This is a genomic window from Bradyrhizobium sp. HKCCYLRH2060, from assembly GCF_051168135.1.
GTDB lineage: Bacteria > Pseudomonadota > Alphaproteobacteria > Rhizobiales > Xanthobacteraceae > Bradyrhizobium.
Genome location: NZ_JBNPUK010000005.1, coordinates 226818 through 282851, shown reverse-complemented (window position 1 = coordinate 282851; position 56034 = coordinate 226818). Strand labels below are relative to the sequence as shown.

The window sequence follows — 56034 nt, the reverse complement described above, 5'->3', positions numbered from 1 at the left end:
GGGCTCGCGCTCATAGGCCTTGCGCGCGACATCGTAGTAGCTGTCGTTGATCACCGAGCGCGCCAGCCCCGGCACCGCATAGTAGTTCTCGAACGCGAACGCCGACAGGATGAACAGCGAATTGACCCAAGCGGCGTCGTTCTTGCGCGGGAAGCTGAGGAAGCCGTTGAGCGCCACGGACACGTCGACAGGAGCGCTCGCGGTCGCCGCCGCCGTCACCGGCACGCCGGCGCTTTCGAGCTTCTCGAGAAAGGCCATGGTCACGAAGCCGCCTTGCGACCAGCCGGCGATGTCGAGCCTGGCGCTCGTCAGCTTCATCTGTTCGAGCACGGCGCGGCTTGCCCGCAGCATGTCGTAAGTGGCCTGCTGATGGCTGGCCTTCACCATGTAGCCTTCTGGCTCGGTCGAGATGCCCATTCCGAAATAGTCGGCGCCGATCAGCAGATAGCCTTGTCCTGCGAACTGCGCGATCATCAGCTGGGTCTCGGGCGACTGCTCCGGAAACGACGGCACCTCCTGCTTCCCGTACACCGTGCCGTGCTGATAGGACACCATCGGCAGGCTGGTCTCGCCGGTCTCGGGCACCGCGAGCAGGCCGCTCGCCGTGATCGGCTTGTTGCCGCGCTCGGGGACGACAGACGCATAGGTGACGCGATAGAGCCTGACGGCGTTGCGGGCCGGGGTGTAGGTCACGGAAACGCCCGCGAATTTCGGCGTGTCGGCGGCGAGGATGGTGTTCAGCCGGCCGACGTCCCAGCGGGCCAGATATTCGTAGCTGACGTCGGAGGAGACGCGGACGGGAGCCTTGTCCTGGGCACGGCTTGCGGTCGGCCAGATGGCGCAGACGAGCACCGCGATGAGAGCGCGATAAACCAACATGGGATCTCCCCGGCCTGCCGCCGTCGGTTGCATTCGGACCCCTGCGATACAGATCGCGAGTAAACAATCGGTGCGGCGCCGGCAGCCGCGCTGCCGTCGTCCGCGCTTAAGCCTTCTTCAAGCGTCCCCGCCTATGTCTCGATGAGGAGCGCCCATGCAGGCGCGGGGGCGAGGTCCAGATGGCTGACAATCCTGATGCCGCCGCGATCCCATCGCAGCGTCGTGACGTTCCGCTTGGCCTGTTCGCAGTCTGCTTTGCGCTCGCCTGCATCAACGCCTCGTTCTTCCCGGCCGGACTGTGGTCCGGCACCTGGATCTGGGACCAGGCGGGTCTCGGCATTCCCACCGACTTCGTCAACGTGTGGGCGGCCGGCAAGCTCGCGCTGCAGGGACATCCGGCGCTGGCCTGGGACTGGAACGTGCAGCGCCAGGTCGAGCTCGATCTGCTCCGGCAGGATTTCCCGGGCTACTTTGCCTGGCACTATCCGCCGCCGTTCCTGTTCGTCGCGGCGTTCCTGGCGCAGTTTCCCTACACGCTCGCCTTCGTCGGCTGGGTCTATGCCAGCTTCGTTCCCTATGCGCTCGCGATGCGCGCGATCGTCGGCCGCGGCTTCGGCCTGCTGCTGGCAGCCGGCTTTCCGGCCCTGTTCTCCAACGCGCTGGTCGGGCAGAACGGATGCCTCACCGCCGCGCTGGTCGGCGGCACGCTCTATCTGCTGCCGGTGCGGCCGGTGCTGGCGGGGATCTGTCTCGGGCTGCTGACCTACAAGCCGCAATACGGTCTGCTCTTCCCGATCGTGCTGATCGCCACCCAGCGCTGGACCGCGTTCATGTCGGCGAGCGTCACCGCCGTCGTGCTGGCACTGCTGTCATGGCTCGCCTTCGGGCTGGAGAGCTGGCAGGCCTTCTTCCATTGGCTGCCGATGTTCTCGCAGGCGTTCCTGACCGAGGGCAAGGCGACCTGGTGGAAGCTGCAGAGCCTGTTTTCGCTGGTCCGCTATTTCGGCGGCTCGGAAGCGCTCGGCTGGACCTTCCAATGGGTCCTGACCGCAACCGTCGCAGTCGTGCTGGTGACGCTGTGGCGCAGCCCGGTACGTTACGCGCTGAAGGCGGCGGCGCTTGCCGTCGGGCTGCTGCTGACGACGCCGTATCTGTTCATGTACGACATGATGGTTCAGGCCGTCGCCGTGGCCTGGCTGGTGCGGATCGGCCTCGCCGAGGGCTTTCGCCGCTACGAGCTGCCCGCGCTCGGCGGCATCGCGGCGCTTCAGATCACGTTCATGCTGTCCGGGATTCCGCTCGGGCTCGCCGCCAACCTGATCATGGCCGGCCTGGTGCTGGCGCGCGCCGGCTCGTGGTGGCGTCGGCAGCCGGCGCCCGCCGACATGGCGCTCGCGAGCGCCTGACGCTCCGGGCGGGGTCGGGCAGGGTCATGATTTCCCTTGTCTTCCTTCGTGAACAAGTGTTCAGTTCTTCCCACCTTTTGTGAGATCGATCCTCCAAAAACACTGAACCAGCGTTCGCCGGGTGCCCTGGACGAGCGCGTCCGGGACGAGAAACGCCATGGTCTATCGGCGAACCCATCAGGTCGTGAAGCGGCTGGCGGCCCGCCGCAGCGCGATTTTGGCTGCCGCCCGTGAGACCGCCGCCGAAGGCGGCATGTCGGCCGTCCAGATCGCCCCGGTGGCGGTCCGGGCCAATGTCGCAGCCGGCACCGTCTATCGCTACTTTCCCTCGAAGGCCGATCTGATCTCGGAGCTGATCGCGGAAGTCTCGCGCGACGAGCTCGCCGCCGTCCGGCGCGCCGCCGATGCCGCGCCCGGTCCATCCTCGGCGCTGGCTGCCGCGGTATCCACGGTCGCAGTGCACGTCCTGTCGCAGCGCAAGCTCGCCTGGGGCATCCTGGCCGAGCCCGTCGACGTCGACGTGACGGCGTCACGGATCGCGAGCCGCCGCGAGATCGTCGGCGAGATCGCCTCGCGGATCGACGCGGCCGTCCGTGCCGGCCACCTTCCGGCGCAGGACACCCAGTTGGCCGCGACCGCGCTGCTCGGCGCGCTGCACGAGGCGCTGGTGGGGCCGCTGGCGACGGAGAATCCCGACGACCCTGCCAAACTCCGTGACACCGTTCAGGCGGTCACCCTGCTGGCGCTGCGCGCGGTCGGCGTCATGGACGCGCGTGCGCGCGGTCTCGTCGTGCAGGCCGTGCTGCCGGTCAGGAGCCTGGTCGGCGCGTAGTCCGCGCTTAAGCAAGGATTCACCCGGCGCGGCGATGGTGAGGCTGGCGTGCCGCGAGAGCACCGCCTTGCCCCACTCCAGGTGCCTCCTCGGACGATGTCGATTGCACGCAACCCTCTGGCGACGCGCCTCGTCATCGCGGGATCGGCCGCCGCCGGCGCCGTCTATGCGTATCTGGCCGGCGAGGACATCAACTGGGACTGGCAGAACTATCACGACTATGCCGGCTTCGCGCTGCTGCATGGCCGCTTCGATGTCGATGTGGCGCCCGGCGGCTTTCAGAGCTTCCTCAATCCGCTGATCTATGTGTTGCCCTATGCCGTCCGCCACGGGCTCGATGCGCCGTGGTGGGGCGTCGCGCTGGGCGCGCTGCACGGCCTCAATCTCGCGCTGGTCTACTGGGTCGCGCGCGTGCTGCTCGGGCGTACGGCGGACGCGTTCACGCTCAGCGCGGCGATCCTCATCGCGGCCCTCAGTCCGATGGCGCTGTCCGAGGTCGGTACCAGCTTCGCCGACATTCTGACGACCCTTCCGATCCTTGCCGGCATCGCGCTGATCTTCGGGGAGGACGATGAGCGTGGCCGCCGTTTCGTCGTTGCCGGCCTGCTGATCGGCGCGGCCACGGGATTGAAGCTCACAAATGCGACGTTTCTGGTCGGCGCCGGCGTGTCGCTGCTGCTGGTGGCGCGGCCGTGGCGTGCGATCGTTACGTTCGGCGCCGGCAGTGCGGCCGGCGTGATCGTGACTGCGGGGCCGTGGGCGCTGAAGATGACGCGCGACTACGGCAGCCCGCTGTTTCCGTTCTACAACACGATCTTCCGGTCGCCCGAAGCGCCGCTCGCCTCGATCGTCGATACGCGCTTCATGCCGCAGGGCCTGCTCGATGCGCTCGCCTATCCGTTCTACTGGGTGATCGGCAAGCATCCCTCGTCGGAATGGCCGTTTCGCGATCCGCGCTTCGCCGTCGTCATCGTGCTGCTCGTCGCGCTGATCGTCACCGGCCTGTGGCAGCGGCGCGAGGTGCTGCCGCTGCGCGAGCGGCGGCTCCTGATCTTCTTCTGGCTCAGCTACGTCCTGTGGATGCTGGCCTTCTCGATCCAGCGCTATCTGATGCCGCTCGAGCTGTTTTCGGCGCCGCTGATCGTCCTGCTGCTCATCCGCCTGATTGAGTCCTGGCAGGCGGGCTCTGGCTTGGACGTGTCACCGCCGCGGCGGATGACGCAGGCCGTCGCGGTGATGGCCGCGCTCGGCATCGCGCTGGCATCGCAGCCGACCGACTGGATGCGGCGGCCGTGGTCGGATCCCTACCGGCCGCAGCTCGCGGCCAGCCTGCAACGTCCGGCGACGTTCCTGCTGCTGCAGAAGCCGCTCGGCTACGTCACGTCGTTCCTGCCCCAGGGCTCGCGCGTCTATCAGTTGTCGGAGCTCGTCGTGCCGATCGTGCCCGGCGGCGTGCTCGATCGCCGCGTTCGCAACGGCCTGGCCGATCCGTTGCCGGGCGGCGTCTGGGCGCTGTATTTCTCCAACAGCCCGGAGGACAACCCGCCGCGGCTCGCGGCGCTCGCGGACTACAACCTTGAGATCGATTCATCGCGCGGCTGTGAGCGCATTCCCGGCGCCGCCGGCATTGCGATCGAGGCGTGTCCGGTGATTGCGCGGGTCAAGGCGCCGTCAACGGCCGGACTGGGATCGATCGAAACGACCCAATAGGCTCGTCTCAGATATGGGCGTCGCTCGACGGCCCGACATAGGCGATCCGCACCATGTTCGTGGTGCCGGGTGTGCCGAGCGGCACGCCGGCGACGATGATGACGCGCTGCCCGGCGCGGACGAAGCCGTCGCGGAAGGCGATCGAGCCGGCGCGCTCGACCATGTCGTCCTGGTCGCGCGCGTCCTCGGCCACCACGCAGTGCACGCCCCACACGACCGACAAGCGGCGCCCGGTCGCCAGGTTGGGCGTGATCGCGACCACCGGCGGCTTCGGCCGCTCGCGCGCGACGCGGATGGCGGTGGAGCCCGACGAGGTCCAGCAGATGATGGTGGGCAGATCGAGATTCTCCGCAATCTGCCGCGCGGCTTCGGCGATGGCGTCGCCCGCGGTCGATTCCGGCTCGGGCCGTTGCGCTGCGATCACGGAGCGGTAGACCACGTCGCGCTCGACCTCCTCGCCGATACGGTTCATGGTCGACACTGCCTCGACCGGATATTTGCCGGCGGCCGATTCGGCCGACAGCATGATGGCGTCGGCGCCTTCATAGACCGCGGTGGCGACATCGGAGACCTCGGCGCGGGTCGGCACCGGCGACTGGATCATCGATTCCAGCATCTGCGTCGCCACCACCACCGGCTTGCCGGCGCGGCGCGCCAGCCGCGTCATCTGCTTCTGCAGTCCGGGCACGCGCTCCAGCGGCAGCTCGACGCCGAGATCGCCGCGCGCCACCATCAGGGCATCGGAGACATCGACGATGTCGTTGAGCCGGTCGATCGCCTGCGGCTTCTCGATCTTGGACATCACCGCCGCGCGGCCGCGGATGATCTTCTTGGCTTCCAGCACGTCGTCGGCGCGCTGCACGAAGGACAGCGCGATCCAGTCGATGCCGATGTTCAAGGCGGCATCGAGGTCGGCGCGGTCCTTCGGCGTCATCGCCGAGACCGGCAGGTCGGTGTCCGGCAGGCTCACGCCCTTGCGGTCGGACATCCTTCCGCCGATCACGACCCGGGTGACGGCGCGGGTCGGCGAGGTCTCCTCGGCGATCAGCCGCACCTTGCCGTCATCCAGCAGCAGCGCATGTCCGGGCTGCAGGGCGGCCAGGATTTCCGGATGCGGCAGGTGGACCCGCGTCGCATCGCCCGGCGTCTTGTCGGAATCGAGCACGAAGCTCTGGCCATTGTTGAGCTGAACCGGGCCCTCGGCGAAGGTGCCGAGCCTGAGCTTCGGGCCCTGGAGATCGACCAGAATGCCGATCGGGCGGCCGTAGCTCGCCTCGACGCTGCGGATCGTGGCCACCAGCTCCCGCAACTTGTCGTGCGGGGTGTGGCTCATGTTGATCCGGAAAATGTCCGCCCCGGCCTCGAACAGCTTGCGAATCATCGCGCTGTCCGAGGAGGCGGGACCGAGCGTGGCGAGGATCTTGATGCGTCGCAGCCGCCTCATGGCTTGGGTGCTTGCCCTGGCGGCAGGGCCGGCGCGGCCGCCGGCGGCGTGCCCTGCGGCCCATTCGGCAGACCGGGGACGTTGCCTCCGGGTCCAAGCGTGCCGGGAATTCCAGGCACGCGCTGCTGCGCCGGCTGCTCGTTGGCCTCGGTGAGCTGTACCGTCCAGGCGCGCTGGTCGCCGGTGTCGACTTCGAAGAAGCCGGTGCGGTCGAAGCCGCGGGCCAGGCAATTGTCGGTGCCCTTGATCGTGAATTCCTTGTCACGCGAGCACATGAAGGCCTGTCCCGACCATTCACCGCCGCGGTCATAGTCCAGCGCATAGATGTAATAATAGCGTGCCACCAGCGTGCCCTTGAGCAGCGTCTCGCAGCTGCGTGACGACACGTTCCACCAGCCTTCGGTGGTCCAGCCTTCAGAGTCCTTGTAGCCGAGGGCGATCCCGACCCGGCTGGAGGTGTTGTTGCAGAGCCGAAAATCGGCGGCCGCAGGGGAGGACCACAGACAGAGCGCGGCCAGCCCAAGCAGCGAAAGCAGTCCGTAACCGGGGCGGAAGGGATTGCGATGCAGGAGAGAGGAGATTTTCGGGATCATTGCGCGACGCTATATCAACCGTTGAACGATGTCGCTGGGCTTGGCTGCGGCTGTCAACGCCATGACGATCTCGTGCGAAGCCGCTGCGATCGAGCGCCTCGCTCCTCCTGACGGTGCTGCGATATGGCCAAATCCGCGACGAAGCCTCATTATATAGCAGACATCCGTCACGGCGCGGAACAGGGAACAAAGAGATGACGATGGACAGCACCACCCGGACCGAGCTCGAAGCCGCCGCCTTTCGCCGGCTTGTCGAGCATCTGCGGACGAGAACCGACGTTCAGAACATCGATCTGATGAATCTGGCAGGCTTCTGCCGCAACTGTCTCTCCAACTGGCTGAAGGACGCCGCCGACGCCCAGGGAGCGCCAATGACCAGGGACGAGAGCCGCGAGGCGGTCTATGGCATGCCCTACGAGGAATGGAAGGCGAAACACCAGCGTGAGGCCAGCGCCGAGCAGCGCGAAGCCTTCAAGAAGTCGCATCCGGGCCACTGATCAGACGCGCAGGAGCCGCGCTGTCCGGCGCGGCAATGTGCGAATCGGGTGCTGCGCGGGATGGCGACGAAACACAAGTGGCGCGAGCTGCTTGCGCAGGCTTGACGCTGCGCAGGCCAACAAGGTGTGGGCGCTCTGTGGATGAGGTCGATGCCGCCTTGACGCAGGGCACGCCAGATTTGAGGGTCGCGGCGAACACGTAGCGCCCTTTGGCGCCTTCCTTGGACACAGAGTTCCACTCAGGAGTATCAGATGGCCACCTCCGCCGCCGCGAAGGACGACGACTCGCCCGCGACCCGCTTTGCCGTAGACCAGCTCAAGTCGATCATCGAGCGGATCGAGCGTCTCGAGGAGGAGAAGAAGGCGATCTCCGAAGACATCAAGGACGTCTACGCCGAGAGCAAGGGCAATGGCTTCGACGTCAAGGCGCTGCGCACGATCATCCGGCTGCGCAAGCAGGACCCGAACGAGCGCCAGGAAGAGGAAAGCATCCTCGAGACCTATATGCAGGCGCTCGGAATGATCTGAGCAGCAGGCCTCGCTCACCTGCAGGAGATCTCCGCTGCCCCTGACGGGGCATTCGCTTTCTCCCGATCCGGCTCGGCTTGCCGGCGGCATGCGCATGTTGCGGCGATCGACGCCGCACTCCAAACCCGTCGATGCTGAGGAGAACGACTAGCAGGCCGCCGCGGCGTCAGCGCAAGGCTGCCGCGCGCATGGCGAAGGATTTGGTTTCGAGCTTGATGATCGCCGGCCCCGTGAACTGGTCGTAGCTCAGTCCCGGCGTCGGCTCGGCGGCGAAGCTCATCGCCAGCGCGACCTGCGGCTTGACGAAATAGCTGCGCATCACGGTGAGGTCCACGTCGCCCATTTTCGTCACGGACATCGAGGATGAAGCGCTCGGCGTCAGCATGATGGCCCGCATCCAGGTCGAATCGGGACCCTTGGCCGCCGAGATCCGCGTCGCCATCGTGATGGCGCCGTCCTGACCTTGCCCATTCTTCGCGGCCTCCGGCACCGGCGCGACGCTGCGGGTCGCCGGGCGGGCATTTCGCACCGGGATGACGGTCGTGGAGGCGGCATTGGCGCGATCGAGCGGAGAGGAGGCCGGGGGCGCGAAGGCCATGGCCTGCATCAGGCTCGCGGTCTGCTGCTGATCGATCGACGACAGCGCACGGCGCGCCGTGATCGCGGCAACCTGCTCGGGGGTGGCCTGCTTCGGCGTGCCGGGATTGTCACCCCAGAAGCCGCGCGAATTGATGATGTCGGCGACGCTCTGCGGCGCGCCGTCCCTGGATCTGCTGCCGACGGCGCCCGTCGTTTCGGACTTCGTCTCCGGCTTGGTCGCCACGGACTGAGCTGCAGATTGCGCATCCGCGGAGGCCAACTGCAGGGCGTTGACGATCTTGCCACGCGCGGTGGCGGCTTTGCTGTCCACCGATCGCTCGGCGGTCCGGCTGTCCTTGTCGGAGTTCTTGTCAGCCGGCTTGGCGGCGAGTGCCGCGGTTTGAACCGGCTTGGCGTCGGCCTTGCTCTCGCTCTCGCCCGACTCCTCGTCATCCTCGCTCGGACGACCGCGGAACAGCCGTGCAAACAGGTTGGGGCTGGACGACGTGTCATCGCCATTGCCGCGCTTCTCGATCTCGGCCTTGGCCAGCTCATAGCCCTTGAGCGGAACGCCGTTGCTCGGCACGTGAACGGTCTTGCCGTCGGGGAACACGCGGGCGAGCTGCTCGGCGGTCATGCGCGGCCAGTGGCGGATGTTGCCGGTGTCGAGATGGACGAAGGGCGAGCCGGAGGTCGGGTAGAAGCCGACGCCGCCGCGCTGCAGGCGCAGGCCGGCAAAGCGGATCTGCTCCAGCGGCACGCCAGGGATGTAGAAGTCCATCGCATGGCCGAGCATGTGCTGGCTGTGGCGGGCCACCCCGGAATGCGCCGAGCGCCGGCGCAGCATCGAGTTGGTGGCGGGCGACCGGTACGACGAGATGATCTGGATCGGCTGCTTGGCGTCGACGTCGCGATAGACTTCCCAGAGGATGTCGAACAGGCGGCGGTCCATGACCGTCTCGTCCTGGGTACGCCAGTCGCGCAGGAAATGGTTGAGCTTCTTCAGCGCGTCTTCGTCGTAGCGGCCTTCGCGCTTGAAGGTGACCGTGAGATCTTCGCCGGAATGGGTATGGTGGAAGGAGAGAGTCTTGGTCTCGTTCAGTGCAGCGGCGTCATGCACCGAGCCGGCGCCCAGCACCAGGAGCAGTGCCGCCAGTCCGTATTGGCATCCAGCCTTCCAGCCCGCTCTCGTGAGCGAAACAGATTGGCGCGCGAAAACAGACAGCAAGATGCAGCCCACCCCGTCGACGAGCGTTTACTCGAATACCCTCTTGCGGCCCGTCCGGCGGAAGAGAGAGGAAACGCTTACCTAAGGCGGGATGGTTAAGGGATACTCACCGACCCGCCCCCCAATTACCCTTAACATATACTCTTGAGTGTGGCGAAAAAGAGCCATCGAATCTTGGTTGATCATTGTGGTTAACCTAAAGCAAAGGCCCCGCCGATCGGCGAGGCCTTTGATCTCAAAATGGAATTTGACCGTGATCGGCGGCCTGATCAGCGGGTGAAGACCCGCCGGGCAGGGCGGCCGACCGGCGCCGGCGGCGTCGGCGCGCCGCCGCCGCCAAACAGCCGCTCGAAGAAGTTCGGGCCGGAGGAGAAGCTGTTGTCGCTGAGGCTGACCGAGTTCGGCAGCGGCCCCTTCGGACGCGCGTAGCTCGGCTGGGCATGGGCGACGACGTTCTCGAGATCCTTGCCGCGGCTGTTCTTCAGGATCGCGATCATGGTGGCGTCGCGGCCATAGATGTCCTTGCGGAATTGCAGCTTGCCGGCATCGTCGACGAAGGCGGTCTGGTAGGTGATGTTGACCGGGATCGGCGTCGGGAATTTCAGGTCGATCTCGCTCCGGCCGTACATGCTGCGGATGCGCTCGGGCGTGTAGCGCTCGCCGGGCATGGTGATGTTGAGCAGGACCGACGCGTACTGATCCGGATACTGCACGCGCATGCAGCCATGGCTGAAGGCGCGCTCGTCACGGGCGAACAGGTTCTTGTCCGGCGTGTCGTGCTGATAGACCAGGAACTTGTTCGGGAAGTTGAAGCGGATGCGGCCGAGCGCGTTGGCCTCGCCCGGCGGCTGCGAGATGTGGATCGAGCCGTCGCGCGCGCGCTCCAGCCGGAGCCCCATGCGGTCGAGCACCGTCGGATCCTGCTGCAGGGCCGGCAGATACTCGTTGTAGATGATCGACGGCGGCACGTTCCAGGTCGGATTGACCGTGATGAACTTCATCGTCTCGCTGAGCAGCGGCGTCGCATGCTGCCCGGGCTTGCCGGTCACCACGCGGGTGCTCCACACCTGCGCGCCGTGCTGCATCACCTTCAGCGTGTAGTCGGGGATGTTGAGGATCACATAGGCGTCGCCGATGCCGGGGGCGCCGAGGTCGCGCGGCAGCCAGCGCCAGCGCTCCATGTTGACGAGGACCGTATCGATCTGCTTATCGCGCTTGGGCGTGTTCAGCGCCTTCACGGTGCGGTCGTCGAGCACCCCGGTCGGCTTGAGGTCGGCGCTCTCCTGGAACTTGCGGACGGCTGCGGCGACCTTGGCGTCGTAGCGGATGTCGTCGGCATTCTCGGTGAGACCGAGTTTGGCGCGCAGCTTGGGCACGCGCGGGTCGGACATCTGCGCCTCGGCCTCCGGCGCATTCTTGCCGCGGGCAGGCGTGTATTTCAGCGGCTGGCCTTCGTCGATGATCACAGGCGCGCCGTCGGTGACGCCGCGCAGCTCGGCGAGCTTGGCCTTCAAGAGCTTGTAGAGCTTGTGCGGCGGGTTGTAGCTCTCCAGCGCCGCCGAGGCGTCCTTGGCGCCGGTGACGTTGGCCAGCACCTCGTTGGGGTCGACCGGATGCTCGGGATACTGGATGTCCGCCGAGACCTGCGACCAGTGCATGCGGCCGCTCTGCGCCTGGCGCGCGTAGTCCATCATGCTCTCGGTGAGTCTGAGATCGGCCTCCGCCAGTGCGTCCGGTGCGGAGGCTGCGGCAGCGAAGTCCGGCACCGGATAGTCGCCGGGATTGAGGCCATCGGCTGCTGCATCCTTGAGACGGGCGATGACGCCCTTTGCCGAGGCGGTCAGGTTGCCGCCCTGGGTCCAGACGGGCGCATAGTCGCGGCCGGTGTAGAACTTCTCGACGGCGGCGCGCTCGGCCTTGCGGTCGAAATACTTCGTCGCCTTGGTCGCCATCAGGTCGCGCAGACGGTCGGCAACGGGCTGGTCGGCGGCGGGAACGGTGCTGGCGGCCTTGACCGGCTCCGGGGCTGTCGCGGTGGCAGGAGCCGCTGCGGGCGGCGTGGCGACGGTCTTGGTGGGATCGGCCGCAGGCGCCGCCGCAGAGTCGACCGGCTTGACCGTGGTCTCGGGCGCCTTGACCTGCTCGGGCGACACGGTTGCGGTGGTGTCGGATTTGGTTGTGTCGAGTTTGAAGTCACTGGCGGTCGGCGGCGGCACGTTGGCCGGCTCGGGGAACGGGATCGCCGCATCGATGGCCAGCTCGGCCGCGCTGTTGCGGGGCGGATCGCTCTGGGCGAAAGCAGAGGTCGAGGACACCGCGAGGAAGGTCGCCGCGACAGCCATGAGCACGCGGTCATATCCGCCACGGGTGGTCACACAATCTCGCATCGTCAATCCCTCGGATGATCTGTCCCGGCTGGAACAGGTGTAACAAGGTCGATCCGCCAGCTTCGGCGTAGGTACCGCCGGTGAGGATGGCTCACGTCTGCACGCAATGATTCACGCCCAAACGATACTCAAGCCCCACTTCTGCGGCCAGCGCCACACGGGACAACTCACGACAAACTGACTCTTGGGAAACCCCGGCCAAACCGATCGTGCGTTTGTGCCACGCGTTATTTCCTTTGTCTGTCACCGCAAGGCAACGGTTCAGATGTTCCATTGTTGCCAAGACTTGCGGCCTTTTTCGGACGACAGCCGAGCGCGACCATGGTGAGCATCCGCGCGGCTCAGCCGAGCGGCGGGCTTTCCGTTGCGGGCGTCTCGCCATTGGCTTCGTCGAGCTTGCGGTAGAGCGTCGAGCGTCCGATTTTGAGGCGGCGCGCCACCTCCGACATCTGGCCGCGGTAATGGGCGATGGCGAAGCGGATGATCTCATGCTCCATCTCCTCGAGCGGCCGCACCTCGCCGCTCGCGGTGAGCAGCGGCAGGAACCCATGCGAGGGCAGAGGGGCAATGGGTACTTCACTACCCGGCACCATCGCAGGCAGGGAAGGAACCGGCCGCTCAACGGTGAGGGCCGGCGCAGGCTCCACCGGCGGCGCGTGGGTGGGAATCAGCGGAAAATCGGCCACGCCGAGCTGGTCGCTCTCGCCCATGACGACGGCGCGGTAGACCGCGTTTTCCAACTGGCGGATGTTACCGGGCCAGTCGAGCTTGGTCAGATAGGCGACGGCCTCTCCGGTGATGCCCGAAATGGCGCGGTTCTCCTCGGCCGCAAACCGCGCGAGGAAATGCCGCAACAGATGCGGAATGTCCTCGCGGCGCGTGCGCAGCGGCGGAATGGTCAGCGGCAGCACATGCAGCCGGTAGAACAGATCCTCGCGGAAGTGGCCTTCCTTGACGCGGTCGAGCAGGCGGCGATTGGTCGCCGAGATGATGCGGACGTCGACCTTGACCGGCTTGCGGCCGCCGACGGCCTCCACGGCGCCCTCCTGCAGCGCGCGCAGCAGCTTGACCTGGGCGGTGAGCGGCAGCTCCGAGACCTCGTCGAGGAACAGCGTGCCGCCATGGGCTTCGACGAACTTGCCCATGTGACGCTCGGTCGCGCCGGTGAATGCGCCCTTCTCGTGACCGAACAGGATCGATTCCACCAGATTGTCCGGAATCGCGCCGCAATTGACGGCGACGAACGGCTTCGTCTTGCGCTCGCTGGTGCCGTGGATGGCGCGGGCGAACAGCTCCTTGCCGACGCCCGATTCGCCTTCGATCAGCACGGGAATCGACGAGGCCGCGGCCTTCTCCGCGATGCGCAGGATCGGCGCCATCGCCTCGGCGCGGGTGATGATGTCGGCGAAGGTCAGGCGGCCTTCGCGGCTGTGCCGGATGCGCTGCAATTCGCCCTTCAGGGCCGAGGTATTGAGCGCATTGCGCAAGGAGACCTGGAGCCGCTCGATGCCGACCGGCTTGACGACGAAATCCTGCGCGCCAGCGCGCATCGCGGAGACCACGTTGTCGATGCCGCCATGCGCGGTCTGCACGATGACAGGTATCGAAATCCCGATCTCGCGCATCTTCGAGAGCACGCCCATGCCGTCGAGGCCGGGCATCACGAGGTCGAGCACGATGGCGTCGATGGGGCCGGCGTCAGGATTGGTCAGCTTCTCGATGACGGCGTCGCCGGTCTCGACGACGACCGCCTCGTAGCCGCATTTCTGCACCATGTTCTCCACCAGCCGGCGCTGGACCGGATCATCATCGGCAATCAAAATGCTGGCAGCCATGGCTTTCCTTGCACGCTACGACTATCTGTCTCGAATCGGGGCACTCTCGCCGACGCCGATTAACGCAACCTTAAACCTCGCTGATCGGGATAAACGTTCGAACAACAGGTTACCCATCCGATGACCTCGCGCGCCTCTTCTGCCCTTCGCAAGCCGACCAAAGCTGCTCCTCCGCCCAAAGCCGCGTCAAAGACTGCCAAGGCCAAACCGGCCAAGACGTCCGTCGTCAAGACGCCGTCGAAGCCGGCGGCCGCCAAGGCCAAGCGTGGCGCGACGGCCAAATCATCTGCAAAGCCGGCGAAGAAGGTGGTCGCGGCCAAGACCGGAATCGGAACGCTGCCCGAATGGAATCTCGGCGATCTCTATATGGGCATCGACGCGCCTGAGATCGCTCACGATCTCGCGAAGATGGATGCCGAATGCGTCGCGTTTGAGACCGACTACAAGGGCAAGCTCGCCGAGCACGTGGCGCGCGAGGATGGCGGCGAATGGCTCGCAGAAGCCGTGCGGCGCTACGAGGCGATTGACGATCTTGCCGGACGGCTCGGCTCGTTCGCCGGTCTCGCGCATGCCGGCGACAGCGTCGATCCGGCGATCTCCAAATTCTACGGCGACATCTCGGAGCGGCTGACGGCCGCGTCGACGCATCTGCTGTTCTTTCCGCTCGAGCTCAACCGCATCGACGACGCCGTGATCTCGCGCGCGATGGAGACGCCCGCGCTCGGTCACTACCGGCCGTGGATCGAGGACCTGCGCAAGGACAAGCCGTATCAGCTCGAGGATCGCGTCGAGCAGCTATTCCACGAGAAGTCGCAGACCGGCTATTCGGCCTGGAACCGGCTGTTCGACCAGACCATCGCCGGTCTGCGGTTTCAGGTCGGGGCCAAGGAGCTCGCGATCGAGCCGACCTTGAACTTCCTGCAGGACCGTGACGGCGCCAAGCGCAAGGCCGCCGCCGAGGCGCTGGCCAAGACCTTCAAGGCCAATGAGCGAACCTTCGCGCTGATCACCAACACGCTCGCCAAGGACAAGGACATCTCCGACCGCTGGCGCGGTTTCCAGGATGTGGCGGATTCGCGCCATCTGAACAATCGCGTCGAGCGCGAGGTGGTCGATGCGCTCGTGGCCTCGGTGCGCGCGGCCTATCCAAAACTGTCGCATCGCTACTACCAGCTCAAGGCGCGCTGGTTCAAAAAGAAGAAGCTCGCGCATTGGGACCGCAACGCGCCGCTGCCGTTCGCCGCCAATGCCACCATCGCGTGGCCGGAGGCGAAGAGCATGGTGCTGACGGCCTATCGCGGCTTCTCGCCGGAGATGGCCGACATCGCCCAGCGCTTCTTCGATCACAGCTGGATCGATGCGCCGGTGCGCCCGGGCAAGGCGCCGGGCGCGTTCTCGCATCCGACCACGCCCTCGGCGCATCCCTATGTGCTGATGAACTACCAGGGCAAGCCGCGCGACGTGATGACGCTCGCGCATGAGCTCGGCCATGGCGTGCACCAGGTGCTGGCGGCCAAGAACGGCGCGCTGATGGCGCCGACGCCGCTGACGCTCGCCGAGACCGCGAGCGTGTTCGGCGAGATGCTGACCTTCAAGCGGCTATTGTCGGAGACCAAGGATGCCAAGCAGCGCCAGGCGCTGCTCGCCGGCAAGGTCGAGGATATGATCAACACGGTGGTGCGGCAGATCGCGTTCTATTCGTTCGAGCGCGCGGTTCATACCGAGCGCAAGAATGGCGAACTGACCGCGGAGCGGCTCGGCCAGATCTGGCTCTCGGTGCAGACCGAGAGCCTCGGCGAGGCGATCGAGATCAAGCCGGGCTACGAGAACTTCTGGATGTATATCCCGCACTTCATCCATTCGCCGTTCTACGTCTACGCCTATGCGTTCGGCGACTGCCTCGTGAACTCGCTCTATGCCGTCTATGAGCACGCCGCCGACGGCTTCGCCGAGCGCTATCTGGCGATGCTGTCCGCCGGCGGAACGAAGCACTATTCGGAGCTGCTCGCCCCATTCGGGCTGGACGCCAAGGACCCCAGGTTCTGGGACGGCGGCCTGTCGGTCATCGCCGGCATGATCGACGAGCTGGAGGCGATGGGGTAGGGCTGTTAAACATTTGTTGAACGGCAGAAAGGGGTGCGTTATACGTCTGTATAACACGCCCCTTTCTCGCTACCGGACCTCACCATGAAGATCGAGATCAAAAAGATCGGCAATTCCGATGGCCTGTTGCTGCCGCGCGAGTTGATGCAGCGGCTCGATCTCAAGCGCGGCCAGCAGTTGCATATCGTGGAACTGCCCGGGGGCGGATTCCAGGCGCTCCCCTACGATCCGGATTTCGAGCGGACGATGGAGATCGCCGACGACATTATGGATGAGTACCGCGACACCCTCGCCGCGCTCGCCAAATGAGCGACCAGCAAGAGCCGCTTTGGATCACCTACGAGCAGGCGATCGCGATTCACGCCCGTCAGTTGCGCCGCTTCGGCGGCGCGCCAGGACTGCGCGAAGAAGGAATGCTGCGGTCGGCGTTGGAGCGTCCAGTCAACAAATGGAGCTATGAGCAGGCGACGCTGCCGGAGCTTGCCGCGGCCTACGCATTCGGGCTCGCCAAGAACCACGCCTTCGTCGACGGCAACAAGCGCATCGCGTTCATGGCGATGATGACGTTTCTGCGCAGAAACGAAATCGCGTTCGCGCCCGACCCTGCGCAGGCAACTGCCATGATCCTCGCCCTCGCCGCCGGCGAGGTCAGCGAGGCCAGCCTGACGCGCTGGATCCGTGACAATTGGCCTGGCCAATAGCCCGATCGGAAAAGCCGATAAAATCGCCTTGCATGCCAGCCGTTGCCCTTGCATCGGCTTTGAGGTATGCGACCTTAACAAAGCAATTTTTCTCTGGGGGACCCCGATGGCAAACCATGGCGAGATCGCCTACTCGACGGCTGACGGCAACGACTACGTGGCACATGAGGCCACCTATGAGGGCTTCATCAAGCTGGTGAAGTACGGCACGATCAGCGTCGCTCTCATCGTCATCTTGATGGCTATTTTCCTCGCTTAATGTCGCTATGGGCCCGCCGGCATCTCCGCCGGCGGGCCTTCAGCTGACTGGCCGGGCCGATCCGCCGTCATGCTGAAGCCATGGACGTCCCGCCCTTTTAAGCTCGCGCGCGCATTCGCGCCGGAGGCCTCATGAAGATTGCCGTCGCCAAGGAAATCGACCCGTTGGAGCCGCGGGTCGCCGCCTCTCCCGACACGGTGAAGAAGTTCAAGGCGTTGGGTGCCGAGATCGCGGTCGAGCCCGGCGCCGGCATCAAGTCCGGCCTGCCGGATTCGGAATTCACGGCGGCAGGCGCAACCGTCAGCGCCGACGCGCTGAAGGACGCCGACATCATCATCAAGGTGAAGCGGCCGGAAGCCTCCGAACTCGCCAACTATCGGCGCGGCGCCTTGGTGTTCGCGATCATGGATCCCTACGGCAACGATGCCGCGCTCAAGGCGATGGCCGATGCCGGCATTGCCTCGTTCGCGATGGAACTGATGCCGCGCATCACCCGCGCCCAGGTGATGGACGTGCTGTCGAGCCAGGCGAACCTCGCCGGCTACCGCGCCGTGATCGAGGGCGCCGAGGCGTTCGGTCGCGCCTTCCCGATGATGATGACCGCGGCCGGCACCGTGCCGGCGACCAAGGTCTTCGTGATGGGCGTCGGCGTCGCCGGCCTGCAGGCCATCGCAACCGCGCGCCGGCTCGGCGCCATGGTCTCCGCCACCGACGTGCGCCCCGCCACCAAGGAGCAGGTGGAGAGCCTCGGCGCCAAATTCCTGGCGGTCGAGGACGAGGAGTTCAAGAACGCGCAGACGGCCGGTGGCTATGCCAAGGAGATGTCCAAGGAGTACCAGGCCAAGCAGGCGGCGCTGACGGCGGAACACATCAAGAAGCAGGACGTCATCATCACCACTGCGCTGATTCCCGGCCGTCCGGCGCCGCGCCTCGTCACCATGGAGATGGTGAAGTCGATGCGCCCTGGCTCGGTCCTGGTCGACCTTGCGGTCGAGCGTGGCGGCAATGTCGAGGGCGTCAAGCTCGGCGAGACCGTCGAGATCGACGGCGTCAAGATCATCGGCTACCCCAATCTCGCCGGCCGGGTCGCAGCGTCCGCCTCCGGCCTCTACGCCCGCAACCTGTTCTCCTTCATCGAGACGATGATCGACAAAAAGGAAAAGACACTGGCGGTGAACTGGGACGACGAGCTGGTCAAGGCCACGGCTTTGACAAAGGATGGCGCCATCGTCCACCCGAACTTCCAGCCGAAGGCCTAAGGAGCAGAGCCATGGAACATGTCGTCCAAGCCGTCGACCCCTTCGTCTTCCGGCTGTCGATCTTCGTGCTGGCGGTGTTCGTCGGCTACTTCGTGGTGTGGTCGGTGACGCCGGCCCTGCACACGCCGCTGATGTCGGTGACCAATGCGATCTCCTCGGTGATCGTTGTCGGCGCGCTGCTGGCGGTCGGCGTTCCCATGCTGTCGAGCGGCAGTGGTCTGGCGCGAGCGTTCGGCTTCATCGCGCTGATCTTCGCCTGCGTGAACATCTTCGGCGGCTTCCTCGTCACCCAGCGCATGCTGGCGATGTACAAGAAGAAGTCCAAGTAACAACGCCGCACGACGCGGGATGACAGGCACAACGGGGCATCTGCAATGAACGCCAATCTGTCGGCACTCCTTTATCTCGTGGCAGGTGTGCTGTTCATCCTGTCTCTTCGCGGGCTGTCGAGCCCGGCCTCCAGCCGGCAAGGCAACTTCTTCGGCATGGCCGGCATGGCGATTGCGGTCGCCACCACGCTGGCTGGGCATCCACCGGCGGATGCGATCGCCTGGATCCTCGTGATCCTCGGCGTTGCGATCGGCGGCGGCATCGGCGCAGTCATTGCGCGCCGGGTGCCGATGACGTCGATGCCCGAGCTCGTCGCCGCCTTCCATTCGCTGGTCGGCATGGCCGCGGTGCTGGTCGCCGCCGGCGCGTTCTTCGCGCCGGAAGCGTTCGACATCGGAACGCCCGGCAACATCCATCCGCAGAGCCTGGTCGAGATGTCGCTCGGCGTCGCCATCGGCGCGCTGACCTTCACCGGCTCGGTCATCGCCTTCCTCAAGCTGTCCGCGCGGATGAGCGGCGCGCCGATCATCCTGCCGGCGCGTCACATCATCAACATCGCGCTCGCCGTGGCGCTGGTCTTCTTCGTGGTCCGCCTGGTGATGACGGGCGGCGGCTTCGACTTCCTGATGGTGACGCTGCTGGCGCTGGCGCTCGGCGTGCTCATGATCATCCCGATCGGTGGCGCCGACATGCCGGTCGTGATCTCGATGCTGAACTCCTACTCCGGCTGGGCGGCCGCGGGCATCGGCTTCACGCTCGGTAATTCGGCGCTGATCATCACCGGCGCATTGGTCGGCTCGTCCGGTGCGATCCTGTCCTACATCATGTGCCATGCGATGAACCGGTCCTTCATCTCGGTCATCCTCGGCGGATTCGGCGGTGAGACCGCAGCGGCGGGCGGTGGCACCGGCGAGCAGAAGCCGGCCAAGCTCGGCTCGGCCGACGATGCCGCCTTCATCATGAAGAACGCCTCGAAGGTGATCATCGTGCCCGGCTACGGCATGGCGGTCGCCCAGGCGCAGCACGCGCTGCGCGAGATGGCCGACACGCTGAAGAAGGAAGGCGTCGAGGTGAAATACGCGATTCATCCGGTCGCTGGCCGCATGCCCGGCCACATGAACGTGCTGCTCGCCGAAGCCAACGTTCCCTATGACGAGGTGTTCGAGCTCGAGGACATCAACTCGGAATTCGCCCAGGCCGACGTCGCCTTCGTGATCGGCGCCAACGACGTCACCAATCCGGCAGCCGAGGAGGACAAGTCCTCGCCGATCTACGGCATGCCGGTGCTGCAGGTGTGGAAGGCCGGCACCGTGATGTTCATCAAGCGCTCGCTGGCGTCGGGCTATGCCGGCATCGACAATCCGCTGTTCTACCGCGACAACACGATGATGCTGCTCGGCGACGCCAAGAAGATGACCGAGAACATCGTCAAGGGCATGTAGCCGGCGGCATCGGGAGCCATGACGTTTCTGAAATGGCTCCTGATCGTCGTGGCGGCGGTCTACGGCATCGTGCTTGCGGCCCTATTCGTCCGCCAGCGTGCGGTGCTGTTCCCCATTCCGCCGGTGGGCCGCACGGCACCGGCTGCAGCCGGGTTTCCTCAGGCTGAGGAGCATGTGCTGACCTCGGTCGATGGCGAGCGGGTCATCGTCTGGCATGTGCCGGCGAAGCCTGGCCACAAGGTCGTTCTGTACTTCCCGGGCAATGGCGATTTTCTCGCGGGCGTGGTGTCGCGCTTCAAGGCGCTCACGGCCGACGGCACCGGTCTCGTTGCGCTGTCCTATCGCGGCTATGCGGGGTCCAGCGGCAGTCCCAGTGAGCACGGGCTGCTGCAAGATGCCGCAGTCGCCTATGCGTTCACGACACAGCGCTACGAGTCGGGACGGATCGTCGCCTGGGGCTTTTCCCTCGGCAGCGGCGTGGCCACCGCGATCGCCGCGGAGCATCCGGTCGCCAAGCTGATCCTCGAAGCGCCCTATACATCCACGGTCGATGTCGCGTCGGAGATGCTGAAGGTGGTTCCGGTCAGTCTGCTGATGCTCGACAGCTTCCATTCCGATCGGCGCATCGCCGATGTGCGTGTGCCGCTCCTGATCATGCATGGCGAAAGGGATCCGGCGATTTCGATCCGCTTCGGGGAACGATTGTTCGCACTTGCGCATGACCCCAAGCGCTTCGTACGGTTTCCCAACGGCGGACATAATGACCTGGATCTTTTCGGTGCGACTGAGACGGCCAAGAGCTTCATCGACGGCTTGTAACGTTCATCGATCGCGGTGGCCGGCTCTCCTCGGGATCGTCCTGCTCTTTGGGAGCCTGCCGGTGCAGGCGCATGCCGCCGGGCTGAACGGCGCGGCGATGACCTGGCCGTTCGCACTGCCATTCGCGGGACTGCTGTTGTCGATCGCGCTCGGGCCGTTGCTGTTTGCCAGGTTCTGGCATCATCACTACGGAAAGATCGCCGCGGCATGGGCCTTGGTGGCGTTGGCGGCGTTGACCTGGAATGCAGGGCTTGGCACGGCGCTCGCTGCCTTCGTCCACGCGCTGCTCGCCGAATATCTCAGCTTCATCGTGCTGCTGTTCGCCCTCTATACGGTCGCCGGCGGCATCCTGGTGACCGGCGACATCAAGGGCACGCCCGCGACCAACACCGCCATCCTGGCGCTCGGCACGATCATCGCGAGCGTCGTCGGCACGACGGGCGCCGCGATGATCCTGGTGCGTCCCCTGATCCGCGCCAATCTGAGCCGGCCGCATAATGTGCACGTGCTGATCTTCTTCATCATTCTGGCCGCCAATGTCGGTGGTGCACTGAGCCCGCTCGGCGATCCGCCACTGTTCGTCGGCTTTCTGCGTGGCGTCGACTTCTTCTGGACGACGCAACACCTCTGGCTGCAGACCGCGATCGTCGCCGGCCTGTTGCTCGTGATCTTTGCCGCGATCGACGCATGGCGCTTCCGTGCCGAGAAGCCTTCGAGCACGGATGGCACGAGCGAGCCGGTTCGTGTTCGCGGGCTCGTCAACGTCGTCCTGATCGCGGCCATCGTCGTCAACACGCTGGTATCGGCGACCTGGAAGCCGGGCATCTCCTTCGACGTCTTCGGCACGCATGTCGAGCTTCAGAATCTCGTGCGCGATGCCGTCCTCGTGGCGATCGCCGGCCTGTCGCTCTGGCTTACGCCGGACGAGCACCGCGAGGCGAACGGGTTCAACTGGGAGCCGATCCGAGAGGTCGCCAAGCTGTTCGCGGCGATCTTCACCGCGATCGTTCCGGTCATCGCCATGCTGAATGCGGGTCGCAGTGGCTCTTTCGGCTGGCTGTTGGATGCCGTGACGACACCCGCCGGCGCGCCGCGGGAGGTCGCCTATTTCTGGTCCACCGGGCTGATGTCGGCCTTCCTCGACAATGCCCCGACCTATCTCTTGTTCTTCGAATTGGCGGGCGGCGATCCCAAGGTGCTGATGGGCGAGCTCTCGGGAACGCTGGCGGCGATCTCGATGGGCGCAGTCTACATGGGCGCACTGACCTATATCGGAAATGCGCCGAACTTCATGGTCGCAGCGATCGCCAATGAGCGGGGCATCCAGATGCCGAGCTTCTTCGGCTACATGCTGCGGGCAGGTGCCGTCCTCATTCCGCTGTTCGTGCTGCTGACCGTGCTTCCGATTCATCCGCTGCTCAGTCCGCATTGACCTGATCGACGGCACCTTCAGAGACCGTCCTGGTTGAGACCCTGTCACGGCCGGACCGCGTGACGATCGCCTCGCTGTCGCGCATAGTCGGACAGAACGGATCGAAGGACGCGAATCATGAGCGTGAAGGGCGCAACGCCCGCATCATCGGTGATCTTTCCCGGCTTGGCGGTCGCGCTGGTCGCGATCGTCACGGCGACGCATTATGACTTCACGCCTTCGGCCGCTGGCGTGGTCTTCGCCGCGGTGCTGCTGGTGGTCCTGTTCGGCACGGTGTTCGCGGCCGTGCACCATGCCGAGGTGATCGCGCATGAGATCGGCGAGCCGTTCGGCACGCTGCTCCTGACCCTGGCGGTGACGGTGATCGAGGTGGCGCTGATCGCCACCATCATGCTCGGCGACAAGGCTGCGCCGGCGCTCGCCCGCGACACCGTGTTTGCGGTGGTCATGATCGTGTGCAACGGCCTGGCCGGCATCTGCATCTTCATCGGCGGCCTGCGCTATCGCGAGCAGGACGTGCTGGTCTCCGGTGCCAATCTGTATCTCAGCGTACTGTTCACGATGGCAACCATCACACTGGTGCTGCCGAATTATACCTTGACGTCGCCAGGTCCGGTGTATTCTGCCGTGCAGATCGCCTTCGTCAGCGTCGTGACGATCCTGCTCTACGCGGTGTTCCTGTATACGCAGACCACCCGCCATCGGGATTATTTCGTCGGCAACTCGGTGGGGTTCGCCGATGACGATGTCAGGCTGCCGCGCGCGAAGCTGTTGCTCAGTGTCGGGCTGCTGCTGGTCGCGCTGCTCGCTGTGGTCCTGCTTGCCAAGAAGTTCTCGCTGGTGGTCGACGCCGGCGTTGCCGCAACGGGTGCGCCGCAGGCGGTCGCAGGCGTGCTCGTGGCGCTGTTGATCCTGCTGCCGGAGAGTGTCGCCGCCCTCTCGGCCGCCCGCGCCAACGACCTGCAGAAGAGCATCAATCTCGCGCTTGGCTCCTCGCTCGCCACCATAGGGCTGACCATCCCGGCAGTGGCGGTCGCCGCCCATGTGCTCGACAAGCAGCTCGTCCTCGGGCTGGACCCGCAGGGAATAGTGCTGCTGGTCCTGACCTTCGTCCTGAGCATGCTGACCTTCGGCACCGGACGGACGAACATCCTGTTCGGGCTGGTGCACATGGTGGTGTTCGCGATATTCCTGTTTCTGCTCTTCGTCCCCTGATTCAAGAGATCCAGCATGCTCAGCGCCCAGTCCGACGTCCAGGTCGATACGCCCGAAGTCCGCGTCACGGAGTGGCGGCTATTGCCCGGCAGTGCCACGGGGCGCCATGTTCATGAGATGGATTACGTGATCGTGCCGGTCACCGCGGGCGAGATGACGATCGTGGCGCCGTCCGGCGAGCGCTCGAAGGCGCAGCTCGCGGTCGGCAAATCCTATTTCCGAAAGGCCGGGGTCGAACACGATGTGCTGAACGAGACCGGTTCCGAGATCGTTTTCCTCGAAGTTGAATTGAAGCCGTAACCAATTGTTTACCGGGATGCCGCTGATTGTGGTATCTTGAGCCGGCGATCCGGAAGCTGTGGCAACACCCTCGGATTGCTGCACGGCTCCGGTTCGAAGGGTTTCAGGAAACGACTTTTCGGCGGTCGCGGCTGCACGGAGTGCAGTCCGCGAGCTCCGGAAGGTGTGGGATGGTCCCTTAATTGTGCCTCAAAGTTCCCGCAAATACCGCGCGGGAGTGGTCAGCATGCTGAAATATCTCACAAAGTTCGCCATGGAGATCATCCCGTCGGTGGTTGCCACCATCATCGGGGCCTACATCGTCAATCACTACATCAACACCAAGCCCGACTCGCCGCCATCGACCATGGCGGCGGTGGCCTCGGCTGCTTATGCCAAGCTCACAGGCTCAAAGAGCGACGCTCCGAAATCCACGGGCAAGGGGACCGACCCTGCCAAGCTGGACGCGAAGGCCGATCCCAAGTCTGACGCCAAGCCGGCGGAAACGTCGAACGAGGTCTCCAGCATTCCCGCTCCCGGCATCAAGGCCAAGGGCGTGTCGGAGAAGTCGCTGGCCGACAAGGCCGCCGAGAAGGCCGTCGAAGTGAAGCCGACCGAAACGGCGAGCCTCCCGGCCGATCCGCAGGCCTCGCGCCATCCTGCATCGTCGAAGGAAAAGCTGATCGTGCGTGGCACTTCGGCCGAGGCCCCAGCGACCCAGCAGGAAGATCGCCGGGATGCTGCCGATCTTGCCCGCGCGGCGATCGAGCGGTTGCGCGCGAGCGAAGGTGCCGGCAAGGCGGCTGCCGAGAAGCCGTCGACCGATGCAGCCCGCGGGGCTGGCGAGGCGCCGCGCGTCGCAACCGCGTTACCTCAGGTGTCGCCGGTTCGTCCGCTGCCGCCTCCGGTGACGGTCTCCGCGCCTCCGGCCGAGCAGGGTTTCATCATGCCGTCGGCCTCGAGCCCGACCTACACGGGATCATTGCAGCCGGACGGGCGCCCGACGCCGCCCGCGGAGATCCCCGTCCAGCAGTTGCGTCCGCTCGACCTGCGTGCCGACAAGTCCGATCCTTCGATCAAGGACCAGATGTCCAACGTGGCGCAGGACATGATGTCGGCGGCGAAATCGGTGTTCCACTCGGTGCTGCCGAAATAATTGATCGGCATTGCTCTCGAACGAGATCGAGCGGCGGGCCTGCTGGTCCGCCGCTTTTTCTTTGGGGCGTGCCGTGCTCTGCATCGTAGCGACGGGCGGGCACACCGCGGCCGGCTCCGGACGCCGGATGGCAGGGAGGCGCGAAATCAAAATGAGGTGCCCAAAACAAAAACGCGAGCCAGAGGCCCGCGCTTCAGACGACGTCAGATCTAGCGGGCCAGATCAGCGCGGCGCGCCGGGACGGGCACCTGCGCCCGGACCACGACCAGCACCACGGTCACCGCCGGGGCCAGCGCCAAACACCGGCTTCGGCTTCATCGGCAGCAGGCCTTCACGCTGCAGCTTCTTGCGGGCCAGCTTGCGCGCACGGCGCACGGCTTCGGCCTTCTCGCGGGCTTTCTTCTCGGACGGCTTCTCGTAATGGCCGCGAAGCTTCATCTCGCGGAAAATGCCCTCACGCTGCATCTTCTTCTTGAGCGCCTTGAGGGCTTGATCGACATTGTTATCGCGAACGAGAACCTGCACGCGGCATCCTCTTTCTCAGTCTATCGGTTTGAAATCTGGTGAAGTCAGGGCTGGCAAATGGCCGCGCCCTTAACCTTGAGGGCGCCCGTGTATCAGAGGACACCGTCGCTGTCCACCCGCTGACGTGCTCTTGACCGCAAGTTTAACCCGCCCGAGCGGTTTATTTCAGCCCTGCCTCGGCGGCAGGGGCGAGACCTGGGTCACATGCCCCATCTTGCGACCCGGGCGGGCGGCGCCCTTGCCGTAAAGGTGCACGGTGGCGCCGGGAACCGTGAGCCACTGCTCGTAGGTGTCGATCTCGTCCCCGATCAGGTTCGTCATCGTGACGTGGCCGTGGCGCAGCGGCTTGCCGAGCGGCCAGCCTGCGATCGCGCGGATGTGCTGTTCGAACTGGGAAATCGAGGCACCGTCAAGGGTCCAGTGGCCGGAATTGTGCACCCGGGGGGCAATTTCATTGACCAGGACGCCGGGCGCAGGTCCATCGGATACCACGAACATCTCCACGGCGAGCACCCCGACGTAATCGAGGGCGGTGGCGATCCGGCTGGCAATGTCCCGGGCCTCGTCGGCGAGCGGATCGGGGATGCGGGCTGGCGCCCGCGACACCTTCAGGATGTGATCGCGATGCTCGTTCTCGGTGACGTCGAAGCACTCGACCTGGCCATCGGCCGCGCGGGCCGCTACGACCGAGATCTCGCGCTCGAACGGAACGAACGCCTCGAGGATCGCCGATTTGGTGCCGAGCTCGGCCCAGATCCGATCGAGATCGTCACCCTGGCGGATCTTGATCTGGCCCTTGCCGTCATAGCCGAACCGCCGTGTCTTCAGCACGGCCGGCAGGCCGATCCGAAAGGCTGCTTCGCGCAACGTGGCGAGTGAGGACACGTCGGCATAGTTCGCCGTGCGGATACCGAGCGAGGTGACGAAATCCTTCTCGATCAGCCGATCCTGCGTCGTCTCCAGCGCAGAGCGGCTCGGCAGCACCGGGCGCCTTGCCGCCAGCACCATCGCGGCCGCCGACGGGACGTTCTCGAACTCGTAGGTGACGACGTCGACGTCATTGGCGAACAGCTCGAGCGCCTCGACGTCGGCATATTCGGCGCAGGTGGCGTTCAGCACGACGTCGAAGGCGGGCGAGTCCGGGTCTGGCGAGAACACCTGGCAGCGCAGCCCGAGCCGCGCCGCAGCCAGCGCCAGCATGCGGCCGAGCTGGCCGCCGCCGAGAATACCGATGGTGTCGCCGGGCTTGAGCTTCACCCGATTGGAGCCGGTCACGCCGTGCCCTCCGGACGTTCGGCGATCGCATTGGTCTGCGCCTGCCGCCAGGCCGACAGGCGGCCGGCGAGCGCGGAATCCGAGAGAGCGAGCACGCTGGCCGCCAGCAGCGCTGCGTTAATGGCGCCGGATTTGCCGATGGCGAGCGTTCCGACCGGAATTCCGGCCGGCATCTGGACGATGGAATACAGCGAATCGACCCCCGACAGCGCCTTCGACTCGACGGGGACGCCGAACACGGGCAGTTCCGTGAGCGAGGCCGTCATGCCCGGCAGATGGGCGGCGCCGCCGGCACCGGCGATCACGACCTTGTAGCCCGCCGCCTTGGCACCCTTGGCGAAAGCATACAGCCGGTCCGGGGTGCGGTGCGCCGAGACGATCCGGGCGTCGTAGCTCACGCCCAGGGCTTCGAGCGTCTCGGCGGCATGGCGCATGGTATCCCAGTCCGACTGGCTTCCCATGATGATGGCGATCGGGGCGGTCATGACCTCAATTCTTCTCGGGAATCCATCAGCATGGGCCGGAGTATAGGATCGGTCCTGACAGCGGCAAGCCATGGCATGAAGGTCCGAATGGACTATCCTGTCTTGGTCAAGCCCGGCAAGCCCAAACGGTGGCGCGGCAGGTGTCCGATGAAAAAGAAGCGCATGGCGGCCGCGTGGCGAGCCGGGAAGCGAAGAACCCGGTACCGTCATCGGCCTTCGCGGCGCGCGCGGGCTCCTGAACCCGGTTCCGTACCGGCAGGCGCGCGGCAGACGATCCGACGCCTTAATGCCGAGTTGGCGACAGCACAGGCCCGGATCGCCGAGCTGACGGCCTCCGCTGAGCGCGACTTCCTGCTCGACATCTTCAATCGTCGCGGCTTCGCCCGCGAGCTCCATCGTTCGATCGCCTTCATCAAGCGCTATGACGCGACCGGTGCCCTGGTCGTGCTCGACGTCGATCGGCTGAAACCGATCAATGATACGTTCGGCCATGCCGCCGGTGACGAGGTCCTGAAGGCGGTTGCGCGTGTCCTCAGCGAGCATGTCCGATCTTCCGACGTGATCGGCCGGCTCGGCGGCGACGAGTTCGGCGTGCTGCTCTGGCATCTCAGCGCGGCGGAGGCACATGCCAAGGCGGCGGAACTGGAGCAGGCCATCGACAGCCTGACCTTCACCTTCGGCGATCAGACCGTGCGTGCCGGCGCGTCGGCCGGGATTGCTCTGCTCGACAAGCGCGTCAACCCGGTGCGTGCGCTGGAGGAAGCCGACCGCGCGATGTACATGCGCAAGGCCCAACGAAGGTACGAGAGCCCAGCGCACGCAACGGCCCGGTCGGGCGACCAGCGGTGACGCTCCCGGGCCATCCGCGCCGATGACAGAGCTTGTGGTGCACGGCGCTCACAACTCGCCGAGATCGTCGGGCAACTCGCCGAACTTGTGCAGCAGCCGGGCGTCGCTGAATTCCCCCATCAAGGGATCGCCGCTGCGGCTGAAGGCAATGGCGCCGATGTTGTCCGGCAGGCGCGACATCGCTTCGGCACGACGCAGCGCTGCGGACGAACTCTGGCATTCCTCGGCCGCGCCTGCGACCAGCATCCCTGCCTCGTCCCGTCTGAACGGCATGGCGACGTAATAGGTGATATCAGGCATTGCACGCACCTCCCGGCCTTCGTCGAAGCTGCGAGCGAGCGCGGTGGCAATCGTCCGGAGAGTCTCGACGGCCCGAGGACTCAGGTAAGACTCAGGCAGGGCTCAGGCCGCATTGCTCTCCGGACCGTCCGAAGCGGTGTTGGGCACGCAGCCGCAGGAGATCGCGGCCCGCAGCTCCTGCAGCTCCAGCTCGAGATACTCGTTCGCCATGATCAGCGCCTTGATCGTGGAGCGCAGATTGCCGTCGCACATCGCGATGGCCTGGTCACAGGCCTGTTCGTAGAGCCGATCCTGTGGGGAGAAGGAGGCGGGCATCACAACCATCCTTGTTGTCGTCAGGGGACGAGGGATGACCTGATTGTTCTCTTTTTGTTCTGTTTGTCAAGGCGCCTCGGCATATCCTGCACCGCTTGCCTGTGTGCATACGGTCAGGCGTGCTGACGCTTCGCCTCAGGCGATAATGTCGGGCGTGATCTGGTCTTCGATGAAGGCGATCCGATCGCGTAGCAGAAGCTTCCGCTTCTTCAGTCGTTGCAGCCGCAACAAATCGGGGGCGGGCGATTGATGCAAAGCGTCGATCGCCGCGTCGAGATCGCGGTGCTCCTGCTGCAGGCGCGCGAGTTCGGCCTGCAGTTCGCGCTCGTCTTGGTCAGCCATGATTTATGATAGCAAAAAAGCGGAAGGAAGTGGAAAGCCTTGCGAAGGCGGGCGCAAATATTGCGCCTGCGAAGCTGATAAGCAAGCCGCGCCCCTCAAGATCCGTGCAGCTGTCCCGTGAATTTCAGGTTGGCACCGGCGTTAGATTCGTCCGGATCTGCTCACGCTTCGTTACACACGGCGCTCAAATTTGCATGTGCGGTCTTTTGGCCCCATCGACAGGTCAAGCGACTTGTGTACACTCGTTAGCCCTGGTCGAATCTCAGGTTCACCTACCGAGGAGGTTTCGAATGGCCATTCAGGCGCATCTCGTTGAACTGGAGCGTAAGCATAAAGTTCTTGAAAGCGAATTGCATGAAGCTCTCCTGCATCCATCGACGGATGACCTGCGAATTGCCGAACTGAAGCGACGCAAACTGATGGTGAAGGATGAGATCGAGCGCTTGAGACAGGTAACCAGCGAAACACTTCACTGACATGTGACCATCACCCGCCGTACCATCCGATCGTAAGACCGTGCGCCTGGGATGGTGACTGTCCATCCCAGACGCAACTTCAATCAAATTAGTTGCGATAGACTTAGTTGCGATAGACGATGACGCGAACGCATCTGCCTGCGTTGCCTCCCGCTATCGCCACACGCCGTTCATCCCGATATCGGGGTCTTCAGCTCAAGGCGAGATCGCGGACGTGAGCCGCAATCGCCAGCGATGACGTCAATCCAGGCGATTCAATTCCGAACAGATTGATGAGTCCGGGCACCCCGTGATCGCGGGGGCCCTGAATGACGAAATCCTGCGACGCCACGGCCGGCGGCACGATCTTCGGCCTGATGCCCGAATAGCTCGGCATCAGCGCCCCATCCGGCAGCGACGGCCAGTACTTGCGGATCGCCGGGTAGAAGCGCTCGGCGCGCGCCGGATCGACCGTATAGTCGATCCGGTCGATCCACTCGACGTCGGGGCCGAATCTGGCTTGGCCTGCCATGTCGAGCGTGAGGTGCACGCCGAGGCCGCCTGGTTCCGGCACCGGGTAGATGAGCCGGCTGAACGGTGCCCGGGCGCTGCAGCTGAAATAGTTGCCCTTGGCGAGATAGGTCATCGGCACCAGCGGCGACGGCATGCCGTCGATCAGCCGCGCCAGCTCGGGCGCGTCGAGGCCGGCGGCGTTCACCAGCAGCCGGCAGCTCAGCGTCATCGGTTGCGCGCCGCCCGCATCGACCTCGATCGATCTCCCCGTCGCCTTGGCCCGCAGCAACGGCGTGTGGAAGGCGAAGGCACCGCCGGCGTCCTCGATCTCGCCGCGCAGCGACAGCATGAAGGCATGGCTGTCGAGGATGCCGGTGGATGGCGACAGCAGCGCGGCCTGGCAGGCCAGGGCCGGCTCCAGCGCCAGCGCTTCGGACCCGGGCAGCAGCCGCATCCCTTCGACACCATTGGCTTCGGCGTGCGCGCGGATGCCCTGCAGCTTCTCGGTCTCGGCTGGATTGGTTGCAACGATCAGTTTCCCGCAATTGCGGTAGGGCACGCCATGCTCGTCGCAATAGCGGTAAAGCATGCGCTTGCCGGCCACGCAGAAGCGGGCCATCAGGCTCCCGGCCTTGTAATAGATGCCGGCGTGGATCACTTCGCTGTTGCGAGACGACGTGACGGTTCCGATGCCCTCGGCCGCCTCGAGAACGATAACCTCGCGTCCGGCCTGCGCCAATTGACGGGCGACGGCAAGTCCGACGACGCCGGCGCCAACGACCACGCAATCCACTTTATCCATGCATAGTCCTGAGACGATTGGGGGAAGTCATGTCTCGCTGCAATCCCTGGTGGGTGGAACTTCAGTCCGGAGTGCGCCTGCCCTTAGCAAACCATTCATCATAGGGCGGCCATTGACCAAATTTGCTTCGTCTTTTTCGAAGTTTGCGGAACCCGTTTACCCGATCCCAATAGGTGAAGCCAGATACTGTCGCCGAATACCGCGGGTGATTGATGGCTGGCAAGAATTGGCAGGCGAGCGACCGAAACGCGTTTTCTGCGCGTGTCGTTGCGGCCTCGGTGGCCGCCATGGCAGCTTGGGCGGCTGCGCCGACGCGCGCCTGGGCCGCTTCCTCCGATTTCTCGCCCTCCGGCTACCTGGGCACCATCGAGCCGGACGTGCTCTGGAAGGTGTTGATCGCCGGCGTTGTCGTCTGCGCCTTCCTCGCGTCGATCGTGATCTGGATCCATTCGGCCTTGCGGCGCGCCAAGCGGGCACAACTTCGGCGTAACGTTTTCATCAGCTCCGCGCTCAACAATTTGAGCCAGGGGCTGATGCTGACGGACGCCGCCAACCGCGTCGTCTTCTACAACCACCGCTTTCTCGAGATCTACGGCATGAGCCGGGCCGACATTCCGCCCGGCTGCACCGGCCGGGATCTGGTCGAGTTGCGGCGGCAGCGTGGCCTGCTCAATCTGACGGTCGAGGACTATGCGCGCCAGGCGCGGCAGCCGGACGGGTGCCTGACCGAGCTGCCCGGCGGACGTGTGGTGCGCGCCCAGATGTTCCGTCTTCCGACCGGCGGATCAATCGGCATCCATGAAGACTGTACGGTGCAGCACCGGCTGGAGCGCGAGCTCGCCTCGACCAAGCAGTTCCTGGAATCGGTGGTCGATCAGGTTCCCGTCTGCGTCGCCGCCAAGAACATCGAGGACGGCCGCTACATCTTCGCCAACCGGGCGTTTGAGCAGTTCGCGCAGGTGCCGCGGGATCAGATCATCGGACGGCGCCCGAGCGACCTGTTCGGCGAAGAGACCGCGGCCGACATCGCGGCTGCCGACCGCGAAGCGATGCTGGCGCCCGGCACCACCTATTGCAGCGAACTCGTGGTTCAACGCGGTGACGAGAAGCGCATCCTGGACGCCCACCGGGTCGTTGCACGCAACGACAAGAACGAACCGCAATTCCTCATCGCGCTGTTCGACGATGCCACGGAGCGGCGATCGCTGAGCCGCGAGCTGGAGAACAGCAAGAAGTTCCTGGAACTGGTCGTCGACAACATTCCGGTTTCGCTCATCGTCGAGAGCGTCAGCGACGGCCGCTATCTGCTCGCCAACCGCAGCGCCGAGATCATCCTCAACCGCAAGCGCGAGGACGCCACGGGCCTGACCACCGCCGACATCTTCAATCCGCGCGAGGCCAGACTGATCACGGCGCGCGACGAAGCCGCCATCAAGAAGCGCGGCCTTCTGACCGAGGAACATCCGATCTCGACCAAGGACGGCCTGCGGCTGTTCCTGACGCGGCGGGCAACCGTGCTGGGCGAGACCGGCCAGCCGCAATATCTGATCAAGACCTATGAGGACGTCACCGATCGGCGCCAGACCGAATCGCGGATGGCGCACATGGCCTATCACGACGGCCTGACCGATCTGCCTAACCGCGCCGCGTTCCTGCAGGCCCTGAGCCAGATGATCGAGGCCTGCGCGGATACGGACGAGGAGTTTGCGGTCCTGAACGTCGATCTCAAGGGCCTGAAGGACGTCAACGACGTCTTCGGCCACGCCATCGGCGACAAGCTGTTGATCGAGGTCGCCCGTCGCGTCCATGCCGTTGCCCGGGGCGGCGTCGTTGCCCGTCTCTCCGGCGACGAGTTCGGGCTGATCATCGACGGCAAGCAACCGGAAACGGGCAGGGCCCTGGCCGAGCAATTGGCGGCGGCGATCGCGGTGGACTTCCAGATCGAGGGCAAGTCGATCCGCACCGCGCTGACGACGGGCATCTCGGTGTTCCCGCACAATGGTTCGGATCCGGCGTCGCTGCTCGCCAATGCGGGTGCCGCTCTGTTCCGCGCCAAGGCCAAATCGCGCGGCAGCATCACCTTCTACGAGCCTGAAATGGATCAGCAGATTCGCGACCGCCGCGTTCTGCATCAGGAACTGTCTGTCGCGATCAAGCATGGCGAACTGTCGCTGTACTTCCAGCCGCAGGCCGTCTCCGGCCGCACGGTCGACGCCAGCGAGATCATCGGCTTCGAGGCGCTGGCGCGCTGGCAGCACCCGGTCCGGGGGTTCGTGCCGCCGAGCGACTTCATTCCGCTCGCGGAAGAGAGCGGCCTCATCGTCGAGATGGGCGAGTGGATCCTGCGCGAGGCCTGCCGCGAGGCGGCGTCGTGGCCGAAGCCGCTGCAGGTCGCGGTCAACCTGTCTCCGGCGCAGTTCGTCCATGGCGACCTCGTTGCGCTGGTCCACTCGATCCTGATCGAGACGGGGCTCGCGCCCGGCAGGCTCGAGCTGGAGATCACCGAGGGTGTGCTGATCGAGGATTTCGATCGCGGTGTCGCGCTGCTGCGCCGGCTGAAGGCGCTCGGCGTTCGCGTCTCGATGGACGATTTCGGCAGCGGCTACTCGTCGCTGAGCTACCTTCAGGCGTTCCCGTTCGACAAGATCAAGATCGACCGCGCCTTCGTCATGAATATCGGCCGCAACCCGCAATCGGCGGCGATCATTCGTGCGGTCATCGGTCTGGGTCACGGCATGAACATGTCGATCGTGGCGGAAGGCGTCGAGACGCCGGAGCAGCTCGGCTTCCTCGCCGAGCAGGGCTGCGACTCGGTTCAGGGCTATCTGCTCGGCAAGCCCCTGCCGATCGACAAATATGACGGCATTGTCGGTCGCGCTCACGACGACGACGACGTCGCGTCCGTTCGCAAGACCGGCTGACCTGGCAGTCCGGTCAGAGGCTGTTGCGCAACAGCGCGAATTTATCCGCACTCGTAACAGTTGGGTCGCTACGAGAATCATTTCCGCCGGTCTACGATCGTTCGTCCTGGCACGCTCGAAGACCTTGCGTATGGCGGACTACGATCTGGCGATCATCGGCGGAGGTCTGAACGGCGTCAGCCTGGCGCGTGATGCGGCTGGCCGCGGTTTGCGCGTGATCCTGGTCGAGCAGGGCGATCTCGGCGGCGGCGCCTCGTCGGCCACGTCGCGGCTGGTGCACGGGGACCTCGCGGCGCTGGAGCGCCGCGGCTTTCTGCGCGTGCGTCGCGCGCTTGCCGAGCGCGACGTCTGGCTCACGGTCGCGCCGCATCTTGTGCGGCCGATCCGTTTTGCGATTCCGGCTCACGCCGATGAGCGGCCGCCATGGCAGTTGCGCGCAGGGCTCTGGCTCTACGATCGCCTCGCTGCGCGCAACCGGCTGCCGGCCGCGTCGGCGCTCGATGTCACGCATCATCCGGTCGGCGATGCCTTGAAGCGTCCGATCGGGACGGCATTCGACTATTCCGATTGCGTGGTCGACGATTCCCGCCTGGTGGTCCTGACCGCGATGGATGCCGCCGAGCGCGGCGCAGAGATCCGCACCGGCGCCCGCTGCGTGCGGGCCGACCGCGACCAAATATGGCGCCTCGCCATCATCGACCGCGGCCATCGCCGCATCGTCACCTCGCGCGCGCTCGCCAACGCCACCGGCGCGTGGAGCGTCTCGACGGCGGAAACCGTGCTGCGTCAGCCGCTGCCGCGGGTGACCGTGCGGCAGGTCAGCCAGATCATCGTGCCGCGGCTGTTCGATGTCGAAGCGGTCTACGTGTTTCAGAATTCGGATGGACGGCTGATCTTTGCCCAGCCCTACGAGCAGGATTTCACCCTGATCGGCACGGTGGCCCACGGCTTCAAGGGCGACCCAGCCGTGGTGGCGGTGCCTGCGGCAGACGTGGCTTATCTCTGCAAGGCGGCGAACCGCTATTTCCGCTCGGACATTCAGCCTGCGGACGTGGTCCGGAGCGTGGCCGGCGCCAACATGATGGTGCTGCGCGCCGCCGACAGCGGACGGTTGGAAACGGTCGTGTGCCTCGATGCCGGACGCGCCAGGGAGCCCGCCAAGGCGCCGCTGCTGACGATGTGCGGCGGCGACGTCACGACGGTCCGGCACCGGGCCGAGCAGGCGGTCTCCCGCCTCGCGCGCTTTTATCCAATGTCGCCACGCTGGACTGCGAGCGCGCCGCTTCCTGGGGGTGACTTCGCCTGGGACCGGTTCGAGGATCTCGTCGATGACGCACGGGACCGCTGGCGCTTTCTCAGCGAAGCGGAGGCCCGGCGTCTGGTCGGCGCCTATGGCACCCGGCTGGCGCAGATCCTCGGCGAGGCGAGATGCCGGGCCGATCTCGGACAGGCGTTCGGGCCGCAGCTGACCGAGGCGGAGGTCCGCTACCTCATGGCGCGTGAATGGGCGCGGTTTCCCGACGACGTGCTGTGGCGGCGGACAAAGCTGGGCCTGACGCTTCCCGTCGCCGAACGCGATGCGCTCGCCGCGTTCATGGCCATTGCGACCTGCGGCCGGAGCACGCCGCAGGCGGCTGACGCGAGCGGGGATAGTCCGGTCCGTGCGGTTGAGCTGCAATCCGTGGGCGGCTAGCTTGCCGACTGGCCCGACGTTGTGGCCGGGCAGGGTGATTAGATCGGGACATGGCTGACGAGATCGAAAATCCAGCACCCGCCGAGGCGCCGGCAGCATCACCACCGCCGGATCCGCGCCCCGATCCTCAGCCGCCGCTCCTGCGGATCGAGAACGTCGTCAAGACCTTCGGCAGCTTCCGCGCCGTCGATGGCGTCTCGCTCGACATCCGTGCCGGCGAATTCTTCGCGCTGCTCGGCCCCAGCGGCTGCGGCAAGACCACGCTGTTGCGCATGCTGGCCGGCTTCGAGACGCCGGACGAAGGACGCATTCTGCTGTCGGGGGAGGACATCGCGCAGGTGCTGCCGCATCAGCGGCCCGTCAACATGATGTTCCAGAACTACGCGCTGTTCCCGCATCTGAACGTGCGCGACAACATCGCCTTCGGCCTGAAGCGTGCCGGCATGCCGCGCGCCGAGATCGCCAACCGCGTCGCCGAGATGGTGGCGCTGGTCCGGCTCGAAGGCCTGGAGAAGCGCAAGCCCGATCAACTGTCCGGGGGGCAGAAGCAGCGCGTCGCCTTGGCGCGCTCGCTGGCGCGCCGGCCGCAGGTGCTGCTGCTGGATGAGCCGATGGCGGCGCTCGACAAGAAGCTCCGCGAGAGCACGCAGTTCGAGCTCATGGAGCTGCAGCGCAAGCTCGGCATGACCTTCATCATCGTCACCCACGATCAGGAGGAGGCGATGACGGTGGCGAGCAGGATCGGCGTGATGAATGCGGGACGGCTCGAACAGGTCGCTGCACCGCGCCGGCTGTATGAAGAGCCGGTGTCGCGGTGGGTCGCGGAGTTCGTCGGCGACATCAACCTGTTCGAGGGCGAGGTGATCGCGCGGGAGCCGCACCGGCTTCGGATCACGACTGCCTCGGCCGGCGAGCTCGCTGCGGCACAGCCCGTCACTCCCGTCAGCGAGAGCAGGGTTGCGGTCGCGATCCGTCCCGAGAAGATCCGTCTCGCGCTTCGCCGGCCGGCCGGCGATGCCGCCGCGATCAACTGTGTCGAGGGGACCATTTCCGATGCGAGCTATCTCGGCGGCAAGACCGCGTACAAGATCCAGCTCGACGGCGGTGCTGTCCTGCACGCCTCGCAGGCCAACACGGCCCGGCTCGATGCCGACGGCTATGGGCTGAACCAGCGCGTCGTGGCCTGGTTCACGCCCGATGATTGTGTGGTGCTGGAGCGATGAGCGCGCGCCGCATCTTCTCGCGTCCGGCCCGCTTCGCGGCGATCGCGCCCTACGTCTGGATGGTGCTGTTCTTCCTGGTGCCGTTCGCCTTCGTCGCCAAGATCAGCCTGTCGCAGACCGCGATCGCGCAGCCGCCCTATACGCCGGTGTTCTCGCTGGCTGATGGCGTGTCAGCGCTCCGGAACGCATTTGCGGCGCTGTCGCTCGACAATTTCCGCCTGCTGCTGTCGGACGACCTGTATCTCGCGTCCTATCTGCGCAGCGTCGTCGTCGCGGCGACGTCGACGGCCATCCTGCTGCTGATCGGCTATCCCGTCGCCTATGGCATGGCGCGGCTGCCGAGGCGCTGGCAGGGCGTCGCGATGATGCTTGTGATCGTGCCGTTCTGGACCTCGTTCCTGATCCGCATCTATGCCTGGGTCAACATCCTCCAGCATGACGGGCTGTTGAACCAGGTGCTGCTCGCGCTGCATCTGGTCTCGGCGCCGGTGGTGTGGTTGTCGACCGACAGCGCCATGTATGTCGGTATCGTCTATTCCTATCTGCCGTTCATGATCCTGCCGCTGTTTGCGACGCTGACGAAGCTGGAGCCGGCGCTGGAGGAGGCCGCTGCCGATCTCGGCGCCTCGCCGCGCGAGACCTTCTGGCTGGTGACGTTTCCACTGTCGCTGCCGGGAGTCGGCGCCGGCGCGCTGCTGTGCTTCATCCCGATCGTCGGCGAGTTTGTCATTCCCGACCTTCTCGCCGGCTCGAAATCGTTGATGATCGGCCAGACGCTGTGGCTCGAGTTCTTTACCAACAAGGATTGGCCGGTGGCCTCCAGCATCGCCGTGGTGCTGCTCGCCGTCCTGTTGCTCCCGCTCCTGCTCTACGACCGGCTGCAACGCCGGCAGCTGGAGGAGAGCCGGTGATGGCTGGAGTGCAGCGAGGCACGCTCTCCCGCTCCCCTCCCCCTTGCGGGGAGGGGTTGGGGGTAGGGGTCCGCATCGGCAGTCTTTGCTGGGGACCCCCCTCCCTGACCCTCCCCCACAAGGGGGGAGGGAACGGAGAAAGCTTCGCCCGGATCGACGGAGGAGGCGCTCATGCCTAAAGCCTCCCGCCTTTCTCGCTTCAATGTCGCCTCGCTGACGCTCGGGCTGGCGTTCCTGTATCTGCCCATTCTGATCCTGGTGATCTACTCGTTCAACGCCTCGCGGCTGGTGACGGTGTGGGGCGGCTGGTCGCTGCGCTGGTATCACGAGTTCTTCAACGACCGTGCCATGATCGATGCGGCCTGGATGAGCCTGCGTGTCGGCGCCACCGCGGCGACGGCGGCGACGGTGCTGGGGACGCTGGCCGCGGTGGCGCTGTCGCGCGGCCAGGGCTTTCGCGGCCGCATGCTGTTCTCCGGCATGCTGTATGCGCCGCTGGTGATGCCCGAGGTGATCACCGGCCTGTCGCTGCTGCTGCTGTTCGTGGCGCTGGAGGCCGAGCGCGGCTTCTGGACGGTGACGATCGCCCACACGACCCTCACCATGTGCTTCGTCGCGGTGGTCGTGCAGTCGCGACTGGTCTCGCTCGACCGCAGCCTGGAGGAGGCCGCGATGGACCTCGGCTGCGATCCGCTGCGCGCGTTCGTGATGGTCACCTTGCCGCTGATCGCCCCTGCGGTGATCGCTGGCTGGATGCTCGCCTTCACGCTGTCGCTCGACGATCTCGTGATCGCGAGCTTCACCACCGGACCGGGCTCGGCGACGTTGCCGATCCGAATCTACTCGGAGGTGCGGCTCGGGGTAAAGCCGGAGATCAACGCGATCTGCACGCTGGTGATCGGAGTCATCGCCGTGGTGATCGTGATCGCATCACTCGCCTCGAAATTGTCGAGCGACCGCGGCGAGAGCGCGGCCCCGCTCTAACTTCTCGTCATTGCGAGCGAAGCGAAGCAATCCAGGGCCGAGCAAGGACTCTGGATTGCTTCGCTTCGCTCGCAACGACGGAGGATGTTGTCGCAGCGTCACTCAACAGCGAACAGCTCTAACGCAGCAGCGATGACCGAGCGATGAACCGCGCCGCGATCGACCGAAGGCGGATCGACGCAGCTGGCCGGATCGGAGCTGCGGCCGAGGTCGGTGCTCTCGGGCAAGAAGACATAATGGCCGGCGTCGGCGGCGACCATGTCGAACGTGCTGCGCGGCAACCGCTCCTGCAGCCAGCGTGCGGCCGGCAGCAGCGCGTCCGCACCTCCGACCATGATGCGGGTCGACACGCGGATCGCGGTGACGCTCTCCTCCGAGAAGCCCTGCACCGATCGGCCCGGCGCCAGCAGCAGCGCCGCCTTGATGCGGGGATCGCGATAGGAGGCCGACATCCGCGCCCAGGAATCGCGGAAGATCTGGCTCTTCTCCATCAGCCGCGGCAGATGATCGACGAGATCGGGAAACTCGCGCGGTCCGCGGCCGAGATTGGCGCCGGGCTCGAACGGCGAGCGGAGCATGATGGCACCGAGCAGGGCCGTCGCCGTGACGCCACCGAGCGAATAGCCGACGGCGTAGATGCGGGCGAGGTTGATGCGGCCTTCGAAATCGGGATGAGCGACGATGTGGTCGATCAGCAAGGACACGTCGCGCGGGCGTTCCCATGAGCAGAGGAAGCCCTCTGCGCGGTAGGGCTCGGCGTTGCTGTTGCCATGATGATTGACGGCGACCGCGACAAAGCCGCGGGCCGCCAGCTCGCGCGCCAGCCATTCGAACTGCAGGCCGTTGCAGCCGGTGCCGTGCGAGTACACGACGAGAGGACAGGCGTCCGCGCTTGCAGCGAGCGGCGAATTCAAGGCCGCTGGTCCCGCATTGAACCAGCCCTGCGGCCACGGTGCGAGCGGGAGCGCCGTCTCCTCGGCGTCGTCGGCGGCCGGGTACCAGGCGAACCAGTCGATTGGCCGCGGCCCGTCGCCGTCCCAGTTCGGCCGCGAAGCGTCGGCGAACCGTCCCTGACGAAATCCGACCCTCATCGCTCCGTCACGACTTCACGGCGCCCGCGGTCAGCCCGCCCACCATATAGCGCTTGAAGGCATAGTAGACCGCGGCGGGCGGCAACGCGTAGATGAAGCCGGTGGTCATCAGCAGCTCCCACGGCGAATCGTCGGCGGCCAGGAAGTTGCCGAGCGCCACGGGCAGCGTGATATCCTTGTCGTTCGACAGCAGCAGGAATGCGTAGAGGTACTCGTTCCAGGCCAGCAGCACGGCGTAGGTGCCGATCGCGACCAGCGAGGGCATCATCAACGGCACATAGACGAGGCGGAAGATCTGCAGCGGACTGGCGCCGTCCATGACAGCGGCCTCGTCCAGCTCGACCGGCAGCTTGTCGGAGGCCTGTTTCAGCACCCAGATCGCATAGGGCGAGGCGATCGTCACCATCGCCAGGATCAGCGACCAGTCGTTGTTGAGGAGGCCGTATTTGCCCATGGTGCGATACATCGGCACCGCGAGGAACGCGGCCGGGATGAAATAGGTGAACAGCGCAAGGTTCATCACCACGCGGCTGCCGGGTACGCGCAGGCGCGAAATGGCGTAAGCCGCGCAGGTCGCGATCACCAGGGTCAGCGCGCCGACGGCGGCGGCAATGAGGACGGAGTTGCCGAACTGGATCCAGAAGTCGCGTAGGAAATAATGCTGCTGGTGGAACACGATCGAGAAGTTGTGCAGCGTCGGATGATCCGGCCACAGCTTACCCGAGAACGCGTCCTCCTTCGGCGAGATCGCGAACAGGAACATGTGGTAGATCGGAATCATCGTCCAGATGAAGACGGGAATGCCGATCAGCAGCAGCCGGGCCTCGGTGCCAACCTCGCGCAGGGTGGGGAGCTTCATCGCGACAACCGCTTCATCATGAAATAGACCAGGGGGAGCACTAGCGGCATCGCGCAGACGATCGAGGCCATGGCAAGGCTGAGCTGATCGAGCCGGAGATAGCGGATGCCGAGTGTCGACAACACGTGGGTGAGATCGGCGGGACCGCCGCCGGTCAGGAGATAGACGCTGTTGAAGTCGCCGAGCGTCCAGATCATCGAGAGCAGCGTGCAGGTGATGTAGAGCGTCTGCATCGACGGCCAAGTGATGAAGCGGAACTTCTGCCACCAGGTGGCGCCATCGACCTCGGCCGCCTCGAACAGGTCCTGCGAGATCGCGAGCCGACCCGTCATCAGGATCAGCGTCCAGAACGGCAGCGACTTCCAGATGTGCATGCCGATCGCCATCGACAGCGCAACGGTCGGATCGTTCAGCCAGTTCGGGCCGTCATCGCCGGTGAACTTGAAGATCAGCTGGTTCACGACGCCCCATTCGGGATTGAGCATGAAGCGCACCGACAGGATGGTCGGGATCGAAGGCACCGCCCAGGGCAGGATGAAGATGACCGACAGCCATTTGATCCAGCCGCGCTGCTGAATGAAGAAGCCGGACAGGAACAGCGCGACCACCATCTTCAGATTGATGCCGACCAGAAGGAAGATCAGCGTGTTGACGGCGGCGCGCGCGAAGATGGGATCGTTATACAGCGCGACATAGCTGGCCGGCTCCCGGGCGAGCCACAGGCCGTAGCCGACGGGATAGACGACGAAGGCGAGGAAGACGAGCAGATAGGGGGTAAGCATGACGATGCCCCACACCTGTGACGGTGTCAGCAGCACCGGGCGCGGTGCCTCCGCGATCGCGGAATCGGAAGCTGAGAGCGTGATCGCCATGGTCGTTTTTCCCGGGTCGTCTCTTCCCGCCTATAAGCCATCCCGGCCGCATGCGCTGCAGCCGGGATTTGGTGTCTTGTCAGGATCTCGCCAGTGCCTCGCGAGGCGAGAGACTAGCCGGCGACCTCCTTGAGCCGCGCGATCAGCTCGTCGACAGCCTTCTCGACCGGCACCTTCTCGCTGACAACGCGGTTCATCGCCTTCGCCCAGACGTTCTCATTGTTGAGGATCGTGAACTTGTAGTTCTTGGTGAAGTCGAACGGCGTGGTGCCGCCGGTGAACTGGGTGTACACGGCCTTGCGATGACGGTCGGCCTGCCAGAACGGGCTCTTCTGGCCGGCGGTCGTCACCGGGAACCAGCGGCCCAGCGCGCCCTCGACGTAGGGACCGAGGTTCTCCTCCTGCATCAGGAACTTGATGAACTCCTTGGCCTGCGCCTTGTGCGGCGCATTGGCGAAGATCAGGCCGGTCTTGACGTCGGAGCGGTACTTGATCGGCGTGCCGTCGGGCTTGTTGGGGAAGGACGCGGTGATGATGTCCTCCTCATAGGCCTTCTTGCCGGCCGCGCGCTGCTCGGGTGTCAGCGCCGGGTTGGTGGAGTCCTCGAACCACTTGGCCGCGATCGAGATCGTGAAATTGTGGGTCATCACGATCGTCTTGTTGTGGAAGGCGACGTTGTTGTCCGGATCCTTCCACGTCGTGGACGAGGGCGGCGTGCAGCCCTTGATGTAGGTGTCGGTATAATCCTTCATCGCCTTGACGAGGCCGTCGCGCACCTTGGGGTCGTCGACCAAGAGCTTGCCATCGTCATCGACCAGCTTGACGTTGTAGGCGTCCATGAAGGTGTAGAACGACTGGAACGAGTCGGTGGATTCCACGCCCATCGGCTGGCCGACGCCGTAGATGCGCTGGCCGGTCGCCTTGCGGATCGCCGGCTGCACCTTGTCGCACCAGAACGTCCAATAGTCTTCCCACTTGGTCGGGATGTCGCTCTGCTTGAAGCCGGCCTTGCCCAGCATGTCGCCCCAGATCTGGACGTGCATGCTCTGCTGCTTCAGCGGGAAGCCGTAATAGGCCTTCTTCTTGGCGACGTTGTTGTAGAGGTAGGCGGTCTCGAGCGTGTTCGGAGCGAACGCCGACTTCATCGGCTCCAGGATGTCGGTGAGATCCTCGAGCTTGCCTTCGTAGGCCCACTTACCCTGCGCCTGAACGTCGTAGGTGTCCGCATAGGCTACGTCGGGCACGGTGCCGGAATCGAGCGCGGCGACCGTCTTCGGAATCATGTCCTGGATTGCGTATTGCGACAGCTCGACCTTGATGCCGGTCTTGGCCTCGAACTTCTTGACGACGTTGAGCAGCGCATCGTCCTCGGACTTGTAGAAGCCCTTGCTCCACCAGATCGTGATGGTGTCCTGAGCGATAGCTGGTGCTGCAGCGCAAAAAAGCCCGGCGGCTACTGCGATTGAAAGCGCACCCATTCCCCTGGATTTCACATGTCTCTCCCTGATCCGCCGATCTTGCTCGATCGGTTGTGGCGGGACACTAGCCCAGGGACCCGACGTGATCCAGAAGTAATATATCAGACATAGGTCGTGGCGGCGGCCGCGTCTCGGCACGCGAAGCAAGCCGAGTTGGTCAGTTCTGCTTGGTGGGAGTGCCGCGCGTCGGCGCGTCAGCCTGCGGTGCATTGTCCGGCTGGGCCGGGCGCAATCCGCCGCCAGTGAATCGTTCCAGCACCGAGCGCACCGCATCCCTCGTCTTGCGGTCCTTGACTGCATCGAGCAGAGGGGCGGCGGCCGGGGCGCGGCGGATCAGGCTTTCCGGATCGGGAAAGATCAGTGGATCTTCCCAGGGGCCCTGGACGACGAAAGGCAGTTCGAAGCCGTTGCTGCCATTGCCTGACGACAGCAGGCTCGCGACGCCCTTGAAATCGTATTCCCGTGTCGGCACCGAGGCCGTACCGGTCATCGTGATGCGCGCGGTCGGGCTCTCGACGCGGATGTCCTCCGCGGTCGCGATACCCTCGGAGAATTTGACCGCGATCGTCAGCGAATCGTAAGGCGTCGAGCCGGAGCGGAAGCTGCCGCCGCGCGACAGCGGGCTGCGCTCGAGGCGCTTCAGGAGCTGCTCGACGTTGAAGCCGGAGATCGCGCCATCGCGGCCCTGCAAATTGGCGCTGCCGTCGAGCGACTGGGCGAGCCCGAACGGGCTCGAGCCCGAAGCCGTCAGCGAGACGTTGAGATTGCCGCGTCCCGACAGCGACGACACGCCGAACATCTCGTTGGCGCAGGCCTGTAGATCGACATCGTTGAATTGCAGCTCAGCCTTCACGTCGGCCACGGTGTCGGCCCGGGCGATTCCGAACGAGCCGCGCACGATGCCGCCATACATCTGAGCCTCGCCGACCGAGAGGGCGAGCACGCCGTTGCGCAGGTTGGCGCCGAAGGCCGTGCGTCCGATTTTCGAGGAGCCGACCGTGACTTTTGCGGCCGATAGCCGCATGTCGAGGTCGGTGGTGGACAAGGCCTTGAGGTCGAACAGTTGCCGGTTCCAGTCGCGCGCACCATTGGCCAGCAGCCGGACTGTCGAGATGTAGGGGGTGAAGTCGAGCGCGTCGGCCGCCAGCGTCGCCTGCAGCGTCTGCCGGCCGTTATTGGCGTAGGTCATCACGCCTTCGGCGGTGTTGCCGTCGAGCTCGACGTTGACATTGGTGAGGGCGACCGAGGCGCCGACCACGTTGGCGCGGGCACGCAAGGCGAAGCGCCCGAAGCCGCCGCCGCCGAGCGGCGTCTGCCCCGTCCAGCGCAGCGCATCGCGGAGCGACGGGCTGTCCACGGTCAACGTGCCTTCCATCAGCGCGCTGGTGCGGTTCGCGACCGTGCCATCGAAGGCGACCTTCAGTGGCGGGCTGGCGAGACGCATCTTCAAGCCCGACCGGTCCCCCGACAGCGCAGCCAGGAAGTCGCTGACGCTGATGGAGCCCTCGATGCGCTGGCCGCGCCAATCGAACTGCCCGGTCGCCGCGAACGAGCGCGAGATCGACGGCCAGGCGAGCGACAGATCAATATCGTCGAGCCGCTCGGAAGCATGGTGGTCGGTGTCCTCGTAGACCAGGATGCCGTCCTGGATGCGGATCTCGGAGAACGACATCTGGCTGTCGGGCCCCGGACGCATCGTGCGCGCGATGGTCTCGATGAAGGGAGTCCAGTTGCTGTTGCCGTCGGCCTCGCGGGTGACGTTGATCTGCGGCCGCAGCATCATGACATCGGCGATTTCGAACCGCTGCAACAGCAGCGGCAGCAATTGCAGATTGGCGGTCAGCACGTCGACGCGCAGGGCCGGATCCTCGGTGCCGCTGCCCTTCAGGCCGACATCGTGGAACGAGACGTAGCTGCCCGGAAACAAGGAGACGTCGATATGTCCGTTGACGACGAGCTCGAGCCCGGTCACGGCGCGGATCTGGTGCTCCACCGCCTGCCGCAGTGCCTCGCGATTGACCAGCCAGGAGCTCGCCAGCAGGGCCACGAACGCGATGCCCAGCAGCACCGCGATCGGTGTGCCGAGGCGCCTCATTCCTTGGGCCATGGTCACGGACATGTCCTGGGATCGTCGGATCGCTGGTTGCGCGGGATGGGCAGGGTGCGCCGAAAACCCCTGCCAACATCAACAACTTGATGCGCTTTCTTGACGCTTTCAAGGCCACGCCGCCGGTGTGGCCGGATTGCGGCGGATCCCTGATATTCCTGACTCCGGATCGCCCCGGAGGCGCAGGCTGGCGCCACAGCTAAAGCAGGATGTGCGCGTTGGGAAGGCATCATTGACGCATTGCGAAGATTTCGCCTAATAATCCGGTCGATATCCGCGCGGTCGCCGCTCTGCATCAGGTCATTTCCGTATGAACAAGGTCTATCCGGACGCCAAATCCGCCCTTGCTGGCCTCCTCAAGGACGGCATGACCATCATGTCGGGTGGGTTCGGTCTTTGTGGCATCGCAGAAACCCTGTCCGACGCCATTCGCGAGTCCGGGGTGAAGGACCTCACCGTCATCTCCAACAATGCCGGGGTGGACGGCATCGGCCTCAGCCGGCTGCTGGAGACACGGCAGATCAAGAAGATGATCTCGTCCTATGTCGGCGAGAATAAGCTGTTTGCCCAGCAATATCTGGCCGGCGAGCTGGAGCTCGAATTCTGCCCGCAGGGCACCCTGGCCGAGCGCATCCGCGCCGGTGGCGCCGGCATCCCGGCCTTCTTCACCAAGACCGGCGTCGGCACGCTGGTCGCGGAGGGCAAGGAGGTGCGGGAGTTCGACGGCGAGAAATATCTGATGGAGCGCGGCCTGTTCGCCGATCTGGCGATCGTGCACGCCTGGAAGGGCGACACCGCCGGCAACCTCGTCTACCGCAAGACCGCGCGCAACTTCAATCCGATGATGGCCACTGCGGCCAGGGTGACAGTCGCGGAGGTCGAGCATCTGCTGCCGGCCGGCCAGATAGATCCCGACCACATTCATACGCCCGGCATCTTCGTCAAGCGCATTATCCAGGTCGGAACCGAACTGAAGCGCATCGAGCAACGCACCGTGCGCAAACGTGAAGCCGCCGCTGCAGCCGGGGAGGAAGTCTGATGGCCTGGACGCGAGAGCAGATGGCGGCGCGCGCCGCCAAGGAGCTGCGGGACGGCTACTACGTCAATCTCGGCATCGGCATTCCGACGCTGGTCTCCAACTTCATTCCGCCGGGCGTCGACGTCGCGCTGCAGAGCGAGAACGGCATGCTCGGCATGGGTCCGTTCCCCTATGAGGGCGAGGAGGATCCCGACCTCATCAATGCCGGCAAGCAGACCGTCACCGAGCTGCCGATCACCAGCTATTTCTCGTCAGCTGAATCCTTCGCCATGGTCCGCGGCGGCCACATCGACCTGTCGATCCTCGGCGCCATGCAGGTCGCCCAGAACGGAGATCTCGCCAACTGGATGATCCCCGGCAAGATGGTGAAGGGCATGGGCGGCGCGATGGATCTCGTCGCCGGCGTCAAGCGCGTGGTCGTGGTCATGGAGCACAGCGCCAAGGACGGCCCGAAGCTGCTCAAGCAGTGCACCTTGCCGCTGACCGGCGAGCGCGTGGTCGACATGGTGGTGACCGATCTGGCGGTGTTCACGATCGACAAGCACGGCAATGACGGCATGGCCCTGATCGAGCTCGCCGATGGCGTGACGCTCGACGAGGTCAAGGCCAAGACCGAAGCCGAGTTCCGGGTCGCGCTCAAGAATGCCTGAGGGCGCGACTACCAGCGACGGCACAGCATCTCCGCGACCTTGACGGCGAGCCGGCACGCAGCATGCCGTGGCGGGCTCGCAGCAGCGGGCGGCGCGGTCTCCGCCAGCCCCTGGATGATGAGGCACGGCACACTGCGGCTGAGGCAGATCAGCCCCATCGCATAGGCCACGTTGTCCGTCGCAAGCGCACCTGGAAACGCTGCTGATATCTCGGCATCCGTGCCGTCGCCATCGCACGTCACTGTCATTCCTTCGAAGAACACGCCGATGTCATCCAGCATGCCATCCGTGGCCTCGTGCGCGAGGCGGCAAAGCTCGGGGTCGGCCGGAATGATCATTCCGCTGTCATCGACCGAGGGCGGCTCGGCAATGCTGAGCGCGTCGCGCAGCTTGATCTGAATCCGGAATGGCGCGACCGAGGTGGCAATGACGAGGTCACCGGGGCCGGCCCCGACGAATCGCGGGCCGCGGGAGACGTGCGGGAGATTCGGTCCCAGTGCCTCGGCCCGTCCCGGCATGATCAGCCACTGCGCCCCATGCTCTTCGATCGCCACTGCGGCCGCGCTCGCCACCTCGGCCATCGATCGCCCGAGGCATACGACCGCATGGAAGCAGGAATGCCTGATGATGGCGCGCGCCGCGTTGCGCTGTTCAATCAGTGTGCCCGGGCCCATGGCCTGGACCAGGGCTTCGATATCCTCCGGCGTTTCGACCACGAAGCCGATCGTGTTGGCTTTGGCATGGAGAAATCGCAGCGCGTCGAGCATCGCGTTGATGCTGGCCTTCTCCCGACCATCGAGCTGCTGCCACAGCGCTTCGAGCACATCCAGGGAGGCCTCGATGCCGGCGCCGATCACGCCCTGGCCGAGCGGGCGGCCGGGTGTCTCACAACGGTAGAGCTCCTCCAAGGCCTGCTGGACGGTTCTGCGGTCTTTGACGGCGTAGGCTCCTTGCAGGATGCGCGCGAGAACCTGGGCGCGCTTGCCAAGTTCGAGCGGAACGGCAAGCCAGGCAAAATCAGCCAGCTCGGCGGCCTGCTCGCTGGCGGCACGCTGAAATTCGCCGACGACCTGACCGTAGTGCCAGCTCAATTGCCACGGGGTCACCTGCCTCCCGCGATACCTGCCGCGCTCGATGCGTTCGAGCGATTGTGCCTGCAACTCGTTGCGCAGGTCGGGATCCATTCCCGATGCGCGGGAATCCAGCAGCCGATAGGCGCGTGTTGCGATCGCCGGTCCGAACCATTCGTGCTCGGGGTCGCCGACCGAGAGACCGCTGGGCATGCGGATGTGGACCGTCCTGCGAAACTGGTCGAGCTCGCGTCTTGCCACCTGGGCCGCGGTCACCGAAACCTGCTGTACCTCGAACAAGCCGTCGACGACACTGGCCCAGTCCCAGAAGTCGTCGCCATAGAACGGAATGCGATATTGGCGGCTCGCGACGATCCGTGCGCAAACCTGTTCGATGGCGGGAGCCACACGATCCAGAATATCCTTGCGCGCCAGCGCGCCGTCCGTGAGACATTGGTGCACGAGACGCGCCGCGCCCGCATTCACCACATGCCAGTCCTTGGCGGCGAACTTAGGCGACGTCCGCAGATATTCGAGCGCGTCGATGAGGCAGCGTCCAGCCAGTGCGCGAGGCGAATCGTCGTCGAACCAGCTGGTGTTGCCAATTCCGTAACCATGCAGGTCGGACGTGAAGAAGACCGGCGGATGTCGAGAATTCACACTCGCCTCCTGGTCCGCTCATCGCGTCTCTCAACGGAAATTGTCTAACGTTTGTAGCTTACATCTCGCAACCGAAAGTTGATTTTGTATGACTGTCATTTGTGCCAGTGTCAGGGCACCGCCGATCCGGCACCGGCGTCGGCTGCTGTCGAGCGTGCTTGAGGCTGAGCATGCCGCGTCATGCGCGAATGGCGCCGAGGAGCCGGCTGAGGCGCTGCGTCAGGCTGCGGCTCCATGAAGGCTGTTCGCGGACCAGGCGGAAGCCGAGATTGGCAGGTGGCGTGCCGGAGGCGCACCCGCCGGCGCGCGCGTCGCGGATGAAGTCGGTCACGTAGGCTCGATGCGCGCCTTCGGCCAGCCGCACGCCGCAATTGCTGACGGTCTTGGTGACGCGGCCTGCACTATCCTGCATCTTGCGTGTGAAGCAGGTCGAGGTCCATTCCCAGACATTGCCCGCCAAGTCAGCAACGCCGTGCTCATTGATGCCGAAGCCGCCGAAGCCGCGCGTCTCGGAGTCCTCTTGCAGGGCGGCTTCCCGTTCGTAGCGGGCAATCCAGCGCCGCGAGGGATCGGCGTCGTCGATCGAGACGCCATCGTCCTTGAAGCGGCTGCCCGCCGCATAGGCCCACTCGGTATCGGTCGGCAGACGATAGCTGTGGCCGGTCCGGCGTGAGAGCCATTCAGCGTAGGCCACCGCGTCATGCCAACTCACCTGCACGGCCGGGCGATCGATGGCGATGGGAACGTTGCGATCGAGCGCGCGGCACGCATGCGCTTGGACGCAGGCGTGGTAGTCTGCGGCACTGACCTGGTTCGTCATGATCGTCAGCGGATGATCAAAGCGGACCGTCGTGATGGGAGCTTCGGCCTGCCGCCCGCTGCGGAGATGGTCACCGGAGTCGCGGTAGCTGATCGTACCGGGTGCGATCTCGGTGAGGGCAGGGCCGTCGAGGCCGGCAGCGCGGTTTGGCAGATCTGCAAGGATCGGTGCCATTGCGGTCGGGCCAGCCAATCCGACGACGCAGGCGATGGTGAGCTTGATCTTGAAAGCGAGCAGCATGGCAGCACACTCAGGAGAGTGGGGGCCGGATACGCCGGCCCCCCTGGGCCGATCAGTTCGTCGTGCCGGTCGGAATGTCCGCCGGGGCTTTGACCTGCGTCATCAGGTCGTCATTCCACTTGCCTTCGACCTTGAAATGGGCGGTCGCGCCGAGATTGGCCGCCTCGATCAGGTTGTGGGTGACGTAGGCGTAGATGCCGGGCTGCAGGAATTTGTAGAGCGCGGCGCCCGCCGAGCCGCCGCGGATGAACCAGGTCTCGAGCCCGGTCTCCGGCGCGTTCGAAAATTTTCCGGTCTCCCAGACATAGTCGCCGTGGCCGCCGATCAGATGCGGACGACTATCGCGATTCGCCTGCGAGTGCACGATCAGAACGTTCTCGCCGACATTGGCCGTGAGCGCATTCTTTCCGGTGAGCGCGCCGGCCTTGCCGTTGAACACCACATGGGTCGGCGTGAGCTTGCGCATGACCTCCTCGGTGTCGCTATAGGCTTCGCCGGGCGAGTCGTAGGACTTGAAGTTTCCCTTGTCGTCGCGCGGGACGTAGAGGTCCTGCTCGCCGATGTAGTAGATGCGATCATAGCGCAGCGCGTGTCCGCGGCCGTCATTGAGACCGTCGCGCGGCAGCACCATCACGGCGCCGTTCATGCCGGAGACGACATGCCAGGGGATCATCGGTCCGCCCGGGGCGCAGTGGTAGACGAACACGCCGGTCCGCGTCGCCTTCCAGCGTAGCACGACCTGCTCGCCCGGATTGACCAGGGTCAGCGCGCCGCCGCCCAGCGCTCCGGTCGCGGAGTGGAAGTCGATATTATGCGGCATGCTGTTGGTCGCGGGATTGACCAGGGTCACCTCGACATAGTCGCCCTCATGGACCACCATCAGCGGGCCTGGCATCGAGCCGTTGAACGTCATGGCCTGGAAGGTGGTGCCCTTCTCGTCGATCACCATCTTCTTCTCCTGGACCACGAGCTTGAACTCCATGATCTTGGGTCCCTGCTTGGTCGCCTGCTCGTGCGCATGCACGAACGGCGGAGCCACCAGATCGACCTTCTGGCGCGGCAGCTTGAGGTCCTCGGCAACAGCGGGAGCCGCAATCATCATCGCGGCGATGGCTGCACTGAACATGGCGGTGCGGCGGGTCAACATGGATCGCTCCTTCATTGGATCTGTTGTAGTGCCGCAATCAGCATGCTCCCGTTGGAACTCGGCTTGTTTGTGCTGCAACAAGCAACTTCGCAATTGCGGAATCAGACGGCGGATTTCGAGCGAGATTGGCGCGACTGTACCCGCGCAGAGCGCTAATGAGTTGCATCGGCGCGCAGTTTCTTGGGAGGCCGGATAGGGTGCGGAGCAAAGCGGGGCAGACTGTCCCGCGCGACTACGCGATTAGACGGGCCTCTATCCGTTTGCCGATACAGCACGAGAATCGCGGGCGCTATGATGCGCGCTTCAGAGCAGAGCCCTGGACCGACAATGGGCTCCCGAACTCATCAGCTCAGCCAGCGCACCGTCAGCAACACAACGAAGGCCACTGCTGCCGCGATGCAAAACACCGTGGTCATGAACATGGCGATGTTGCCGAGCAGGCCCGTTGGCCCCGACTCGTCACGGAACGATTCGAAGCCGTCGGACTGGGGGATATGGCCGCGGATGCCGGCGAGGAGAGCAAATGAACGGATCAGCAGTTGCAGAGCTTCCATTGCGGCTTCCTCGAATCGTCAACAAATCAATGATGACGTGAAATGAGCCGGCCACTTTGAGGAAGCGCAAAGTCCGCGGTGATCACCGGCGTTCTACTGCGTCAACAGGTATCTGCCGGCCGCGCCTTGAGAAAGCTCAAGGCCGTCCCTCTTGCCTTGTGTCAAGAATCTTCGAACCCCAGGTCGACACGCTCAGGTGATAGGCAGGACATGAGACCAGATCTTGCAGCATGCTACGGACAGGAGCGCCTCCCGCGCTACACCAGCTATCCTACGGCGCCTCATTTCTCCGCCGCGGTCGGCCCGTCCACCTACGCAGAATGGCTGCGCGCGATACCAGCGAGCGCGACGGCATCGTTATACCTGCATGTGCCCTTCTGTCGCTCGATGTGCTGGTATTGCGGCTGCAACACCATGGTCGCCAAACGCGACGAGCCGATTGCGGTCTACGAATCGGCCCTGCGTTGCGAGGTCGACATGGTGGCGCGCCAGATCGGCCGGCGGCTGCAGGTCGGGCACATTCATTTCGGCGGCGGCACGCCCACCATCATGGCGCCGGAGTCCTTTGTCGATCTCGTCGGATCGCTGCGCCATTCCTTTTTCGTGCTGCCGTCGGCGGAGATCGCCATCGAGATAGATCCGCGCACGCTGACGCCGGAGATGATCGCGGCGCTGGGGGTGAGCGGGGTCAATCGCGCCAGCCTGGGCGTGCAGAGCTTCGATCCGCGGGTGCAGCAGGCCATCAACCGGGTGCAGAGCTTCCAGCAGACCGCGGCGGCGACGAACGGATTGCGTCAGGCCGGCGTTGCCGGCATCAACTTCGACCTGATCTACGGACTGCCGCATCAGAGCGTTGAGTCGTGTCTCGACACCGTCCGGCGCGCCATCGACCTGCGCCCCGACCGGCTCTCCGTATTCGGCTACGCTCATGTGCCATCGTTCAAGACGCACCAGCGCAAGATTCAGGACTCGGCGTTGCCGGACAGCCTGGAACGCTACGATCAGGCCTGCGCGATCGCTGACGCGCTGAAGGACGCAGGCTACGTGCAGATCGGGCTCGATCATTTCGCCTTGCCCACGGATCTCATGACCATCGCGTTCCGCGAAGGCCGCCTGCATCGCAATTTCCAGGGCTATACGACCGATGCAAATGATCTGCTGCTCGGCTTCGGGGCCTCGGCGATCGGGCAGCTGCCGCAAGGTTATGTCCAGAACGCGCCGCAGGTCCGGGCCTATGAGCAGAAGATCGCCTCCGGCAGCCTCGCGACCGTGAAAGGCTATGGACTGACCGATGACGACCGCCTGCGGGCCGACATCATCGAGCGCATCATGTGCGACTACGGCGTGGACCTCGATGTCATCTGCACCCGCCATGGCACGGACACCGACGACATGCTGAGATCGGCGCCGCGGCTGCAATCGTTGATCTCCGACGGTGTGGTCGAGCTCAACGGCGGTGCGCTCGCGGTGACCGAGCATTCCCGGTTCCTGGTGCGCAGCGTCGCCGCGGCGTTCGATGCGCATCTCGACGCGTCGAAGCAGCTGCACAGCCGGGCGGTCTGACCGTCGAGGTGCCGCGGTGCTTGTGCCGCGACAAAGACCGCCAACGGCATGCCCGCTACCATTCGCGCTGGAGCTGGAATGGAGGCGCGCATGCCAATCTCCTTCGATGAACTGGTCGACGATGTCATGCGGCGAAGCCCGGAGACGATCGGCGTCTTTCTTGCTTTCCAGATGCGTTGCGTCGGTTGCCCGATCGCCTGCTTTCACAACGTCGCGGATGCCTGCCACGAGCATGGCGTCGATCCCGACGCGTTCCTCTCGGCGCTGTGTGCCTGCGCGTGATCAGCTACGCGATGCGGCCGCATCGCCGGAGCCCTGCTGCGCCAGCAGCACGATCTTGTGCGGCTCGCGCAGGACGATCTTCTGACGGCCGCTTTCGACCAGGCCGAGCTGCTCCCAGCCGGAAAGGATGCGGCTCACCGTGTGCAGCGTCGTCCCGGTCATCTGCGCAATGTCCTGCCGGCTGATCGGGAAATCGATCTGCACGCCATGATCGAGCTTGCGGCCGGCCTGGTTGGCGAGCCGGAGCAGCGCGTGCGCGATGCGCTGCTCCACCTGCTGGGTCGACATCTCGATCACGCGCGCATGGGTTTCCTGCAGCCGCTGGCCGACCGTCTGCAGCGTGTTCGCCGCCAGCGACGGAAACCTCGCGACCAGTCTCGGCCATGCGGCGGACGGCCAGGCCAGCACGATGCTGTCGTCGACGGCGGTCGCAGTCGCCGGATAGTGCTGCAGGCCGATGGCCGGGGCGACGCCGAACGTATCCCCGGGCACGACGTAGCGCACCACGATCTGGTCGCCGGTCGGCGTCGTCTTGCTGGCGCGGACATGGCCGTGCAGCAGCAGGAAGAACGAGATCGCATCGGCGCCCTGCTCGAACACCGCGCCGTTGCGTGGAACGCGAATCGAACGGGCTTCGCGCAGCACATCCGTCAGATCCTCCGCGGACAGCCCCGCAAACAGCGGCAGATGCGCGACCAGCGAGCGGTCGATGGAAGCCATGATATTCTCCGGGCCGACGGCGGATTTTGCCCGCTCAATAGCACGTTTTTGCGATCCGTCGGAAGTTTGTGCTGGCGCAAGCCATATCGGACGACGCGCAACTACATGTTAAGCACACAGCGCCATATCGGCGCGGTTCCCGTCGCCCATCGAGCGAGCATGCACATGGCCATTCCACGCAACTATCAGGGCTGGACCGTCCTCGCCAACGGGTTCAGGCCGTTCTTTCTGCTCGGCGCGCTCCAGGCTGTGCTGGCGATCCTGATCTGGCTCCCGGCCTTTTACGGCGAGCTGAAGCTGAGCTCGGGCTTTGCCCCCCGAGACTGGCACGTGCACGAGATGCTCTACGGCTACCTGCCGGCCATCGTCACCGGCTTCCTGTTCACGGCGATCCCGAACTGGACCGGACGGCTGCCGATCCGGGGCGTGCCGCTGCTCACCCTCGTGCTGGTCTGGACGGCCGGACGACTGGCGGTGACGATGTCTGCGCTCGGTCCGTGGTGGGCCGCGATGCTGATCGATGCGAGCTTCCTGGTGCTCGTCGTGCTGGCCGCCGCCCGCGAGATCGTCGCCGGGCGGAATTGGCGGAATCTGCCGGTGGTCGCGATCGTCACGGTGCTGTGCGCCGGCAACATCGCGTTCCATGTCGAGGCTCATCTGCGCGGTTCGGCCGACTACGCGATCCGCATCGGCGTTGCCGTGATCGTGCTGCTGCTCGCACTGATCGGCGGCCGCATCACGCCGAGCTTCACCCGCAACTGGCTGGTCAAGCACAATCCCGGCCGGCTGCCGGTGCCGTTCGGCCGCTTCGACCTTGCCGTCGTCCTGTTCAGCGCGCTGAGCCTGCTCGGCTGGATCCTGGCTCCCGAAAGTGCGGCAACGGCGCTCGCGCTCGCTGCGGCCGGCGCGCTGCACGGGGCGAGGCTCGCGCGCTGGGCCGGTGATCGCACCTTGCGCGAGCGTTTGCTGGTGATCCTGCATGTCGGCTATTTGTTCGTGCCGCTCGGCTTCCTGCTCACGGCCGCCGCCAGCCTCGGATGGATTCTGCCGAGCGCGGGGCTGCACGCCTGGATGGTCGGGGCCGCCGGCATCACGACGCTCGCCGTCATGACGCGGGCCACGCTCGGCCACACCGGCGAGGCACTGACGGCCGCGCCCGCGACCCAGGCGATCTATCTGGCGATCATCGTCGCAGCGGTCACGCGGGTCTGCGCCGTGTTGGCGCCGACGCATGCCGAGGCGCTGCTGCACGTCGCGGCGTTGGCCTGGATCATTGCCTTCGCCGGCTTCGTGGTGGCGTTCGGTCCGCTCCTGCTCGGCCTCAGGCGTCGTTCACTGGCGGTGCGACGGGCGGGATCGGCTCAGCCGGTGCTCTGATTGCGCGCCACGGCGCGCGAGAACACCACCTCGATCAGCGTGCCGGATTTCGGCGCCGCCTTGATGTGAAACTGCGCCCGGTTGGCCTCGACCAACGCCTTGGTGAGCGACAGGCTGAGACCGGCGCCGTCGGAGCCTTGCTCGGCCGCCGAGGGCGCACGGAACGGTTCGAGCGCGGCGGCCACCTCCTGATCGTTCAGGCCATGACCGGTGTCGCGCACGCGCAGCGCGACCTCGCCGAAATCGGTCAGCGCGGTCGAGACGATGACCTGGCCGCCGGGATTGGCCAGCGAGATCGAGGCCGAGATCAGGTTCATCGCGATCTGGCGCAGCGCCCTGACGTCGGCGATCACCGGCGGCAGTAGTTGCGACAGCGAGGTGCGGATGATGATGCGGGCGCGGTTGGCCTGCGGCTGCATCGCTGCGACGCAGCCCTCCACCAGCTCGTTCAAATTTTGGCTGGTGAAAGCGAGCTCGAGCTTCCCGGTCTCGATGCGCGACAGCTCCAGGAGATCGTCGATCAGGGACACCACGCGCTCGCCCGAGGCGCGGATATCCTTCATGTATTCGGCGTAGCGGGTGTTGCCGATCGTGCCGAAACGTTCGCCGATCATGACCTCGGCAAAGCCGATGATCGCGTTCAGCGGCGCGCGCACCTCGTGGCTGATCCGGGCGAGCATGTCGGCCTTGGCGTTGGCGGCCCGATCGGCGACGCGACGGGCCTGCAGCAATTCGCTTTCGCCGCGGCGGAGCTGCGACAGATCGCGAAACACGGCGAAGAAATTCGGACCGTCGGTCCTGGTCCGGCCAATTGCCATCGACAACGGAATGACGCCGCCCTGAGCGATCTTCCCGAGCACCTCGTGGCCCTTGTCGAGCCCGCTCGACGCGCCGGACTGCTGCGCGCTGTCGAGATAGTCGAGCACGAGGCGTGCGCTCTCCGGTGCGAACAGCTCGATCAGGTTGCGGCGGACCAGCGCCGCGCCATCGTAACCGAAC

53 protein-coding genes (2 of these 53 running past the window's edge) are annotated in these 56034 nt (G+C 65.3%); 29 read left to right on the top strand and 24 right to left on the bottom strand.

Going from position 1 to position 56034, the window contains the following annotated elements; all coding sequences use genetic code 11:
- On the bottom strand, positions 1 to 879 hold the 5' portion of the coding sequence (locus ACQR10_RS13835; RefSeq protein WP_316217939.1) for an alpha/beta hydrolase family protein. Its footprint begins 327 nt before the window's first position; 879 of the gene's 1206 nt are visible here — the first part of the coding sequence; its start codon is at positions 877 to 879; its stop codon lies off the left edge, out of view.
- A 179-nt stretch (positions 880 to 1058) separates the two neighbouring features.
- Here ACQR10_RS13835 and ACQR10_RS13830 point away from each other — a divergent pair, with 179 nt between their 5' ends.
- The 3 genes from ACQR10_RS13830 to ACQR10_RS13820 all read left to right on the top strand — a co-directional run bounded on the left by ACQR10_RS13830 (position 1059) and on the right by ACQR10_RS13820 (position 4827).
- Positions 1059 to 2285, top strand: coding sequence for a glycosyltransferase family 87 protein (locus ACQR10_RS13830; protein ID WP_316217937.1), 1227 nt, complete (start codon positions 1059 to 1061; stop codon positions 2283 to 2285).
- Positions 2286 to 2442: 157 nt separating this feature from the next.
- Complete coding sequence (locus ACQR10_RS13825; protein ID WP_315802595.1) at positions 2443 to 3117, top strand: TetR/AcrR family transcriptional regulator; 675 nt, start codon at positions 2443 to 2445, stop codon at positions 3115 to 3117.
- A gap of 96 nt (positions 3118 to 3213) precedes the next feature.
- Positions 3214 to 4827 (top strand): glycosyltransferase family 87 protein, encoded by a 1614-nt coding sequence (locus tag ACQR10_RS13820; RefSeq protein ID WP_316217936.1) that lies wholly within the window; start codon positions 3214 to 3216, stop codon positions 4825 to 4827.
- 7 nt (positions 4828 to 4834) lie between these two features.
- Here the strand turns inward: ACQR10_RS13820 and pyk are convergent, their stop codons facing one another.
- Positions 4835 to 6271, bottom strand: a complete 1437-nt coding sequence (gene pyk / locus ACQR10_RS13815; RefSeq protein ID WP_315802597.1) for a pyruvate kinase — start codon at positions 6269 to 6271, stop codon at positions 4835 to 4837.
- On the bottom strand, positions 6268 to 6864 hold the full coding sequence (locus ACQR10_RS13810; protein ID WP_315802598.1) for a DUF1036 domain-containing protein: 597 nt from the start codon (positions 6862 to 6864) through the stop codon (positions 6268 to 6270). Before ACQR10_RS13810 ends, pyk begins: the two co-directional genes overlap by 4 nt.
- Before the next feature lie 200 nt (positions 6865 to 7064).
- On the opposite strand from ACQR10_RS13810, the gene ACQR10_RS13805 reads away from it, so the two are divergent.
- Together ACQR10_RS13805 and ACQR10_RS13800 are read left to right on the top strand one after the other, a co-directional pair.
- Entirely contained in the window at positions 7065 to 7361 is a 297-nt protein-coding gene (locus ACQR10_RS13805; protein ID WP_316179843.1) for a DUF1244 domain-containing protein, read from the top strand.
- 252 nt (positions 7362 to 7613) lie between these two features.
- On the top strand, positions 7614 to 7889 hold the full coding sequence (locus ACQR10_RS13800; protein ID WP_008961835.1) for a DUF2312 domain-containing protein: 276 nt from the start codon (positions 7614 to 7616) through the stop codon (positions 7887 to 7889).
- 166 nt (positions 7890 to 8055) lie between these two features.
- On the opposite strand, the gene ACQR10_RS13795 is transcribed toward ACQR10_RS13800, so the two are convergent.
- The 3 genes from ACQR10_RS13795 to ACQR10_RS13785 all read right to left on the bottom strand — a co-directional run bounded on the left by ACQR10_RS13795 (position 8056) and on the right by ACQR10_RS13785 (position 13918).
- Complete coding sequence (locus tag ACQR10_RS13795) at positions 8056 to 9696, bottom strand: DUF882 domain-containing protein (protein WP_434911975.1); 1641 nt, start codon at positions 9694 to 9696, stop codon at positions 8056 to 8058.
- Between the two features lie 269 nt (positions 9697 to 9965).
- Positions 9966 to 12038: a L,D-transpeptidase family protein gene (locus ACQR10_RS13790; RefSeq protein ID WP_434863891.1), complete on the bottom strand. Its 2073-nt coding sequence runs from the start codon at positions 12036 to 12038 to the stop codon at positions 9966 to 9968.
- Between the two features lie 386 nt (positions 12039 to 12424).
- The gene (locus tag ACQR10_RS13785) at positions 12425 to 13918 is read right to left on the bottom strand and encodes a sigma-54-dependent transcriptional regulator (protein ID WP_316217935.1); all 1494 of its coding nucleotides are present in this window, start codon (positions 13916 to 13918) and stop codon (positions 12425 to 12427) included.
- A gap of 120 nt (positions 13919 to 14038) precedes the next feature.
- On the opposite strand from ACQR10_RS13785, the gene ACQR10_RS13780 reads away from it, so the two are divergent.
- From ACQR10_RS13780 to ACQR10_RS13725, 12 genes are all read left to right on the top strand, one after another.
- Positions 14039 to 16021 (top strand): M3 family oligoendopeptidase, encoded by a 1983-nt coding sequence (locus ACQR10_RS13780; RefSeq protein ID WP_434911974.1) that lies wholly within the window; start codon positions 14039 to 14041, stop codon positions 16019 to 16021.
- 84 nt (positions 16022 to 16105) lie between these two features.
- Positions 16106 to 16330 carry an AbrB/MazE/SpoVT family DNA-binding domain-containing protein gene (locus tag ACQR10_RS13775; RefSeq protein WP_315802603.1) on the top strand — a complete coding sequence of 75 codons (225 nt, stop codon included), beginning with the start codon at positions 16106 to 16108 and terminating at the stop codon, positions 16328 to 16330.
- Positions 16327 to 16722: a type II toxin-antitoxin system death-on-curing family toxin gene (locus ACQR10_RS13770; RefSeq protein ID WP_315802604.1), complete on the top strand. Its 396-nt coding sequence runs from the start codon at positions 16327 to 16329 to the stop codon at positions 16720 to 16722. Before ACQR10_RS13775 ends, ACQR10_RS13770 begins: the two co-directional genes overlap by 4 nt.
- Before the next feature lie 106 nt (positions 16723 to 16828).
- Positions 16829 to 16981, top strand: coding sequence for an aa3-type cytochrome c oxidase subunit IV (locus tag ACQR10_RS13765; protein ID WP_315736334.1), 153 nt, complete (start codon positions 16829 to 16831; stop codon positions 16979 to 16981).
- 131 nt (positions 16982 to 17112) lie between these two features.
- Positions 17113 to 18240, top strand: coding sequence for a Re/Si-specific NAD(P)(+) transhydrogenase subunit alpha (locus ACQR10_RS13760; protein ID WP_315753919.1), 1128 nt, complete (start codon positions 17113 to 17115; stop codon positions 18238 to 18240).
- Positions 18241 to 18251: 11 nt separating this feature from the next.
- Positions 18252 to 18569, top strand: a complete 318-nt coding sequence (locus ACQR10_RS13755; RefSeq protein WP_284420324.1) for a proton-translocating transhydrogenase family protein — start codon at positions 18252 to 18254, stop codon at positions 18567 to 18569.
- 45 nt (positions 18570 to 18614) lie between these two features.
- Positions 18615 to 20012, top strand: coding sequence for an NAD(P)(+) transhydrogenase (Re/Si-specific) subunit beta (locus ACQR10_RS13750; RefSeq protein WP_315736336.1), 1398 nt, complete (start codon positions 18615 to 18617; stop codon positions 20010 to 20012).
- A gap of 18 nt (positions 20013 to 20030) precedes the next feature.
- Positions 20031 to 20831, top strand: a complete 801-nt coding sequence (locus ACQR10_RS13745) for an alpha/beta hydrolase (protein ID WP_315802605.1) — start codon at positions 20031 to 20033, stop codon at positions 20829 to 20831.
- 97 nt (positions 20832 to 20928) lie between these two features.
- The gene (locus ACQR10_RS13740) at positions 20929 to 22263 is read left to right on the top strand and encodes a sodium:proton antiporter (protein ID WP_315802859.1); all 1335 of its coding nucleotides are present in this window, start codon (positions 20929 to 20931) and stop codon (positions 22261 to 22263) included.
- A 117-nt stretch (positions 22264 to 22380) separates the two neighbouring features.
- Complete coding sequence (locus ACQR10_RS13735) at positions 22381 to 23478, top strand: calcium:proton antiporter (protein WP_316217933.1); 1098 nt, start codon at positions 22381 to 22383, stop codon at positions 23476 to 23478.
- Positions 23479 to 23493: 15 nt separating this feature from the next.
- The gene (locus ACQR10_RS13730; RefSeq protein ID WP_315717559.1) at positions 23494 to 23778 is read left to right on the top strand and encodes a cupin domain-containing protein; all 285 of its coding nucleotides are present in this window, start codon (positions 23494 to 23496) and stop codon (positions 23776 to 23778) included.
- 226 nt (positions 23779 to 24004) lie between these two features.
- Positions 24005 to 24913 (top strand): hypothetical protein, encoded by a 909-nt coding sequence (locus ACQR10_RS13725; protein WP_316217932.1) that lies wholly within the window; start codon positions 24005 to 24007, stop codon positions 24911 to 24913.
- Positions 24914 to 25135: 222 nt separating this feature from the next.
- On the opposite strand, the gene rpsU is transcribed toward ACQR10_RS13725, so the two are convergent.
- From rpsU to purE, 3 genes are all read right to left on the bottom strand, one after another.
- On the bottom strand, positions 25136 to 25438 hold the full coding sequence (gene rpsU, locus ACQR10_RS13720; RefSeq protein ID WP_011924350.1) for a 30S ribosomal protein S21: 303 nt from the start codon (positions 25436 to 25438) through the stop codon (positions 25136 to 25138).
- Positions 25439 to 25603: 165 nt separating this feature from the next.
- Positions 25604 to 26713: a 5-(carboxyamino)imidazole ribonucleotide synthase gene (locus ACQR10_RS13715; RefSeq protein WP_315802608.1), complete on the bottom strand. Its 1110-nt coding sequence runs from the start codon at positions 26711 to 26713 to the stop codon at positions 25604 to 25606.
- The gene (gene purE / locus ACQR10_RS13710) at positions 26710 to 27198 is read right to left on the bottom strand and encodes a 5-(carboxyamino)imidazole ribonucleotide mutase (RefSeq protein WP_315802609.1); all 489 of its coding nucleotides are present in this window, start codon (positions 27196 to 27198) and stop codon (positions 26710 to 26712) included. Before purE ends, ACQR10_RS13715 begins: the two co-directional genes overlap by 4 nt.
- A gap of 147 nt (positions 27199 to 27345) precedes the next feature.
- On the opposite strand from purE, the gene ACQR10_RS13705 reads away from it, so the two are divergent.
- Positions 27346 to 28047: a GGDEF domain-containing protein gene (locus tag ACQR10_RS13705; protein ID WP_316217979.1), complete on the top strand. Its 702-nt coding sequence runs from the start codon at positions 27346 to 27348 to the stop codon at positions 28045 to 28047.
- Between the two features lie 48 nt (positions 28048 to 28095).
- Here ACQR10_RS13705 and ACQR10_RS13700 read toward each other — a convergent pair whose 3' ends face one another.
- The 3 genes from ACQR10_RS13700 to ACQR10_RS13690 form a co-directional block, all read right to left on the bottom strand.
- A complete protein-coding gene (locus ACQR10_RS13700; RefSeq protein ID WP_315802610.1) occupies positions 28096 to 28347 on the bottom strand; it encodes a hypothetical protein in 252 nt (83 codons plus the stop codon).
- A gap of 102 nt (positions 28348 to 28449) precedes the next feature.
- Positions 28450 to 28662 (bottom strand): hypothetical protein, encoded by a 213-nt coding sequence (locus ACQR10_RS13695; RefSeq protein ID WP_315802611.1) that lies wholly within the window; start codon positions 28660 to 28662, stop codon positions 28450 to 28452.
- 135 nt (positions 28663 to 28797) lie between these two features.
- Positions 28798 to 29004, bottom strand: coding sequence for a YdcH family protein (locus ACQR10_RS13690; protein WP_009028242.1), 207 nt, complete (start codon positions 29002 to 29004; stop codon positions 28798 to 28800).
- Positions 29005 to 29294: 290 nt separating this feature from the next.
- Between ACQR10_RS13690 and ACQR10_RS13685 the strand changes: the two genes are divergently transcribed.
- Complete coding sequence (locus ACQR10_RS13685) at positions 29295 to 29480, top strand: YdcH family protein (RefSeq protein ID WP_315802612.1); 186 nt, start codon at positions 29295 to 29297, stop codon at positions 29478 to 29480.
- A 190-nt stretch (positions 29481 to 29670) separates the two neighbouring features.
- On the opposite strand, the gene ACQR10_RS13680 is transcribed toward ACQR10_RS13685, so the two are convergent.
- Positions 29671 to 30774 (bottom strand): NAD(P)/FAD-dependent oxidoreductase, encoded by a 1104-nt coding sequence (locus tag ACQR10_RS13680; protein ID WP_316217931.1) that lies wholly within the window; start codon positions 30772 to 30774, stop codon positions 29671 to 29673.
- Between the two features lie 212 nt (positions 30775 to 30986).
- On the opposite strand from ACQR10_RS13680, the gene ACQR10_RS13675 reads away from it, so the two are divergent.
- The 5 genes from ACQR10_RS13675 (at position 30987) to ACQR10_RS13655 (ending at position 38506) form a co-directional block, all read left to right on the top strand.
- Positions 30987 to 33695, top strand: coding sequence for a sensor domain-containing protein (locus ACQR10_RS13675; protein WP_316217930.1), 2709 nt, complete (start codon positions 30987 to 30989; stop codon positions 33693 to 33695).
- A gap of 130 nt (positions 33696 to 33825) precedes the next feature.
- Positions 33826 to 35388: a glycerol-3-phosphate dehydrogenase gene (locus ACQR10_RS13670; protein WP_316217929.1), complete on the top strand. Its 1563-nt coding sequence runs from the start codon at positions 33826 to 33828 to the stop codon at positions 35386 to 35388.
- A 50-nt stretch (positions 35389 to 35438) separates the two neighbouring features.
- Positions 35439 to 36611 carry an ABC transporter ATP-binding protein gene (locus ACQR10_RS13665; RefSeq protein ID WP_316217928.1) on the top strand — a complete coding sequence of 391 codons (1173 nt, stop codon included), beginning with the start codon at positions 35439 to 35441 and terminating at the stop codon, positions 36609 to 36611.
- Positions 36608 to 37522, top strand: a complete 915-nt coding sequence (locus ACQR10_RS13660) for an ABC transporter permease (RefSeq protein WP_316217927.1) — start codon at positions 36608 to 36610, stop codon at positions 37520 to 37522. Before ACQR10_RS13665 ends, ACQR10_RS13660 begins: the two co-directional genes overlap by 4 nt.
- Before the next feature lie 171 nt (positions 37523 to 37693).
- Positions 37694 to 38506: an ABC transporter permease gene (locus ACQR10_RS13655; RefSeq protein ID WP_315802618.1), complete on the top strand. Its 813-nt coding sequence runs from the start codon at positions 37694 to 37696 to the stop codon at positions 38504 to 38506.
- 98 nt (positions 38507 to 38604) lie between these two features.
- Here ACQR10_RS13655 and ACQR10_RS13650 read toward each other — a convergent pair whose 3' ends face one another.
- The 5 genes from ACQR10_RS13650 to ACQR10_RS13630 form a co-directional block, all read right to left on the bottom strand.
- On the bottom strand, positions 38605 to 39597 hold the full coding sequence (locus tag ACQR10_RS13650) for an alpha/beta hydrolase family protein (RefSeq protein WP_316217926.1): 993 nt from the start codon (positions 39595 to 39597) through the stop codon (positions 38605 to 38607).
- A gap of 7 nt (positions 39598 to 39604) precedes the next feature.
- Positions 39605 to 40456 (bottom strand): carbohydrate ABC transporter permease, encoded by an 852-nt coding sequence (locus tag ACQR10_RS13645; RefSeq protein WP_315802620.1) that lies wholly within the window; start codon positions 40454 to 40456, stop codon positions 39605 to 39607.
- Positions 40453 to 41328 carry a carbohydrate ABC transporter permease gene (locus tag ACQR10_RS13640; protein WP_316179762.1) on the bottom strand — a complete coding sequence of 292 codons (876 nt, stop codon included), beginning with the start codon at positions 41326 to 41328 and terminating at the stop codon, positions 40453 to 40455. The genes ACQR10_RS13645 and ACQR10_RS13640 overlap by 4 nt, the downstream gene beginning before the upstream one ends.
- Positions 41329 to 41441: 113 nt before the next feature.
- On the bottom strand, positions 41442 to 42821 hold the full coding sequence (locus ACQR10_RS13635; RefSeq protein ID WP_315802622.1) for an ABC transporter substrate-binding protein: 1380 nt from the start codon (positions 42819 to 42821) through the stop codon (positions 41442 to 41444).
- A 142-nt stretch (positions 42822 to 42963) separates the two neighbouring features.
- On the bottom strand, positions 42964 to 44913 hold the full coding sequence (locus ACQR10_RS13630) for an AsmA family protein (RefSeq protein WP_316217978.1): 1950 nt from the start codon (positions 44911 to 44913) through the stop codon (positions 42964 to 42966).
- A gap of 310 nt (positions 44914 to 45223) precedes the next feature.
- Here ACQR10_RS13630 and ACQR10_RS13625 point away from each other — a divergent pair, with 310 nt between their 5' ends.
- Together ACQR10_RS13625 and ACQR10_RS13620 are read left to right on the top strand one after the other, a co-directional pair.
- The gene (locus ACQR10_RS13625; protein WP_315802623.1) at positions 45224 to 45952 is read left to right on the top strand and encodes a CoA transferase subunit A; all 729 of its coding nucleotides are present in this window, start codon (positions 45224 to 45226) and stop codon (positions 45950 to 45952) included.
- Positions 45952 to 46602, top strand: coding sequence for a 3-oxoacid CoA-transferase subunit B (locus tag ACQR10_RS13620; RefSeq protein WP_315717539.1), 651 nt, complete (start codon positions 45952 to 45954; stop codon positions 46600 to 46602). Before ACQR10_RS13625 ends, ACQR10_RS13620 begins: the two co-directional genes overlap by 1 nt.
- A gap of 8 nt (positions 46603 to 46610) precedes the next feature.
- Here the strand turns inward: ACQR10_RS13620 and ACQR10_RS13615 are convergent, their stop codons facing one another.
- The 4 genes from ACQR10_RS13615 to ACQR10_RS13600 form a co-directional block, all read right to left on the bottom strand.
- Positions 46611 to 48332 (bottom strand): hypothetical protein, encoded by a 1722-nt coding sequence (locus tag ACQR10_RS13615; protein ID WP_315802625.1) that lies wholly within the window; start codon positions 48330 to 48332, stop codon positions 46611 to 46613.
- Between the two features lie 178 nt (positions 48333 to 48510).
- Positions 48511 to 49392, bottom strand: a complete 882-nt coding sequence (locus ACQR10_RS13610) for a formylglycine-generating enzyme family protein (protein WP_316217925.1) — start codon at positions 49390 to 49392, stop codon at positions 48511 to 48513.
- Between the two features lie 52 nt (positions 49393 to 49444).
- Entirely contained in the window at positions 49445 to 50539 is a 1095-nt protein-coding gene (gene nirK, locus ACQR10_RS13605) for a copper-containing nitrite reductase (RefSeq protein ID WP_315802627.1), read from the bottom strand.
- Positions 50540 to 50883: 344 nt separating this feature from the next.
- A complete protein-coding gene (locus ACQR10_RS13600) occupies positions 50884 to 51093 on the bottom strand; it encodes a hypothetical protein (RefSeq protein ID WP_315802628.1) in 210 nt (69 codons plus the stop codon).
- A 210-nt stretch (positions 51094 to 51303) separates the two neighbouring features.
- Here ACQR10_RS13600 and hemN point away from each other — a divergent pair, with 210 nt between their 5' ends.
- Complete coding sequence (gene hemN / locus ACQR10_RS13595; RefSeq protein WP_316217977.1) at positions 51304 to 52656, top strand: oxygen-independent coproporphyrinogen III oxidase; 1353 nt, start codon at positions 51304 to 51306, stop codon at positions 52654 to 52656.
- A gap of 78 nt (positions 52657 to 52734) precedes the next feature.
- Positions 52735 to 52938 (top strand): DUF1858 domain-containing protein, encoded by a 204-nt coding sequence (locus tag ACQR10_RS13590; protein WP_409997929.1) that lies wholly within the window; start codon positions 52735 to 52737, stop codon positions 52936 to 52938.
- On the opposite strand, the gene ACQR10_RS13585 is transcribed toward ACQR10_RS13590, so the two are convergent.
- Positions 52939 to 53658 carry a Crp/Fnr family transcriptional regulator gene (locus tag ACQR10_RS13585; protein ID WP_316217924.1) on the bottom strand — a complete coding sequence of 240 codons (720 nt, stop codon included), beginning with the start codon at positions 53656 to 53658 and terminating at the stop codon, positions 52939 to 52941.
- Positions 53659 to 53823: 165 nt separating this feature from the next.
- Here ACQR10_RS13585 and ACQR10_RS13580 point away from each other — a divergent pair, with 165 nt between their 5' ends.
- Positions 53824 to 55035: an NnrS family protein gene (locus ACQR10_RS13580; protein WP_316217923.1), complete on the top strand. Its 1212-nt coding sequence runs from the start codon at positions 53824 to 53826 to the stop codon at positions 55033 to 55035.
- Here the strand turns inward: ACQR10_RS13580 and ACQR10_RS13575 are convergent.
- Positions 55020 to 56034, bottom strand: the 3' portion of a protein-coding gene (locus tag ACQR10_RS13575; protein ID WP_316217922.1) for a sensor histidine kinase. 2315 nt of this gene lie beyond the right edge of the window; the window shows 1015 of its 3330 coding nt (coding positions 2316-3330); its start codon lies off the right edge, out of view; its stop codon occupies positions 55020 to 55022. The genes ACQR10_RS13580 and ACQR10_RS13575 overlap by 16 nt on opposite strands.

Bases quoted from the DNA above. Each gene is read 5' to 3' on its own strand.
- ACQR10_RS13625 (WP_315802623.1), top strand. From the start codon at position 45,224: ATGAACAAGGTCTATCCGGACGCCAAATCCGCCCTTGCTGGCCTCCTC.
- ACQR10_RS13735 (WP_316217933.1), top strand. From the start codon at position 22,381: ATGAGCGTGAAGGGCGCAACGCCCGCATCATCGGTGATCTTTCCCGGC.
- pyk (WP_315802597.1), bottom strand. From the start codon at position 6,271: ATGAGGCGGCTGCGACGCATCAAGATCCTCGCCACGCTCGGTCCCGCC.
- ACQR10_RS13745 (WP_315802605.1), top strand. From the start codon at position 20,031: ATGACGTTTCTGAAATGGCTCCTGATCGTCGTGGCGGCGGTCTACGGC.
- ACQR10_RS13730 (WP_315717559.1), top strand. From the start codon at position 23,494: ATGCTCAGCGCCCAGTCCGACGTCCAGGTCGATACGCCCGAAGTCCGC.
- ACQR10_RS13725 (WP_316217932.1), top strand. From the start codon at position 24,005: ATGCTGAAATATCTCACAAAGTTCGCCATGGAGATCATCCCGTCGGTG.
- ACQR10_RS13770 (WP_315802604.1), top strand. From the start codon at position 16,327: ATGAGCGACCAGCAAGAGCCGCTTTGGATCACCTACGAGCAGGCGATC.
- ACQR10_RS13700 (WP_315802610.1), bottom strand. From the start codon at position 28,347: ATGCCTGATATCACCTATTACGTCGCCATGCCGTTCAGACGGGACGAG.
- ACQR10_RS13640 (WP_316179762.1), bottom strand. From the start codon at position 41,328: ATGGCGATCACGCTCTCAGCTTCCGATTCCGCGATCGCGGAGGCACCG.
- ACQR10_RS13600 (WP_315802628.1), bottom strand. From the start codon at position 51,093: ATGGAAGCTCTGCAACTGCTGATCCGTTCATTTGCTCTCCTCGCCGGC.
- ACQR10_RS13820 (WP_316217936.1), top strand. From the start codon at position 3,214: ATGTCGATTGCACGCAACCCTCTGGCGACGCGCCTCGTCATCGCGGGA.
- ACQR10_RS13740 (WP_315802859.1), top strand. From the start codon at position 20,929: ATGACCTGGCCGTTCGCACTGCCATTCGCGGGACTGCTGTTGTCGATC.
- ACQR10_RS13670 (WP_316217929.1), top strand. From the start codon at position 33,826: ATGGCGGACTACGATCTGGCGATCATCGGCGGAGGTCTGAACGGCGTC.
- ACQR10_RS13805 (WP_316179843.1), top strand. From the start codon at position 7,065: ATGGACAGCACCACCCGGACCGAGCTCGAAGCCGCCGCCTTTCGCCGG.
- ACQR10_RS13685 (WP_315802612.1), top strand. From the start codon at position 29,295: ATGGCCATTCAGGCGCATCTCGTTGAACTGGAGCGTAAGCATAAAGTT.
- ACQR10_RS13785 (WP_316217935.1), bottom strand. From the start codon at position 13,918: ATGGCTGCCAGCATTTTGATTGCCGATGATGATCCGGTCCAGCGCCGG.
- ACQR10_RS13630 (WP_316217978.1), bottom strand. From the start codon at position 44,913: ATGGCCCAAGGAATGAGGCGCCTCGGCACACCGATCGCGGTGCTGCTG.
- ACQR10_RS13585 (WP_316217924.1), bottom strand. From the start codon at position 53,658: ATGGCTTCCATCGACCGCTCGCTGGTCGCGCATCTGCCGCTGTTTGCG.
- ACQR10_RS13655 (WP_315802618.1), top strand. From the start codon at position 37,694: ATGCCTAAAGCCTCCCGCCTTTCTCGCTTCAATGTCGCCTCGCTGACG.
- ACQR10_RS13765 (WP_315736334.1), top strand. From the start codon at position 16,829: ATGGCAAACCATGGCGAGATCGCCTACTCGACGGCTGACGGCAACGAC.
- ACQR10_RS13610 (WP_316217925.1), bottom strand. From the start codon at position 49,392: ATGCTGCTCGCTTTCAAGATCAAGCTCACCATCGCCTGCGTCGTCGGA.
- ACQR10_RS13750 (WP_315736336.1), top strand. From the start codon at position 18,615: ATGAACGCCAATCTGTCGGCACTCCTTTATCTCGTGGCAGGTGTGCTG.
- ACQR10_RS13790 (WP_434863891.1), bottom strand. From the start codon at position 12,038: ATGGCTGTCGCGGCGACCTTCCTCGCGGTGTCCTCGACCTCTGCTTTC.
- purE (WP_315802609.1), bottom strand. From the start codon at position 27,198: ATGACCGCCCCGATCGCCATCATCATGGGAAGCCAGTCGGACTGGGAT.
- ACQR10_RS13675 (WP_316217930.1), top strand. From the start codon at position 30,987: ATGGCTGGCAAGAATTGGCAGGCGAGCGACCGAAACGCGTTTTCTGCG.
- ACQR10_RS13680 (WP_316217931.1), bottom strand. From the start codon at position 30,774: ATGGATAAAGTGGATTGCGTGGTCGTTGGCGCCGGCGTCGTCGGACTT.
- ACQR10_RS13825 (WP_315802595.1), top strand. From the start codon at position 2,443: ATGGTCTATCGGCGAACCCATCAGGTCGTGAAGCGGCTGGCGGCCCGC.
- ACQR10_RS13665 (WP_316217928.1), top strand. From the start codon at position 35,439: ATGGCTGACGAGATCGAAAATCCAGCACCCGCCGAGGCGCCGGCAGCA.
- ACQR10_RS13755 (WP_284420324.1), top strand. From the start codon at position 18,252: ATGGAACATGTCGTCCAAGCCGTCGACCCCTTCGTCTTCCGGCTGTCG.
- ACQR10_RS13660 (WP_316217927.1), top strand. From the start codon at position 36,608: ATGAGCGCGCGCCGCATCTTCTCGCGTCCGGCCCGCTTCGCGGCGATC.
- ACQR10_RS13695 (WP_315802611.1), bottom strand. From the start codon at position 28,662: ATGCCCGCCTCCTTCTCCCCACAGGATCGGCTCTACGAACAGGCCTGT.
- nirK (WP_315802627.1), bottom strand. From the start codon at position 50,539: ATGTTGACCCGCCGCACCGCCATGTTCAGTGCAGCCATCGCCGCGATG.
- ACQR10_RS13620 (WP_315717539.1), top strand. From the start codon at position 45,952: ATGGCCTGGACGCGAGAGCAGATGGCGGCGCGCGCCGCCAAGGAGCTG.
- ACQR10_RS13830 (WP_316217937.1), top strand. From the start codon at position 1,059: ATGGCTGACAATCCTGATGCCGCCGCGATCCCATCGCAGCGTCGTGAC.
- ACQR10_RS13590 (WP_409997929.1), top strand. From the start codon at position 52,735: ATGGAGGCGCGCATGCCAATCTCCTTCGATGAACTGGTCGACGATGTC.
- ACQR10_RS13760 (WP_315753919.1), top strand. From the start codon at position 17,113: ATGAAGATTGCCGTCGCCAAGGAAATCGACCCGTTGGAGCCGCGGGTC.
- ACQR10_RS13775 (WP_315802603.1), top strand. From the start codon at position 16,106: ATGAAGATCGAGATCAAAAAGATCGGCAATTCCGATGGCCTGTTGCTG.
- ACQR10_RS13645 (WP_315802620.1), bottom strand. From the start codon at position 40,456: ATGAAGCTCCCCACCCTGCGCGAGGTTGGCACCGAGGCCCGGCTGCTG.
- ACQR10_RS13780 (WP_434911974.1), top strand. From the start codon at position 14,039: ATGACCTCGCGCGCCTCTTCTGCCCTTCGCAAGCCGACCAAAGCTGCT.
- ACQR10_RS13810 (WP_315802598.1), bottom strand. From the start codon at position 6,864: ATGATCCCGAAAATCTCCTCTCTCCTGCATCGCAATCCCTTCCGCCCC.
- ACQR10_RS13705 (WP_316217979.1), top strand. From the start codon at position 27,346: ATGAAAAAGAAGCGCATGGCGGCCGCGTGGCGAGCCGGGAAGCGAAGA.
- ACQR10_RS13690 (WP_009028242.1), bottom strand. From the start codon at position 29,004: ATGGCTGACCAAGACGAGCGCGAACTGCAGGCCGAACTCGCGCGCCTG.
- ACQR10_RS13650 (WP_316217926.1), bottom strand. From the start codon at position 39,597: ATGAGGGTCGGATTTCGTCAGGGACGGTTCGCCGACGCTTCGCGGCCG.
- hemN (WP_316217977.1), top strand. From the start codon at position 51,304: ATGAGACCAGATCTTGCAGCATGCTACGGACAGGAGCGCCTCCCGCGC.
- ACQR10_RS13800 (WP_008961835.1), top strand. From the start codon at position 7,614: ATGGCCACCTCCGCCGCCGCGAAGGACGACGACTCGCCCGCGACCCGC.
- ACQR10_RS13580 (WP_316217923.1), top strand. From the start codon at position 53,824: ATGGCCATTCCACGCAACTATCAGGGCTGGACCGTCCTCGCCAACGGG.